At 59.9% G+C, this 45,373-nt stretch carries 34 protein-coding genes and 1 riboswitch; of the genes, 23 read left to right on the top strand and 11 right to left on the bottom strand.

The features are described from left to right. Window positions 1-160: 160 nt before the first annotated feature. On the top strand, window positions 161-1,000 hold the full coding sequence (locus PMI23_RS10270; RefSeq protein WP_007915674.1) for a 23S rRNA (adenine(2030)-N(6))-methyltransferase RlmJ: 840 nt from the start codon (window positions 161-163) through the stop codon (window positions 998-1,000). A 129-nt stretch (window positions 1,001-1,129) separates the two neighbouring features. On the opposite strand, the gene msrA is transcribed toward PMI23_RS10270, so the two are convergent. The 5 genes from msrA to aceE all read right to left on the bottom strand — a co-directional run bounded on the left by msrA (window position 1,130) and on the right by aceE (window position 11,213). Next, window positions 1,130-1,795, bottom strand: coding sequence for a peptide-methionine (S)-S-oxide reductase MsrA (msrA, locus tag PMI23_RS10265; RefSeq protein ID WP_007915676.1), 666 nt, complete (start codon window positions 1,793-1,795; stop codon window positions 1,130-1,132). 181 nt (window positions 1,796-1,976) lie between these two features. After that, window positions 1,977-4,673 (bottom strand): putative bifunctional diguanylate cyclase/phosphodiesterase, encoded by a 2,697-nt coding sequence (locus tag PMI23_RS10260; RefSeq protein ID WP_007915678.1) that lies wholly within the window; start codon window positions 4,671-4,673, stop codon window positions 1,977-1,979. Window positions 4,674-4,916: 243 nt separating this feature from the next. Then, a complete protein-coding gene (locus tag PMI23_RS10255) occupies window positions 4,917-6,314 on the bottom strand; it encodes an alkaline phosphatase D family protein (RefSeq protein ID WP_007915680.1) in 1,398 nt (465 codons plus the stop codon). Window positions 6,315-6,591: 277 nt separating this feature from the next. Next, complete coding sequence (gene aceF / locus PMI23_RS10250; RefSeq protein ID WP_007915681.1) at window positions 6,592-8,556, bottom strand: dihydrolipoyllysine-residue acetyltransferase; 1,965 nt, start codon at window positions 8,554-8,556, stop codon at window positions 6,592-6,594. 11 nt (window positions 8,557-8,567) lie between these two features. Further along, window positions 8,568-11,213: a pyruvate dehydrogenase (acetyl-transferring), homodimeric type gene (aceE, locus tag PMI23_RS10245; protein ID WP_007915682.1), complete on the bottom strand. Its 2,646-nt coding sequence runs from the start codon at window positions 11,211-11,213 to the stop codon at window positions 8,568-8,570. Window positions 11,214-11,597: 384 nt separating this feature from the next. On the opposite strand from aceE, the gene glnE reads away from it, so the two are divergent. The 12 genes from glnE to PMI23_RS10185 all read left to right on the top strand — a co-directional run bounded on the left by glnE (window position 11,598) and on the right by PMI23_RS10185 (window position 26,607). Beyond that, a complete protein-coding gene (gene glnE, locus PMI23_RS10240; RefSeq protein WP_007915683.1) occupies window positions 11,598-14,537 on the top strand; it encodes a bifunctional [glutamate--ammonia ligase]-adenylyl-L-tyrosine phosphorylase/[glutamate--ammonia-ligase] adenylyltransferase in 2,940 nt (979 codons plus the stop codon). A 310-nt stretch (window positions 14,538-14,847) separates the two neighbouring features. After that, window positions 14,848-15,882, top strand: a complete 1,035-nt coding sequence (gene waaF / locus PMI23_RS10235) for a lipopolysaccharide heptosyltransferase II (RefSeq protein ID WP_042704930.1) — start codon at window positions 14,848-14,850, stop codon at window positions 15,880-15,882. A 1-nt stretch (window position 15,883) separates the two neighbouring features. Next, window positions 15,884-16,945 (top strand): lipopolysaccharide heptosyltransferase I, encoded by a 1,062-nt coding sequence (waaC, locus tag PMI23_RS10230; RefSeq protein WP_007915685.1) that lies wholly within the window; start codon window positions 15,884-15,886, stop codon window positions 16,943-16,945. Then, window positions 16,945-18,066 carry a glycosyltransferase family 4 protein gene (locus PMI23_RS10225; RefSeq protein ID WP_007915686.1) on the top strand — a complete coding sequence of 374 codons (1,122 nt, stop codon included), beginning with the start codon at window positions 16,945-16,947 and terminating at the stop codon, window positions 18,064-18,066. Before waaC ends, PMI23_RS10225 begins: the two co-directional genes overlap by 1 nt. Next, window positions 18,066-18,872 (top strand): lipopolysaccharide core heptose(I) kinase RfaP, encoded by an 807-nt coding sequence (gene rfaP, locus PMI23_RS10220; protein WP_007915687.1) that lies wholly within the window; start codon window positions 18,066-18,068, stop codon window positions 18,870-18,872. The genes PMI23_RS10225 and rfaP overlap by 1 nt, the downstream gene beginning before the upstream one ends. Next, window positions 18,872-19,606: a lipopolysaccharide kinase InaA family protein gene (locus tag PMI23_RS10215; protein ID WP_007915688.1), complete on the top strand. Its 735-nt coding sequence runs from the start codon at window positions 18,872-18,874 to the stop codon at window positions 19,604-19,606. The genes rfaP and PMI23_RS10215 overlap by 1 nt, the downstream gene beginning before the upstream one ends. Next, complete coding sequence (locus PMI23_RS10210; protein WP_007915690.1) at window positions 19,603-20,355, top strand: lipopolysaccharide kinase InaA family protein; 753 nt, start codon at window positions 19,603-19,605, stop codon at window positions 20,353-20,355. The genes PMI23_RS10215 and PMI23_RS10210 overlap by 4 nt, the downstream gene beginning before the upstream one ends. Continuing rightward, window positions 20,355-21,806, top strand: a complete 1,452-nt coding sequence (locus PMI23_RS10205; protein ID WP_007915692.1) for a lipopolysaccharide kinase InaA family protein — start codon at window positions 20,355-20,357, stop codon at window positions 21,804-21,806. The genes PMI23_RS10210 and PMI23_RS10205 overlap by 1 nt, the downstream gene beginning before the upstream one ends. 124 nt (window positions 21,807-21,930) lie before the next feature. Then, a complete protein-coding gene (locus tag PMI23_RS10200) occupies window positions 21,931-22,266 on the top strand; it encodes a YceK/YidQ family lipoprotein (RefSeq protein ID WP_007915693.1) in 336 nt (111 codons plus the stop codon). A gap of 171 nt (window positions 22,267-22,437) precedes the next feature. After that, window positions 22,438-24,192 carry a carbamoyltransferase family protein gene (locus tag PMI23_RS10195; protein WP_007915701.1) on the top strand — a complete coding sequence of 585 codons (1,755 nt, stop codon included), beginning with the start codon at window positions 22,438-22,440 and terminating at the stop codon, window positions 24,190-24,192. Continuing rightward, a complete protein-coding gene (locus PMI23_RS10190) occupies window positions 24,185-25,093 on the top strand; it encodes a glycosyltransferase family 2 protein (protein ID WP_007915704.1) in 909 nt (302 codons plus the stop codon). The genes PMI23_RS10195 and PMI23_RS10190 overlap by 8 nt, the downstream gene beginning before the upstream one ends. Window positions 25,094-25,146: 53 nt before the next feature. Further along, window positions 25,147-26,607, top strand: coding sequence for a hypothetical protein (locus tag PMI23_RS10185; RefSeq protein ID WP_007915710.1), 1,461 nt, complete (start codon window positions 25,147-25,149; stop codon window positions 26,605-26,607). A gap of 3 nt (window positions 26,608-26,610) precedes the next feature. On the opposite strand, the gene PMI23_RS10180 is transcribed toward PMI23_RS10185, so the two are convergent. Then, window positions 26,611-27,264: a hypothetical protein gene (locus PMI23_RS10180; RefSeq protein ID WP_007915712.1), complete on the bottom strand. Its 654-nt coding sequence runs from the start codon at window positions 27,262-27,264 to the stop codon at window positions 26,611-26,613. Window positions 27,265-27,389: 125 nt separating this feature from the next. On the opposite strand from PMI23_RS10180, the gene msbA reads away from it, so the two are divergent. The 7 genes from msbA to PMI23_RS10145 all read left to right on the top strand — a co-directional run bounded on the left by msbA (window position 27,390) and on the right by PMI23_RS10145 (window position 35,669). Next, a complete protein-coding gene (gene msbA, locus PMI23_RS10175; protein ID WP_007915714.1) occupies window positions 27,390-29,216 on the top strand; it encodes a lipid A export permease/ATP-binding protein MsbA in 1,827 nt (608 codons plus the stop codon). Further along, window positions 29,210-30,106, top strand: coding sequence for a GNAT family N-acetyltransferase (locus PMI23_RS10170; protein ID WP_007915717.1), 897 nt, complete (start codon window positions 29,210-29,212; stop codon window positions 30,104-30,106). Before msbA ends, PMI23_RS10170 begins: the two co-directional genes overlap by 7 nt. 4 nt (window positions 30,107-30,110) lie before the next feature. Beyond that, window positions 30,111-31,511, top strand: a complete 1,401-nt coding sequence (locus PMI23_RS10165) for a PIG-L deacetylase family protein (RefSeq protein WP_007915719.1) — start codon at window positions 30,111-30,113, stop codon at window positions 31,509-31,511. A 64-nt stretch (window positions 31,512-31,575) separates the two neighbouring features. After that, on the top strand, window positions 31,576-32,997 hold the full coding sequence (gene hldE / locus PMI23_RS10160; RefSeq protein WP_007915721.1) for a bifunctional D-glycero-beta-D-manno-heptose-7-phosphate kinase/D-glycero-beta-D-manno-heptose 1-phosphate adenylyltransferase HldE: 1,422 nt from the start codon (window positions 31,576-31,578) through the stop codon (window positions 32,995-32,997). Between the two features lie 130 nt (window positions 32,998-33,127). Then, complete coding sequence (locus tag PMI23_RS10155; protein WP_007915723.1) at window positions 33,128-34,102, top strand: glycosyltransferase family protein; 975 nt, start codon at window positions 33,128-33,130, stop codon at window positions 34,100-34,102. Then, entirely contained in the window at window positions 34,103-34,810 is a 708-nt protein-coding gene (locus PMI23_RS10150) for a hypothetical protein (protein WP_007915725.1), read from the top strand. 58 nt (window positions 34,811-34,868) lie between these two features. Continuing rightward, complete coding sequence (locus PMI23_RS10145; RefSeq protein ID WP_007915726.1) at window positions 34,869-35,669, top strand: hypothetical protein; 801 nt, start codon at window positions 34,869-34,871, stop codon at window positions 35,667-35,669. Window positions 35,670-35,673: 4 nt separating this feature from the next. Here the strand turns inward: PMI23_RS10145 and PMI23_RS10140 are convergent, their stop codons facing one another. From PMI23_RS10140 to PMI23_RS10125, 4 genes are all read right to left on the bottom strand, one after another. Further along, entirely contained in the window at window positions 35,674-36,636 is a 963-nt protein-coding gene (locus PMI23_RS10140) for a hypothetical protein (protein WP_007915727.1), read from the bottom strand. 31 nt (window positions 36,637-36,667) lie between these two features. After that, entirely contained in the window at window positions 36,668-37,480 is an 813-nt protein-coding gene (locus PMI23_RS10135) for an aldo/keto reductase (protein ID WP_007915728.1), read from the bottom strand. Then, window positions 37,477-38,652, bottom strand: a complete 1,176-nt coding sequence (locus tag PMI23_RS10130) for an NAD(P)/FAD-dependent oxidoreductase (protein WP_007915729.1) — start codon at window positions 38,650-38,652, stop codon at window positions 37,477-37,479. The genes PMI23_RS10135 and PMI23_RS10130 overlap by 4 nt, the downstream gene beginning before the upstream one ends. 140 nt (window positions 38,653-38,792) lie before the next feature. Next, complete coding sequence (locus PMI23_RS10125) at window positions 38,793-39,125, bottom strand: DMT family transporter (RefSeq protein WP_007915730.1); 333 nt, start codon at window positions 39,123-39,125, stop codon at window positions 38,793-38,795. Between the two features lie 104 nt (window positions 39,126-39,229). On the opposite strand from PMI23_RS10125, the gene PMI23_RS10120 reads away from it, so the two are divergent. Both PMI23_RS10120 and waaA read left to right on the top strand, forming a co-directional pair. After that, window positions 39,230-40,132 (top strand): LysR family transcriptional regulator, encoded by a 903-nt coding sequence (locus PMI23_RS10120; protein ID WP_176472350.1) that lies wholly within the window; start codon window positions 39,230-39,232, stop codon window positions 40,130-40,132. Between the two features lie 11 nt (window positions 40,133-40,143). Continuing rightward, complete coding sequence (gene waaA, locus PMI23_RS10115) at window positions 40,144-41,418, top strand: lipid IV(A) 3-deoxy-D-manno-octulosonic acid transferase (protein WP_007915732.1); 1,275 nt, start codon at window positions 40,144-40,146, stop codon at window positions 41,416-41,418. 89 nt (window positions 41,419-41,507) lie between these two features. Here waaA and PMI23_RS10110 read toward each other — a convergent pair whose 3' ends face one another. After that, on the bottom strand, window positions 41,508-42,941 hold the full coding sequence (locus PMI23_RS10110; RefSeq protein WP_007915734.1) for a TolC family outer membrane protein: 1,434 nt from the start codon (window positions 42,939-42,941) through the stop codon (window positions 41,508-41,510). Window positions 42,942-43,147: 206 nt separating this feature from the next. Continuing rightward, window positions 43,148-43,253: riboswitch (TPP riboswitch) on the top strand. Window positions 43,254-43,399: 146 nt separating this feature from the next. Here PMI23_RS10110 and thiC point away from each other — a divergent pair. After that, entirely contained in the window at window positions 43,400-45,289 is a 1,890-nt protein-coding gene (thiC, locus tag PMI23_RS10105) for a phosphomethylpyrimidine synthase ThiC (RefSeq protein ID WP_007915736.1), read from the top strand. Window positions 45,290-45,373: the final 84 nt, after the last annotated feature.

Genomic DNA, 45,373 nt, shown 5'->3' with positions numbered 1-45,373 from the left:
CGATCTTTCAGGTCGATGTAACTCGCAAGATCACCACCGTCAGTCCCCTCTCCCTCCGGGAGAGGGCTAGGGTGAGGGAAAGGCTTTTGTCCGCTCAGCCGCCAACCCCTGACTTGCCGCCCGGTAAAAGGTAAACTTTGCGCCCTTCGCAGGAGCAGCCATGAATTATCGTCACGCCTTCCATGCCGGCAATCACGCCGATGTGTTCAAACACCTGACCTTGACCCGCCTCATCGCCCTGATGTCGCGCAAGGAGCAGCCGTTTGCCTATCTCGACACGCACGCCGGCATCGGTCTGTATGACTTGCAGGGTGATCAGGCCAACCGTACCGGTGAGTACCTGGAAGGCATCGCGCGCTTGTGGGATCAGCCGGATTTACCAGCGCTGACCGCCGACTACATGAAGGTGCTGCACGAGATGAACCCGGATGGCCAGTTGCGCTACTACCCGGGTTCGCCGGAGCTGGCGCGGCGCCTGACCCGCCCGCAGGATCGGGTGATGCTCAACGAGAAGCACCCGGAAGACGGCGTACTGCTCAAGGACAACATGGCCGGTGATCGTCGGGTCAAGGTTCATCTGGGCGAGGGTTGGCACGTGGCACGGGCGATGTTGCCGGTGCAGGAGAAGCGTGCGGTGATGCTGATTGATCCGCCGTTCGAGCAGCTCGATGAAATGCAGCGTTGCGCAGCGTCGTTGAAAGAGGCGATTGGCCGCATGCGCCAAACCGTGGCGGCGATCTGGTATCCGGTGAAGGATCAGCGTGCGTTGCGCAGGTTCTATCAGGATCTGGCTGGCACCGGTGCGCCGAAGTTGCTGCGCGTGGAGCTGCTGGTGCATCCGCTGGATACGCCGAACAGCCTGAACGGCTCGGGCATGGCGATTGCCAATCCGCCGTGGGGGCTGGAGGAAGAATTGCGTGAGTTGCTGCCGTGGTTGTCGAAGAAGCTGGGGCAGACCCAGGGTGGCTGGCAGATGGATTGGTTGATCGCCGAGAGCTGATCAACGGCAAGATCAAAAGATCGCAGCCTGCGGCAGCTCCTACCCAGTTCGGCGTCGTCCACCAATGTGCGGACGATCACTGATCTCCTGTAGGAGCTGCCGAAGGCTGCGATCTTTTGCTTTAAAGGGTCAGTTACCCGCCAAGCTCGCTGGCATGCACACGCCGGTGCCGCCAATCCCACAGTAACCCTCAGGATTCTTCGCCAGATACTGCTGGTGATACGCCTCGGCGAAGTACACGGTCGGCGCCTGTTCGATCTCGGTGCTGATCTCGCCCAGACCCGCCTTCGACAGTTCAGCCTGATAGGTCGCCTTGCTCTTCAGCGCCGCATCCAGATGCTCAGGCGAAGTCGCATAGATCACCGAGCGGTACTGCGTGCCGATGTCGTTACCTTGGCGCATGCCCTGCGTCGGGTTGTGCAGTTCCCAGAACATCGCCAGCAGCTCTTCATAGCTGACTTTGGCCTTGTCATACACCACCAGTACCACTTCCGCGTGGCCGGTCAGGCCCGAGCAGACTTCTTCGTAGGTCGGGTTCGGCGTGAAACCACCGGCATAACCGACGACCGTGCTGACCACGCCTTCACGCTGCCAGAAGCGGCGCTCGGCACCCCAGAAGCAGCCCAGACCGAAGATCGCAAAGTCGACGTCCTGGAAAAACGGGCCAAGCAGCGGGGTTTGTTCGAAGACGAAGTGCTTTTCAGGCAGGGTCATCGCGGTTTCGCGGCCGGGCAGAGCTTGTTCTTTAGTCGGGAGCACGTTTTTGTTCACCAGAATTTCCGAGCGCAGAACCATGATCGTTCCTCTCAGTCAGGTTGGATGTAAAAAGTCAGACCGCCAGTGTGCCGAATGATGACCGACTTCGCACTATCCAATGTAGGAGCTGCCGAAGGCTGCGATCTTTTGATCTTGTCTTTGAAAAACAGGATCAAAAGATCGCAGCCTGCGGCAGCTCCTACATGAGGGGCGGCGGGAGTTAGAGGCAGAGCGGGCCGCGCGGGTAGCGTTTCAGCGCCTGGATCAGTTCGCCGCCCGGAATCGGCCGGTCGAACAGGTAACCCTGGCCGACGTCGCAACGATGACGACGGAGGAACGCCAGTTGCTCGGCGGTCTCAATACCTTCGGCCACGACCTTGAGTTTCAGGTTGTGCGCCATGGCGATCACCGCCGAGGTGATTTCCATGTCGTCCTGATTGTCGGGGATTTCATGGATGAAGCTGCGATCGATCTTGATGATGTCGATCGGGAATTTTTTCAAATAGCTCAGCGACGAATAACCAGTGCCGAAGTCGTCCATGGCCAGCGTCAGCCCGAGGCGCTTGAGCTGGTCGAGCTGCAAGTGCGTGTCTTCGGTGGCTTCCAGCAGCAGGCCTTCGGTCAGTTCCAGTTCGAGCAGATAGGCCGGCAGCGCTTCTTCCTTGAGGATGTTGGCGATCGAGGCGACCAGATCCGGATCGGAGAACTGCTTGGGCGACAGGTTGATCGCCACTTGCAGATTGCCCATGCCGGCGGCGGTCAGTGCCTTGCTCATGCGGCAGGCCTGGCGCGCGATCCACTTGCCGATCGGAATGATCAGGCCGGTCTCTTCGGCGACGCTGATGAACTGGTCCGGGCGGATCATGCCGCGTTCCGGGTGGTTCCAGCGCAGCAGCGCTTCCATGCCCAGCAGGCGCCCGCTGCGCAGGCACAGCTTGGGCTGGTAGAACACGTCCAGCTCATTCTGGGTCAGGGCGCGGCGCAGGTTGTTTTCGACGAACAGTTTGTAACTGGCCTCGGCATTCAGCGCTTCGGTAAAGACTTGCACCTGATGTTTGCCGTTGGCCTTGGCCTTGTGCAGCGCCAGGCCAGCGTTACGCATCAGCGTTTGCGGATCACGACCGTGCAGCGGCGCGCACGCCAGGCCGACCGATCCGGTAACGCTGATCAACTGGTTGTCGACGAACATCGGTTTATCCAGCGTCGCCAACAATTGGTTGGCGATCTGCTGGCCGGTGGCAAGATCGGTGTCGTCGAGCAACACGGCAAATTCGTTACTGGCGAACCGCGCGAGGCTGCCGCTTGGGCTCAGGCTGTTGCGCAGGCGTCGGGCCAGGCTGATCAGCAGTTTGTCGCCGGTCTGGTGACCGAGGCTGTCGTTGATCCGTTTGAAGTTGTCGATGTCCACCAGCAACAGGCTGATCGGCGTATCGCTATCGCGGGCGAAGCGTTCGTCCAGATTACGGATAAATGCCGGGCGATTGCCGAGGTTGGTCAGGTTGTCGGTGTAGGCCAGACGCTCGATGCGCTGCTGCGCCAGTTTGGTCTGGGTGATGTCTTCGTAGATGCCGATGTAGTGCGTCAGCTCGCGGTTGTCGCCATAGACTTTGGAGATCGACAGCTGGCCCCAGTACGGTTCGAGGTTTTTCCGGCGGCTCTTGAATTCGCCCTGCCAACTGTTGCTCTTGGCCAGCGCCGAGGGCGCGTCGAACAGCAGTTCGCTGAGGTTCTCCAGTGCCGGCAGCTCGGACAGGCGCTGGCCGTGGACTTCCTCGGTGGTGTACTGGGTGATCGCGGTGAAACTCGGGTTGACGTACTCGACCACGCCGTCGCAATTGACCAGCAAAAAGGCGTTGGCGCTTTGCTCGACCGCACGCTGGAACAGGTGCAGGGCGCTGGTGGCGGTGCGGCGGTTGTGGTTGTTGATGACTTGCGCGAACTGGTCGGCCAGCTCGCCGGCAAAGGCGATTTCGTCGGACTGCCAGGCGCGGGTGACGCCGGTCTGCTCCAGGCACAGCACGCCGACTACTTGGCCATCGACGCGAATGCTCGCATCAAGCATGGCGTTGACGTCGCGCGGGCGCAGCGCTTCGGCCATCTCTCGGGTGCGCGGGTCGCGCATCGCGTTGTGTGCGTCGATGGCGCGACTGCTGTGCAGAGCTTCCATGTAGTCGGGGAAACTGCTGATGTCGATCACGTCCGGGAGGATGTATTCCTGGGTCGCGCGGTGGTACGCGGAGATCGGCACCAACTGCTGGCCTTCGAGGTTCCACAGGCTGGCGCAGTCGATTTCATAGATATCGCAGGCGCAGCGGGTGATCAGCTCGGCGGCTTCCTGCAGCGAGTTATGCGTGCTGTAGCGCTGACGGGCGAGCAGCAGAATCAGGTCCTGTTGGGCGCGTACGCGTTCCAGGTGCTGCAGTTGTTCCTGCTGCGCCCGTTGGTTGAGTTCGAGGGCGATTTGCAGGCGCGAATTCTGTGTTTCGAGATCGACGGAGGGTAGCAGCGACACTTCGTCGAAGACGTGATCGACCGCCAGCAGATAGCCGCGCAGCAGGTGACGATTGTGCTGTTTGTAGGCTTCGCCCAACTCAAGGATGTTCAGCGCACCGGCAGCCGTGTGCAGGGTATAGCGCACCAGATAATGCGGGCTGGCGGTCAGCTGTTGCTGAATCGCATCGTGCAGTTGATAGCGCGCTTCGGGTTCCATCAGGCTGGCGTAGGGTGAGCCGACCAGCGCGCAAAGCTCAACGGCCGGCTGGCCGAACTGGCGTTCGCAGTTGGGATCGAGAAACAGCATGGCCCAACTGGCTTCATTCAAGCGCTCGAAACGCAGCATGCCGAGCCGCGAGGGCACAGGCAACTGCGTCACTACCTCGGCCGCCATACGGCTGGCGGCATCGGGTTGGCTCTTCATGAAGGGAACTCGCTTGGAAATATGCTGAACGCGCCGGGCTCTCGCCCTCTTTACTGTTGCCTGCGGCAAGGTTGCATCATTGCGGCACCGACTGACAAGAGACATGAAGGCCAAGTGCTATAAGAATATGTCGGCTGCGCTGAAGATTTCTCCAGCGTGCGGTAAAAAGTAATCCTGTTGCATTGAAAGACTGCCGTTGCAGAGCGGTTTGTGCCCCGCAACGGCGTCTTTTTGGCCGGCAATTCAACGCAGTGGGAGGGTGATCGATTGCAGGCGTTTGCCATCGCGGTCGTGGTAATTGACCTGAATCTGGCCCGCCTCGACCACCAGATGAGCGAAATTGTCTTCACTCACCACGCTGCTCGTCAGTTCATGCCGATAATCGCCCGCCGCCGTGCGCACCAGCGGTTGATCCAGAATGAACGTGGACGCTTTGGCGTACGGCAGCAGTTTGCTGTTGCACAGCGGCGAGGACACCACGGTGTGGACTTCGAAGTCCGGGTCTTCGCTGTGGCTCAGGCGAGCGGTCAGCGAGCCATGTACGTCACCCGAAATAAACACGACATTCTTGATACGCTGGGTGCGGATGGTTTCCAGCAGGCGCAGGCGCTGTTCGGGGAAGGCTTTCCAGGCGTCATCGCCATGAAGTTTGCGATCCGGATAGAACATCACGCTGGTGACCACGAACTTGACCCGCGCCTCGCTGTTGCTCAGCCATTTCAACAAGGCCTGTTCCTGTGCCTCGTCGAGGATGCGTCGGTCATCGGCTGACAAGTTGCGGCGGGTGCGACTGTCAGTCACAAACCATTCAATATCGCCATCGCTGAATTGATACCAGTAATGCTCGAGTGTTGCGTGATCTATATCTCCGTTAGTTGTCAGCGGATGTGCCGGGCTGTGACTGGCCTGATACAACTCATAGGCGGCCATGGCATTACGGTATAAGTCGCCGTCGGACTTGCTGGCATTGGCGGGCCAGTTATCTTCGATTTCGTGATCATCGAGAATCATGTAAGTCGAAGTGCCGGCCATCAGTCGTTTTATATTCTGTTGAGAAAAAGCCGCGCGGTACTTGCTCAGGATGTCTTTATATTCGCGATCCGGTGCAAGCAGATTCAAATCGTCGACGTAGATTTGATCGCCGGTCATCAATACCGCGCTGATCGGTGGTTGTATGCCCTCGATCAATTGGTTGATGGACGCGAAGATCCGATCGCCCAATTGCGGCAGGGAGGCGATGCCGGCGGTCATGCGCAGGTAGCGGCAGGAGCCGACGATATAGGCTTTGGGTTGCAGGGCTTTGCTGGAGCGGGTGCGCAGACGATAGATCTCTCGTGGCCATTGCAGCGGCAGTTCGGCGACGCTGTCCGGGGTGTGCACCGGATTCATCGGGCTGAACCAGCCGACCTGATATTCATATTCGGTGTCGCTATTCAAATTGTTGAGGGCGAATACTTCAGACATGTCGCGTAATTCGCTCAGGCGGGCGAAGTTACCTTTCGACCATTGTTGTGTACCGGAACTGCGAAAACGCACTGCGGCAAATACCGGTGATTTATTCTGCTGATCGCCCCGTATGAAGATGCGCGCGTGATCAGTTGTGACGTGGCCGACAATCGGGCCGATAGTTGGTTTTAACATGTCGAATCCATTCGAGTTAACTTTGATTAACAGGGTTCTACTAATTTTTCTTAGTTGAATTGGTTGGGGCTAGGTTAGTTGCGTATCGAATAAAAAAGATCGGGGCCAAGTCGACCGGGGTTGTGGCCGATGTCAGCGCGACGTGTGGGAAAAAGACGAGAGGGTATGTTTCTTCAGGCAAAAAAAAGCCCCGCCAAACTGACGGGGTTGAGGTACGAGCGTGTGGCGCTCGAAAGGGTGCAGCAATCGGCCCTCCGTTGCTGGAGGGCCGACCGAGTTACAGCAGGATCGTGCGGATGTCGGCCAGCAGGCTGCCCAGACGCTGGGTGAAGCGTGCGGCAGCGGCGCCGTTGATCACACGGTGATCGTAGGACAGCGACAGCGGCAGCATCAGTTTCGGCTGGAAGGCTTTGCCGTCCCAGACTGGCTGGATGGTTGCCTTGGAAACACCGAGGATCGCCACTTCCGGCGCGTTGACGATCGGCGTGAAGCCGGTGCCGCCAATGTGGCCGAGGCTGGAAATGGTGAAGCAAGCGCCCTGCATGTCGTCAGCGGTGAGCTTCTTGTCGCGGGCTTTGGCGGCCAGCGCAGCGGCTTCGGCTGCCAGTTGCAACAGGCTCTTCTGGTCGACGTTCTTGATGACCGGTACCAGCAGGCCATCCGGGGTGTCGACGGCGAAGCCGATGTTCACGTATTTCTTGCGGATGATCGCCTTGCCGCTTGGCGCCAGCGAACTGTTGAAGTCCGGCAGCTCCTTGAGCATGTGCGCGCACGACTTGAGCAGCAGCGGCAGGATGGTCAGCTTGACGCCGGCCTTCTCTGCAACGGCTTTCTGCGCGACGCGGAACGCTTCCAGCTCGGTGATATCAGCCGAATCGAACTGAGTCACGTGCGGGATGTTCAACCAGCTGCGGTGCAGGCTCGACGCGCCGATCTGCATCAGGCGAGTCATCGGCACTTCTTCGATTTCGCCGAAACGGCTGAAATCAACGACCGGAATCGGCGGGATGCCCGCGCCACCGGTTGCGCCTGCTGCAGCGGCCGGTGCTTCCTTGGCCTTCTGCATCATCGCTTTGACGTAAACCTGCACGTCTTCTTTCAAGATACGACCGTGCGGGCCGCTAGCGCCGACAGCGTTCAGCTCGACGCCGAACTCGCGAGCCAGTTGACGCACGGCTGGACCGGCGTGAACTTTCGCGCCCGGCTTGGCCGGTGCGGCGGCTGGAGCGGCAGCAGCAGGTGCAGCGGCAGCCGGAGCAGCCGCGGCAGGTGCCGGAGCGCTCGGAGCAGCAGCGGCAGCTGGAGCCGGGGCAGCAGCAGGGGCCGCGCCTTTGACTTTCAGCTTGAGGATCAGGTCGCCGGTACCGACTTCGTCATCCAGCTTGATGGAAACGCTTTCCACCACACCAGCGGCAGGCGATGGAATTTCCATGCTCGCCTTGTCGGATTCCAGAGTGATCAGCGACTGGTCGGCTTCAACGCTGTCGCCAGCCTTGACCAACACTTCGATGATCTTGGCTTTGCCAGCCGAACCGATGTCCGGAACGTGGATGTCCTGAACACTGTCGGCAACCGGTGCTGCTGGCGCGGCTGCCGGAGCAGGCGCAGCGGCAGCGGCCGGTGCAGCAGCCTGAGCCGGAGCGGCAGCAGCAGGGGCCGCAGCACCCGCCACTTCCAGATCCAGAATCAGGTCGCCAGTGCCGACTTCGTCGTTGAGCTTGACGCTGATGGCCTTGACCACGCCAGCGGCAGGCGACGGGATTTCCATGCTCGCCTTGTCGGATTCCAGAGTGATCAAAGATTGATCAGCTTCGACGGTGTCGCCGACCTTGACCTGGATCTCGATGATCTGGGCTTTGCCCGACGAGCCGATGTCCGGCACGTGCACTTGCTGAACCGAAGCGGCAGCAGGAGCAGCGGCAGGCGCAGCCGCGGCAGGAGCGGCGGCCGGTTTCTCTTCGGCCTTTTTAGCCGGAGCAGCAGCCGGAGCAGGGGCCGCTTCAGCGGCGCCCTCGACTTCCAGTTCAAGCAGTTCGTCGCCTTCTTTCAGACGGTCGCCCAGCTTCACTTTCAGGCTCTTGATGACGCCGGCTTTCGGGGCCGGCACTTCCATGCTGGCCTTGTCCGATTCCAGGGTCAGGATGCTCTGGTCGGCTTCGATACGGTCGCCGACCTTCACAAACAGTTCAATTACTTCACCTTCACCGCTGCCGATGTCAGGTACGCGAATGAGTTCGCTCACAAAATGTCTCCTCAGCAGTCCAGTGGGTTGCGTTTTTCCGGGTCGATGCCGAACTTGACGATGGCTTCAGCCACGACTTTAGGTTCGATATCACCACGGTCAGCCAGTGCTTCCAGGGCTGCCAACACCACGAAATGACGGTCGACTTCGAAGAAATGACGCAGTTTCTTGCGGCTGTCGCTGCGGCCGAAACCGTCGGTGCCGAGGACTTTGAATTCCTTGGACGGTACCCACTGACGGATCTGCTCGGCGAACAGCTTCATGTAGTCGGTAGAGGCGATGACCGGACCTTTACGGCCGTTCAGGCACTCTTCGACGTAGCTCAGCTTAGGCTTCTGGCCAGGCTTCAGACGGTTGCTGCGCTCGACAGCGAGGCCGTCGCGACGCAGTTCGTTGAAGCTGGTAACGCTCCAGACGTCGGCGCCAACGTTGAACTCTTCACGCAGAATCTTCGCCGCTTCACGGACTTCACGCAGGATGGTGCCGGAGCCCATCAGCTGTACGTGGTGCGCCGCATCGCGGGTGTCTTCTTCGAGCAGGTACATGCCTTTCTTGATGCCTTCTTCGGCACCGGCCGGCATGGCTGGCTGCTGGTACGACTCGTTCATCACGGTGATGTAGTAGAAGATGTCCTGTTGCTCTTCGGTCATCTTCTTCATGCCGTCCTGAATGATCACCGCCAGCTCGTAGCCGTAGGTTGGATCGTAGGTGCGGCAGTTCGGGATGGTCGCGGCCAGCAGGTGGCTGTGACCGTCTTCGTGTTGCAGACCTTCACCGTTCAGGGTAGTCCGGCCGGCGGTGCCGCCGATCAGGAAGCCACGGGTACGGCTGTCGCCAGCGGCCCAGGCCAGATCGCCAATACGCTGGAAGCCGAACATCGAGTAGAAGATGTAGAACGGCAGCATCGGCTGGTTGTGGCTGGAGTACGAAGTACCGGCCGCGATGAACGAGCTCATGGCGCCTGCTTCGTTGATGCCTTCTTCAAGGATCTGACCTTTCTGGTCTTCCTTGTAGAACATCACTTGGTCTTTATCGACTGGCTCGTAGAGCTGGCCGACGGACGAGTAGATGCCGAGCTGACGGAACATGCCTTCCATACCGAAGGTACGGGCTTCGTCCGGGATGATCGGAACAATGCGCGGGCCGATTTCCTTGTCCTTGACCAGTTGCGCGAGGATCCGCACGAACGCCATGGTGGTGGAAATTTCACGGTCGCCGGAGCCGTCAAGGATGGCCTTGAGGGTGTCCAGGTCCGGAGTCGGCACGCTGAAGCTCTGTGCGCGGCGCTGCGGCACGAAACCGCCCAGTGCAGTGCGACGCTCGCTGAGGTAGCGGGCTTCGGCGCTGTTTGGCTCTGGCTTGAAGAACGGCAGGTTCTCCAGTTCTTCGTCCTTGACCGGGATGTCGAAGCGGTCGCGGAACAACTTCAAGCTGTCGACGTCGACTTTCTTGGTGTTGTGCGCAGTGTTTTTCGCTTCGCCGGCGCCGGTGCCATAACCTTTGATGGTCTTGGCGAGGATAACGGTAGGTTGTTCTTTGTGGTTGACCGCTTCGTGGTACGCCGCATAGACCTTGTACGGGTCGTGGCCGCCACGGTTGAGTTTCCAGATCTCGTCGTCGGACAGATCAGCAACCATCGCCTTGAGTTCTGGCGTGTTGAAGAAGTGTTCACGGACGAACGCGCCGTCTTTGGCTTTGTAGTTCTGGTACTCGCCGTCGATGACTTCGTCCATGCGACGTTGCAGGATACCGTCGACGTCTTTGGCCAGCAGTGGGTCCCAGAAACGGCCCCAGATGACTTTGGTCACGTTCCACTGAGCACCGCGGAACACGCCTTCGAGTTCCTGGATGATCTTGCCGTTGCCGCGAACCGGGCCGTCGAGGCGCTGCAGGTTGCAGTTGATGACGAAGATCAGGTTGTCCAGCTTCTCGCGGCCAGCCAGGGAGATGGCGCCCAGGGATTCCGGCTCGTCGCACTCGCCGTCGCCCAGGAAGCACCAGACTTTCTGTTTGCCCGGCTGGATGAAGCCACGGTGTTCCAGGTACTTCATGAAGCGTGCCTGGTAGATCGCTTGAATCGGACCCAGACCCATGGATACGGTCGGGAACTGCCAGAAGTCAGGCATCAGCCAAGGGTGCGGGTAGGACGACAGGCCCTGACCGTCGACTTCCTGGCGGAAGTTGTTCATCTGGTCTTCGGTGATGCGGCCTTCCATGAATGCGCGGGCGTAAACGCCTGGCGAGGTGTGGCCCTGGAAGTAGATCAGGTCGCCGCCGTGTTCGTCGGTCGGGGCCTGGAAGAAGTAGTTGAAGCCGATGTCATACAGGGTCGCACTGGAAGCGAAGCTGGAGATGTGACCACCCAGGTCAGAATCTTTCAGGTTCGTACGCATTACCATGGCCATCGCGTTCCAGCGCACCAGCGAGCGAATGCGGCGTTCCATGAACAGGTCGCCAGGCATGCGTGCTTCGTGGGTTACCGGGATGGTGTTGCGGTAAGGCGTGGTGATGGCGTAAGGGAGCTGCGAGCCGCTGCGGGTCGCGAGTTCGCCCATACGGGTCATCAGATAGTGAGCACGGTCTTCGCCTTCTTTGTCGAGAACCGATTCCAGGGCGTCCAGCCATTCCTGGGTTTCGACGGGATCGAGGTCTTGCATGGCTTGCTCCAGGGCGGAAAGGCTTCCAGAATCGGTTGCCTGAGTTTGCGACTGGCCTTGTGGGCAGACGATTTAAAATTCTTGGATTGCCGATAGGTTGTTCCGGCGGCGTGTAGTTTTACTACAAATCTTCCGGCATTTCAGCCTTTCGAATGTATAGACGAGTAGTAAAACTACAGAAGAATGGCTTGTGGCCTCCGGCTGCGTTGTGAGAATAATCGTTAAGGTTGGTCTTTTGCCATCCGAAAAAGGTGAAACTTTGATGTTCGCTGCCAAAGAGAAAGAAATTTCAGCTATTTCTAACTTTTGTTCGACAGTCCTCCGGGTAGCGGCTTTTCACCAATCACTACAAGCGGCCATTTATACGCCGATCAAGGATAGACCATGACCCTGCCCGTGCTTGCCGAACTGCCTGCCATTCTCCTGCCGTTGGTCACTCGATCCGAGCAGTCGTTCCGTACGGCCGTCGCCGCGCTGGAAGACGATCACGGCCTGGCGAACTGGACGCCAGAGCGCTGGGCGCAGTTCGCCCGCGTCACCGCCGCCAGCGAATTCGTCATTGAACAGAGCGTTCGTGACCCTTTGATGTTGCTTGCACTGGTGCAGTCCGGCGAACTCGACCGGGCGTTCGCACCGGGTGAATTGTGCGCGCAGATTGCCGCCGCGGTGAACGCAGCCCAGAACGAAGATGAACTCGGTCGCGCCCTGCGTCGTCAGCGCGCCCGCCATCAAGTACGGATCATCTGGCGCGATCTCACCCGTCAGGCCGATCTGGTGCAGACCTGCCGCGATCTCTCGGATATGGCCGACGCGACTATCGACCAGGCTTATCAGTGGTTGTACAGCCGCCATTGCGAACAGTTCGGCACGCCGACCGGCCGCCGCAGCGGAGAGCCGCAGCCAATGGTCATCCTCGGCATGGGCAAGCTCGGCGCGGTCGAGTTGAACCTGTCTTCGGATATCGACCTGATTTTCGCCTACCCCGAGGGCGGCGAAACGGTGGGCGTGAAGCGCTCGCTGGATAATCAGGAATTCTTCATTCGCCTCGGCCAGCGCTTGATCAAGGCGCTGGACCCGATGACCGTCGATGGCTTTGTGTTTCGTGTCGACATGCGCCTGCGCCCGTACGGCTCGTCCGGCGCGCTGGTGCTGAGCTTCAATGCGCTGGAGCAGTATTACCAGGATCAGGGCCGCGACTGGGAGCGCTACGCGATGATCAAGGCGCGGGTGGTGGCCGGCGATCAGGTCGCGGGCGCGCAGTTGCTCGACATGTTGCGACCGTTCGTTTATCGACGTTACCTCGATTTTTCGGCGATCGAAGCGCTGCGCACCATGAAGCAGTTGATCCAGCAGGAAGTGCGGCGCAAGGGCATGGCCGACAACATCAAGCTGGGCTCCGGTGGGATTCGTGAGGTCGAGTTTATCGCTCAGGCCTTTCAGTTGATCCACGGTGGCCGCGACTTGAGCCTGCAACAGCGTCCTCTATTAAAGGTGCTGAGTACGCTGGAAGGGCAGGGTTATTTGCCGCCGGCAGTGATCAGCGAGTTGCGCGAAGGCTACGAATTTCTCCGGTACACCGAACACGCCATTCAAGCGATCGCCGACCGCCAGACCCAGATGCTACCGGATGGCGCGCAGGATCAGGCACGCATTGCCTTCATGCTCGGTTTCGCCGACTGGGATGCTTTCCACGAAAAACTGATGTTCTGGCGGGGTCGCGTCGCTTGGCACTTCGCCCAAGTGATTGCCGATCCCGATGAAGATGAAGGCGCCGAAAGCGAAGTGGTGGTCGGTGGTGAATGGCTGCCGCTGTGGGAAGAGGCGCAGGACGAAGAGGCCGCGTGCCGGCAGTTGGAGGAGGGCGGTTTTGCCGATGCCAGCAAAGCTCTGAAGGCGCTGGCCGGATTGCGCAGCAGTCCGCAACTGCGGGCGATGCAGCGGTTGGGGCGTGAGCGTCTCGATGCCTTTATTCCGCGTCTGTTGGCGCAGGCTGTCGAGCATGCCAATCCGGATCTGGTGCTTGAACGCGTGCTGCCGCTGGTGGAAGCAGTTGCCCGGCGTTCGGCTTATCTGGTCTTGCTGACGGAAAACCCCGGCGCCCTGCGACGCTTGCTGACACTGTGTGCAGCGAGCCCGTGGATCGCCGAGCAGATCACCCGCTTCCCGCTGCTGCTGGATGAATTGCTTAACGAAGGTCGTTTGTTCAAGCCGCCCTTGGCGCCGGAACTGGCCGCCGAGTTGCGCGAGCGGTTGACGCGGATTCCCGAAGATGACCTCGAACAACAAATGGAAGCCCTGCGCCATTTCAAACTGGCGCACCGCTTGCGCGTCGCCGCCTCGGAAATTGCCGGCAGCCTGCCGCTGATGAAAGTCAGCGATTACCTGACCTGGCTGGCCGAAGCGATTCTTGAACAAGTGCTGGCCCTGGCCTGGCGCCAGACGGTGGCCAAGTACGGCACGCCGCTGCGCACCGACGGCACCTTGTGCGATCCAGGTTTCATCATTGTCGGTTACGGCAAAGTCGGCGGTCTGGAATTGGGCCATGGTTCGGACCTGGACCTGGTGTTTATCCACGACGGCGATCCACAGGCGGAAACCGACGGGCCGAAGTCGATTGATGGCGCGCAGTTTTTCACGCGCCTGGGGCAGCGGATCATTCACTTGCTGACGGCGCAGACCAACTCCGGTCAGCTCTACGAAGTGGACATGCGTCTGCGCCCATCCGGTGCTTCGGGGCTGTTGGTCAGTTCGTTGGGTGCGTTTGCCCGCTATCAGGAAAATGAAGCCTGGACCTGGGAACATCAGGCCCTGGTGCGGGCGCGGGTGTTGGTCGGTAGTCAGGATGTCGGTCAGGCGTTCGAGAAAGTTCGCGCCCAGGTGCTGGGCAAGGCGCGTGATCTGGCCAAGTTGCAACAGGAAGTCAGCGAGATGCGCGCGAAGATGCGCGATAACCTTGGCACCAAGAGCACCGCAGCCGGTACCGCAGCAAATGCCTTCGACGCCACGGCGCCGTTCGACCTCAAGCAGGACGCCGGTGGTATCGTCGATATTGAATTTATGGTGCAATACGCGGCCCTGGCGTGGTCGCACAGCCACCCGCCACTGCTGCGCTGGACCGATAACATCCGCATTCTGGAAGAGCTGGAACACGAAGGGCTGATGCCTGCCGAAGATGCCAGCCTGTTGCGCGAGGCCTATAAAGCCTACCGCTCCGCCGCCCACCGGCAGGCCTTGCAGAAGGACGCGGGGGTGATTGCCGGAGACCAGTTTGTCGAAGAACGGCGGCGGGTTTTGCGGATATGGAAAGAGATGGGGCTAAGCTGAAACGCAGATGTAAGAATGAATGCAAAACCCTGTGGGAGTGAGCCTGCTCGCGATAGCGGAGTATCAGACGACAACAATGTTGAATGTAACGACCCCATCGCGAGCAGGCTCACTCCTACAATGAATCTGCGGTGAGTCGCAGATGTGTGAACAGAGGCAAAACCATGTGGGAGCGAGCCTGCTCGCGATAGCGGAGTGACAGTCGACAGTCATGTTGAAGGTAATGACCCATCGCAAGCAGTGCCGCTCCCTCAGTGATTCTCGAGGCGGGGAGGCGTAAATGCCTCCCCGGTTCGTTTATGGAAACCACATGAATATTCTGATCGTTGGGCCCAGTTGGGTCGGTGACATGGTGATGGCGCAGACACTGTTTCAGTGTCTCAAGCAGCGCCACCCGCAATGCGAAATCGACGTGCTGGCCCCCGAGTGGAGCCGGCCGATCCTTGAGCGCATGCCTGAAGTGCGCAAGGCCTTGAGCTTCCCGCTCGGCCACGGCGCGCTGGAATTGGCGACGCGTCGGCGCATCGGCAAGTCCCTGCGTGGCCAGTACGATCAGGCGATCCTGCTGCCCAACTCGCTGAAATCGGCGCTGGTGCCGTTTTTCGCCGGCATCCCGAAACGCACGGGCTGGCGCGGCGAGTTCCGTTACGGCCTGCTCAACGACGTACGCACCCTCGATAAAGCACGCTATCCGTTGATGATCGAGCGGTTCATGGCGTTGGCCTATGAGCCGAACGCCGAGCTGCCGAAGCCGTATCCGCGCCCAAGTCTGCAAATCGATCCGGTGACCCGTGAAGCGGCGCTGGCCAAGTTTGGCCTGACCCTTGATCGCCCGGTGTTGGCGCTGTGCCCCGGTGCCGAGTTCGGCGAGTCCAAGCGCTGGCCGTCCGAGCATTACGCCAAAGTCGCCGAAGCGCGCATTCGCGAAGGCTGGCAGGTGTGGCTGTTCGGTTCGAAAAACGATCACGCCGTCGGTGAAGATATCCGCGCACGCTTGATCCCGGGCCTGCGTGAAGAATCAGTCAACCTCAGTGGCGGAACCTCGCTCGCCGAAGCCATCGACCTGCTGTCCTGCGCCGATGCGGTGGTCTCCAACGATTCCGGCCTGATGCACGTTGCCGCTGCGCTGAACCGCCCATTGGTGGCGGTCTACGGCTCGACTTCGCCGGGCTTTACCCCGCCGCTGGCCGAACACGTCGAAGTGGTGCGTCTGGGCCTCGATTGCAGCCCGTGCTTCGACCGCACCTGCCGCTTCGGTCATTACAACTGCCTGCGCCAGCTGATGCCGGACGCGGTCAACGATGCCTTGCAGAAATTGCAGGGCTCAGTGGTCGAGGTTCATTAAGTTGCGGGTACTGCTGATCAAGACTTCATCGCTGGGCGACGTGATTCATGCGTTGCCGGCGCTGACTGACGCCGCCAGGGCGATCCCCGGGATCAAATTCGATTGGGTCGTTGAAGAAGGCTTCGCCGAGATTCCCACCTGGCACCCGGCCGTCGACAAAGTGATTCCGGTGGCGATCCGCCGCTGGCGCAAAAACATCTGGAAAACCATTACCAGCGGCGAGTGGAAACGCTTCAAGCAAAGCGTGCGCGCCAATAAATACGATTTGGTCATCGACGCCCAAGGCCTGCTGAAAAGCGCCTGGCTGACCCGTTACGTCAAAGCCCCGGTAGCCGGACTCGATAAAGGTTCGGCCCGTGAACCGATGGCCTCGCGTTTCTATGATCGCAAATTGGCCGTCGCCCGTGGTCAGCACGCCGTCGAGCGGGTGCGGCAGTTGTTCGCCATCGCCCTCGGTTACGACCTGCCAAAAGGCCTCGGCGACTACGGCCTCAACGTCGAACGTCTGGTCGAGTTGCCGCGAAAAAACGCCTTCGTGGTGTTCCTGCATGGCACCACTTGGGACACCAAGCACTGGCCGGAAAGTTATTGGCGTGAACTGACTGAGCGCGTCGGTTACCTCGGCGTCGGCGTCAAACTGCCGTGGGGTAGCCCGCAGGAAAAGGCTCGCGCCGAACGCATCGCTGCCGGTTTCAAACACGCTGAAGTGCTGCCGAAACTCAATCTGGCCGGCGTCGGCAAAGTCCTTGCCGGCGCGCAGGCTTGCGTGGCGGTGGACACCGGTCTTGGCCACTTGGCCGCGGCGCTGGATGTGCCGACCATTTCGCTGTTCGGCCCGACCAATCCGGGCCTGACCGGCGCTTACGGCAAATTGCAGATTCACCTGGCCAGCGACTTCCCGTGCGCGCCGTGCCTGCAAAAGAAATGTACCTATCAACCGACCGCGCAGGATGCCCGTCAGTTTGACCTGAAGCGTGAACAGCCGCTGTGCTTCACGCGTTTGAACCCCGAGCGTGTCGCCAGCCGACTGAGCACGTTGTTAATGGCTGAGGAGCTGCGCTGATGCAATTGGCATTCGTCCTGTACAAATATTTCCCGTTCGGTGGCTTGCAGCGCGACTTCATGCGCATCGCCCTCGAATGCCAGAAGCGCGGTCATAAGATCCGCGTCTACACGCTGATCTGGGAAGGCGACGTGCCGCCCGGTTTCGAAGTGCTGGTGGCGCCGGTCAAGGCGTTCTTCAATCACCGTCGCAACGAAAAGCTCAGCGCATGGATGGAGGCGGATCTGGCCAAGCGCCCGGTCGATCGTCTGATCGGTTTCAACAAGATGCCGGGTCTGGACGTCTATTACGCCGCCGATGGCTGCTTCGAAGACAAGGCGCAGAACCTGCGCCATTCGCTGTATCGCCGCTGGGGCCGTTATCGCCACTTTGCCGAATACGAGCGCGCGGTATTCGCCAAAGACGCAAAGACCGAAGTGCTGATGATTTCCGAAGTGCAGCAACCGCTGTTCATCAAGCATTACGACACGCCGCTTGAGCGTTTCCACCTGTTGCCGCCGGGCATTGCCCAGGATCGTCGCCGCCCGGCGGATGCCGATGAGATTCGCGCCGGGTTCCGCGCTGAATTCAATCTCAGGGACGACGAACTGCTGCTGGTGCAGATCGGCTCCGGGTTCAAGACCAAAGGTGTCGATCGCAGCCTGAAAGCACTGGCTGCATTGCCTGCCGAACTGAAGAAACGCACCCGGCTGTTTGTAATCGGCCAGGATGACCCCAAATTGTTCCAGATGCAGAGTGCAACTTTGGGTCTGGGCGATAACGTGACGTTCCTTAAAGGGCGCAGCGATATCCCGCGTTTCCTGCTTGGCGCCGATCTGTTGATCCACCCGGCGTACAACGAAAACACCGGTACCGTGTTGCTGGAAGCGCTGGTCGCCGGTTTGCCGGTGCTGGTCAGCGCGGTCTGCGGTTACGCCCATTACATTGCCGAGGCCGATGCCGGGCGAGTGCTGGACGAGCCGTTCGATCAGGCGCAGCTGACGCAATACCTGACTGACATGTTGAAAGATGACGCTGCACGGGCGGCCTGGAGCCGCAATGGTCTGGCTTATGCCGAGACGGCCGACCTCTACAGCATGCCGCAGCACGCGGCCGATGTGATTCTGGCGGAGCACGCTTAATGAAGTTGATGCTGGCTGAACCGTTCAAAAGCCTTTGGGCCGGACGCGACCCGTTCGCCGAAGTCGAAGGCTTGCAGGGCGAGGTATACCGCGAGCTGGAAGCACGCCGGACACTGCGCACGGAAGTCGACGGTAACGGATTTTTCGTCAAGATCCACCGTGGCATCGGCTGGGGGGAAATCTTCAAAAACCTGCTGACCGCCAAGCTGCCGGTACTCGGCGCGGGTCAGGAATGGAAGGCCATCCAGCGTCTGCAGGAAGTCGGCGTGCCGACCATGACCGCCGTCGCGTACGGCGAGAAGGGCAGCAACCCGGCGGATCAGCACTCGTTTATCGTCACCGAAGAACTGGCGCCGACCGTCAGCCTGGAAGACTTCAGCATCGACTGGATCAAGCAGCCGCCGGAGCCAACGCTCAAGCGCGCGCTGATCGCCGAAGTCGCGCGCATGACCGGCATGATGCACCGCGCCGGCGTCAACCATCGCGACTGCTACATCTGCCACTTCCTGTTGCACACCGATAAACCGGTGACGCCGGACGACTTCAAACTGTCGGTGATCGACCTGCACCGTGCCCAGACCCGCGCGAAAATCACCCAGCGCTGGCGCAACAAGGATCTGGCCGCGCTGTACTTTTCCGCGCTGGACATCGGCCTGACCCGCCGCGACAAGCTGCGCTTCCTCAAGGGCTATTTCCAGCAACCGCTGCGCCAGATCCTGGTGCAAGAAGCGCCGCTGCTGAACTGGCTCGAAGGCAAAGCCAACAAGCTCTATGCACGTAAGCAGCGTTACGGGGATGCGCTCTGATGGCGGGTTGGACTCTCGAGTCGCAATACAGCGAGCTCGCCGATGATTTTGGCAGCCTCGAAGCCGTCTTTGCGTTGCAGGGCGAGCGCCTGACCCGCGACCCGCTGTCGGAGGTGATCCGCGTGCAGCGCAACGGCGTCAACTATTACGTCAAACGCTACGTCGGCGCCGGTAAAGGCTTGCGCCGCTACCTCGGCAAGCCGCGAGTGAAGATGGAATGGCAGAACCTCAAACGCTTCGCCAAGTGGGGCATTCCCACTGCAGAGGTCGTGGCCTGGGGCCTGGAACGACGTGGCGCGGCGTATGATCGCGGCGCCATGATCACGCGCGAATTGCCCAACACCGAAGACCTTTCGGCGCTCGCCGAGCGCAAGGATCCGAAACTCAAGGATCGCGCCTGGGTCGATGGCGTCAGTCGGCAACTGGCCGGCTATACCCGGACGATGCATGATCACCGATTTACCCATAACGATTTGAAATGGCGCAACCTGTTGATCGATGAGCAGGCCCGCATATTTCTGATCGATTGCCCTAACGGCGAGTTCTGGCGCGGCTTCTGGCTCAAGTATCGGATCACCAAGGATCTGGCCTGTCTCGATAAACTCGCCAAATACCACCTGTCCAATACCCAACGCCTGCGCTTCTATAAGCAATACCGCCAGTGCGATCGGCTTGATAGCGCCGACAAGAAACGGATTCGGCACGTGGTGAGATTTTTCGAGGGACGCGAATGACTGATTTTCTTGCCGCTGAAGACCGTGCACTGCTCGAACGCCATGGTCTCGGCACTTTTGACGCACTGTGGGCCAAACAGCTTGAAGCTGTGGACGAACCCAATACCGCCCGTGGCGGCTGGAGCAGCGTCTTCCGCCTGGACGTGGAAGGGCAGGGTTATTATCTCAAGCGCCAGAGCAATTATCTGACGCGCACCTTGCACGCGCCTTTCGGTGAGCCCAGTTTTGCCCGCGAGTTTCGCAATATCAGCCGCTATCGCAAGCTCGGTATTCCGGCGCTGCAAGCGGCGTTTTTCGGTGAGCGCAAGGTCGACGGCGAGGTTCGCGCGATCCTGCTGACCCGGGCACTCGATGGCTGGAATGATCTGGAGTCGCTGTTGCAGCGTTGGGCGCAGCTCAGTGCCGCGCAGCAGTCGGCCATTCTCAAGGCCTGCGGATTGCTGGCGCGACATCTGCACGGTGTGCGTCAGGTGCACGGCTGCTTTTATCCCAAGCATATTTTTCTGCGCGCCACCGGTGACGGGTATCAGGCGCAATTGATCGACCTGGAAAAAACCCGTCCCTTGTTGTTCGGCGTGCGTGACCGGATCAAGGACCTGGAGCCGTTGCAACGCCGCGCGCCGGAATGGAACGAGGCACAACTGCGTGAACTGCTGGCGGCTTATCTCGATCAGCCCACTGACAGCTCGCTGCTCGACAGCTGGCTCGTCCGGCTGACCGCGCGCCGCAGTCACAAGGAGACGCGCTGATGCAATTGTCCGAGCTGGCCGCTGTCGGGCGAACCCCGTCACTGCCGCTGACCGTGACCCTGGCCGATGCGGCCGGGAGTGCGGATCTGCAACTGCTGAGTTTGCTGCGGGTGCTGCCAGGGCAACGCTACGTCGGCGCCGGTGTCTGGCGTGGCCGTCCGGTGCTGGCCAAATTGCTGGTCGGTGGCAAAGCCGCCCGGCATTTTCAGCGTGAACTGGAAGGGGTGCGCTTGTTAGCCGCGCAAGGCATGACGACACCCTTGCTGCTGGCCGATGGTTTGAAAAGTGACGAAGGTGGCTGGCTGCTGTTCGATTTCCTTGAGGGCGCCGAAAGCCTTGGCGATGCCTGGACCAAGGTCGAGTCGCTGCCGTTGCTCGCTGATGAACAGTCGGCGGTATTGGCCGAGGCGCTGGGCGCCATTGCCCAATTGCACGGCAAAGGTCTCTGGCAGGAGGACCTGCACCTGGACAATCTGCTGCGTCACGGCGGTCAATTGTACTTGATCGACGGTGCGGGCATTTGCGCAGAAACCGCCGGTCAGCCGTTGTCGCGACAAAAAGTCCTGGAGAACCTCGGCGTATTTTTCGCTCAGTTGCCCAAGGCGCTGGAGCCGTTCACCGAAGAGCTGCTGGTGTATTACCTGTTGAGCAACAGCGAGCACGCATTGCCGCTGGAAGCCTTGCAGAAGCAGATCGACAAAGTGCGTCGCTGGCGTTTGAAAGACTTTCTGATCAAGGTCGGTCGCGAGTGCACGCTGTTCAGTGTGCGGCGTGGAGCGTTCGGTCTGCGCGCGATCCGCCGCGAAGAAGAGTCGGCCATGGTTCCAGTGCTGGATCAGGCCGATGCGCTGCTGGATCAGGGGCATCTGTACAAGACCGGTGGTGCGGCGAGCGTCGGCAAGGTTCAGGCGGGCGCGCGCACGCTGGTGATCAAGCGCTACAACATCAAGGGCTTTGCGCATTGGCTCAAGCGTTTCTGGCGGCCGAGTCGGGCCTGGCATTCGTGGCGCGAAGGTAATCGCCTGGCGTTCCTCGGTATCGCGACGCCAAAGCCGCTGGCGGTACTGGAGAAGCGCTTTTTGTGGCTGCGCAGTCGTGCGTATCTGGTGACAGAGTTTCTGCCCGGGCCGGACATCATCGAACGCTTTGCGCCCTATGTTGAAAGTGGCGAAGCGCCTGAGTCGGAGCTGCTGGCACTTGACCTGTTGTTCGCTCGACTGATTGACGAGCGCATCAGCCATGGCGATTTCAAAGGGCACAATCTGTTCTGGCAGCACGATCGCTGGGCGCTGATCGATCTGGATTCGATGTGCCAGCACGGATCCGCCGGCAGTTTCGCCCCGGCTTATATACGTGACCGTGCGCGATTCATGCGTAATTGGCCCGAGAGCAGTGCGTTGTATCAGGTCATAGATCAGCGTTTACCGAAAAAAATCGCCAACACGGTCTGAGTCAAACCAGTACAGCAGTAGAGGACAGGATTCAGCGACTTGTCCTACAGTATCTCCAGAATCCATGAACTGTGTCCTGTGCAGTCCCGATGCTAATTTGCCCAACGACCTTGGAGGGCGAATCTTGACCATCAAACAGGCTGCAACGCTGGGTGTATTTTCATGGGTTCTGGCTGGCTGTGGCAGCACCATGACCGTATTGCAGGACGATGCCGACGTCGCCCGCGACATGCGCAAGCAAAAAACCTACTGCCAATCCATTCCGCGGATTTACAGCGGTCTGGCCTTCGACTTCTGCGTGTTGAACGCGCCTCCCGATCCGAGTGGGGTTCTTTTGCCATTCGTGCTTCTGGATCTGCCATTGTCCGGTGTATTCGATACAGTAGCGTTGCCCTATACGGTTTATCGTCAGGTCACCGACGGCAACCTTGCTATTTACTGGCGCAAGGGCGGTTATTGAGTAGCGGGGCGAGGTTTCTTCAAACCATTCGCCCTGGGGCAATCGCGCAGGGTAATTCCCCACTCGTTTACGCTATAATCCCGCCCTTTAGCTGTCACTCGCCCTGTGCGAGGGCACATCAATTTTCAAGGCGCATTGCGCCTGCACGCAGACTAAAGAGGCTAGACCCCTGTGGCATTGACGATTCTTGGCCTGTCCGGCGCCCTTAGCCATGATCCTTCAGCGGCCTTGTACATCGACGGCAAGCTGGTGGCGGCGGCTGAAGAAGAGCGCTTCGTACGCGATAAACATGCAAAGAACCGCATGCCCTACGAATCGGCGAAGTTCTGTCTCGAACAGGCCGGCATCAAGCCGTCCGATGTTGACGTGGTCGCGATTCCATTTGCCCCGATCAGCCTGTTCGGCAAAGCGCGCTGGCACTACGCCAAGCGTTACTGGTATGCACCGGATCGCGCCCTTGATGCGATCCTGATGGGCAACCGTCGCTACAAGCGCTACCGCAACAAGATTGTCTGGTGCCTGGAGCAACTGGGTTTCGATCCGAAAAAGATCAAGATCGAGCCGGTCGAACACCACTTGGCTCACGCCTCCAGTGCCTACCATTGCTCCGGTTTCAAAGAAAAAACCGCGATCCTCGGTATCGACGGCAAGGGTGAGTACGCCACGACCTTCTTCGGCTATGGCGAAAACGGCAAGATCCACAAGATCAAGGAATTCTTCGATCCTGACTCCCTCGGTGGCTTGTACGGTGCGATCACCGAGTTCCTCGGTTTCGAGATGCTCGACGGTGAGTTCAAGGTCATGGGCATGGCGCCGTATGGCGATGCCAGCAAGTACGATTTCTCGCGTCTGGCCTCGTTCGAAAACGGTGAGTTGGTGATCAACACCGACTACGCCAACGTCATCGGCCTGCGTCGCTACAAAGAGAAGGGCAAAGGCTTCTACTTCTCGCCGAAACTGATCGAGTGGCTGGGTCCGAAGCGCGAAGGCGACATCGCTGACGAGCCGTACATCCACTACGCGGCGAGCATGCAAGCGCTGTTCGAGAAACTGGCGTTGCAGATGATCGACTACTATCTGGGCGACGTACTCAAGGAAACCGGCAAACTGGCCTTCGCCGGTGGTTGTGCGTTGAACGTCAAACTGAACCAGAAAATCATTGCCCGCGACGACATCAAGGAACTGTTCGTGCAACCTGCGTCCGGCGATGCCGGCACTGCGGTTGGTGCGGCTGCCTACGTGTCCCACGCCCGAGGCGTGCCGGTCGAGAAGATGGAGCACGTCTATCTCGGCCCGTCGTACAGCAACGAGGACGTGATCGCCGCCTGCGCCCGTCATGAGAGCAAGCCGACCTGGCGCAAGCTCGACAACATGCCGGAACAGATTGCCAAAATCATGGTCGATGGTAATCCGGTCGCCTGGTTCCAGGGGCGCATGGAGTTCGGTCCGCGTGCATTGGGCGGGCGCTCGATCATTGGTTGCCCGAGCGTGGCTGGCGTGGCTGATCGCATCAACCACCAGATCAAGTTCCGCGAGCGCTGGAGGCCTTTCTGCCCGTCGATGCTCGACACCGTTGCGCCGCAAATGATCAAGATCGATCACCCGGCACCGTTTATGACCTTCACTTTCGAAGTGGCGGAAGAGTGGAAGACCCGCGTGCCGGAAGTCGTCCATGAAGACGGCACCTCCCGTGCCCAGGTGCTCAAGCGTGAATACAACCCGCGCTACTACGACATGATGAAGGCGCTGGAAAACCTGACCGGTAACGGCGTATCGCTGAACACCTCGCTCAATCGTCGTGGCGAACCGATGATCTGCTCGCCGACCGACGCGCTGAACATGTTTTTCGGTTCTGACCTGGAATACCTGATCATGGAAGATATTCTGGTCGTAAAAGCGGGTGTAAAAGGATACGAACTTGACTGAAACACTGATCAGCGTCGTCATTCCGGTTTACAACTATGCGCGAACGCTTCCACGTGCAGTGGAATCGGTGTTGGCGCAGTTGGATGAAGCGACCGCGGATCTGCTGGTCATCGACGACGGGTCGACGGACGATACGCCCGAGGTAGTCGAAAAACTCCTGCTCAAGCACGGCGGGCGTTTTCGTGCGTTGCGCAAAAGTAACGGCGGATTGTCGTCGGTGCGCAATCGAGGGCTGGAAGAGACAACCGGACGGTATCTGGTGTTTCTCGACTCTGATGATGAAATGGCGCCCGGTGCCTTGGCTGCACTTTCGCAGCACCTCGAAAGTAATCCAAACAGCCTGATGGTGATCGGCGCGCACTGGTCGGTGTTTGCAGACGGGCGACGCAGCTTGCAGGCGGCCAAGCCGCTGCCTGTGACGCCCCGCCAGCGCCTGCAGGGTTACCTGCTGAACAAGACGGTGTCGATTTCCAACGGTGCCTGTGCGATGCACCGCGATGTATTCGTTTTGGGTAATTACCCGGAAAATTTGCGCAATGTCGAGGACTTGCCAGTATTCGCCCAAGTGCTGGCGCGCTACCCCTGCACCGTTCTGGACGAGCCCCTGGCGCTGATTTACAAGCACGCCGACAGCATGCGCCATGATCTGCGCCAAAGCCTTGCTGCCGGAACGGAGCAGGTGGTCAGCGAAGTTTTTTCCAGTCGGCGGATGCCCGAGGAAATGTTTGATTTGCGCCAGGCGTTTATGGCGCAGCGTTGCCTGTCGTTGTTTCGCGACTGTTATTCCCATGGCGAGTACAAACTGGCCAAATCGTTTTACTTTAAGGCCTTGCGTGCAGACTGGCGGACGTTTTCGCGCTGGTCCTACACGCGCAAGGCGTTGCGGGTGCTGTTTCGGTAAACGGGTCGCGGAGACTATGCGGACCCTGTAATGGATGTCGGTGAGGTGGCTGGGTGAAAGGTAAGGGCGGCAAGGTGGGAGCTCAAGTCTCCAGAATCATCGACGAATATCCGGTTTGGCTGGCGTTTCTGGGCAGTGCGCTGTTATCGCTGATAGCGGTCATGGGCACCGCCACAGTGGGGCGTGATGCCGCGCTGTACATTGATATCGCGCAACAGGTCACCGAGCACGGGCCTAATGTGGCCTGGGCCGCTTTCGACTGGCCCTGGTTTTCCTTATTGCTGGCCGCTACTCATACCGTCCTGCATTTGCCGCTGGAGCTGAGTGCATATCTTTGGTGCGCGCTCTTTTTTGCCGGCACCAGCGCGCTGATGGTGGACTGCGTACGTCAACGGTCGGTACATCTCGCCGGTTGGGCTTGTCTGGTGGTATTGGCAATGCCGGCGGTGAATGCCTTTCGAAACGACATCATCCGTGAATGCGGTTTCTGGTTCTTCTGCACCCTGACACTCTGGCTCGCGCTGCGCTGGCAAGCCCGTGGCGGCTGGCTGCGGGCGGCATTCATTCATGTGGCTATCGTCGCGGCAGCCTTGTTTCGGCTGGAGGCTTTGCTGCTGGTTCCGGCGTTGGCGCTGTGGCAGTTGCCCAATCTGTGGTCGTCGAACCGGCGGATGCAGTTCGTTCAGTTTTCGCTGTTGCCGGTTCTAGGGCTGCTGGCTGTTTCGGTCTCAGGTGTGCTCCTGTCGGCGCGCGTGATGCTGTATCTGGACATGATTGCGCCACACAGCGTGTTTGCTTCCTTCCGGATGCTGTGCGATCAATTTGCCAATTCGCTCATCAACAAGTACTCCCAGGATGAATCTGGCCGGATCATTTTCTTCGGCATCCTGGCGACCATGACCATCAGTTTCGTGAAGCTGATGGGGCCTTTCGCCGTCCCCTTCGTCCTGCGACGCAACTGGGGGGTTCTGGGAATCTATTGGCGCGACTATCGCCCCTTCGCCTGGGCGGCGCTGCTTTATCTGGTGGTGCTGGTGCTGTTTTTCATCAAACAACAGTTCATGAATACGCGCTACCTGAGCTTTCTGAATCTGTTGTTTGTGCCCGTGTTGGCGATGGGGCTGGCGGCGTTCGTTCGCGACTTCCCGCGTTGCGGCAAGTGGCTGGTGGTTCTAGGGATGTTGGTGATGCTCTCGAATGTCATCTCTACCGGCGCCGGCAAAACCCATTATGTAGAGGCCGGGCGCTGGATGTCTGCCCACGTCGAGCCAGGGGCGAAGACCTATTTCGAGGATGGGCGGATCAGCTATTACGCCGGTCGCGGCTACGTGATGCCGGTGCTGACCGCAGAGGAAGCAATGTCGGCAGCTCACGCTGGCGACTATCAATATTTCCTCATCGAGGCCAAAGGTGACGAGCCTTGGCTGAAGGATTGGCTGGTGGCGCACAAGCTGCGCATCATCGAGCATTTCGCCAATCGCAAAGGTGCCACCGTGGTGATCATCGGACGCTAAGGCTTAACCGAGCAGCGGACGCAGGCGTGAGATCAGCGGCGCTTGTCGGTGGCTCGGCAACGCCTGGCGATAGCCTTCGACAAAGGTTTCGCCGGCGTCCTGGCCCAGCAGCCATTGGCGGTCTTCCTTGTAGCGCAGCAAGTGAGCGAAGTTGCGCAGGCGTTTACTGTCACTGAGTGCGCGCTTCTGGCAGCGCAGGTCGGCGATATCGATCAGTCCCAGACGGTTGTCGGGGGTTTGCACGACGTTGCCGAAGTGCAGCGACCGAAAGTACACACCTTTTTCGTGCAGCAGGGCGAAGTACCCGCCCAGCTGGAATCTCAGTGTGTCAGCCTCTTCGTCAGTGCCTTGTAACTGACGCACTGTATTGCCTTCCAGCGGGCTGTAATACACGCCGTCGCGCTCGATGCTCGGGATGCGATAGACCGCGATGACTTTCGGGCAGAGGATGCCACGCTGTTCGAGTGCCCGGGTGTTGTCGGCAAAGCGTTGTGCATAGGGGTAGAACAGCGCCGAACTGAGCAGCCGCTTGCGGCGGAACAGCTTGAGCATGCGTCCATCGGCCAATCTGAGCACCTTGTCGCCGGAACCGTCGGCCTCCAGTACGTGTGCACCTTTGCGCAGTGCCTCGTAAGTGCTGTGATCAATCGATTGCATATCGGGCTCCCCATCATTAGCGGGGTATCTTAACCGACTTGGTCGAAGGCTGGCTTGAAGTCATGTTTATCGGGGTAAAAACGCGTGTGATATCATCGGCGCCTCACTGAATTGCGCGGATCACCATGAGCAGTCCTGAACCGAAAGCCCAGTCCACGCTGGCGATCTATTTCCGCCTTTTGGCTTACGTGCGGCCTTATGCCGGCCTTTTCCTTCTCAGCATCGTCGGGTTTCTGATCTTCGCATCGACTCAACCGATGCTCGCTTATATCCTCAAATACTTTGTCGACGGTCTGGCCAATCCTGAAGCCAGTCTGTTCCCGGGCAACCCTTATCTGGGCAAGCTGCAGTTGCTCGAAACCGTGCCACTGATGATTGTCTTCATCGCGCTGTGGCAGGGCGTGGGCTCGTACCTGGGCAACTTCTTCCTGGCGCGGGTTTCGCTGGGGCTGGTGCATGACCTGCGGGTGGTGCTGTTCAATAAATTGCTGGAGTTGCCCAATCGCTTCTTCGACAAGAACAATTCCGGCCATCTGATTTCCCGGATCACCTTCAACGTGACGATGGTCACCGGTGCTGCAACGGATGCGATCAAAGTCGTCATCCGTGAAGGCATGACCGTGATTTTCCTGTTCTGCACACTGTTGTGGATGAACTGGAAACTCACTTTGGTGATGGTCGCCATCCTGCCGTTGATCGGTTTGATGGTGAACAGCACCAGCAAGAAATTCCGCAAGCAAAGCAAGAAGATTCAGGTCTCGATGGGGAACGTCACGCACGTCGCCTCCGAGACCATTCATGGCTACCGCGTTGTGCGCAGCTTCGGCGGCGAGCAGTACGAAAAGGATCGCTTTCGCGATGCCAGCCAGAGCAACACCGACAAGCAGTTGACGATGACCAAGACCGGTGCGGTCTACACGCCGATGCTGCAACTGGTTACGTACAGTGCCATGGCCGTGGTCATGTTCCTCGTGCTGTATCTGCGCGGTGACGCTTCGCCGGGCGATCTGGTGGCGTACATCACCATGGCAGGCCTGTTGCCCAAGCCTATCCGTCAGTTGTCGGAAGTCAGCTCGACCATCCAGAAGGGCGTGGCCGGTGCCGAAAGTATTTTCGAGCAACTGGATGAGCCGGCGGAAGTGGATCGGGGCACGGTCGAGCAGGATCGTCTCGAAGGTCGTCTGGAAGTGCGCAATCTGAGCTTCCACTACCCCGACACCGACAAAGCGGTGCTCAACGACATCAGCTTTGTTGTCGAGCCGGGGCAAATGGTCGCGTTGGTTGGCCGCTCGGGCAGTGGCAAGTCGACCCTGGCCAGCCTCATTCCGCGCTTTTATCAGCATGATCATGCTCAGGGCCAGATTCTGCTCGATGGTGTGCAGGTGCAGGATTTCACCCTGCGCAGCCTGCGTCGGCAGATTGCTCTGGTGACCCAGCAGGTCACGCTGTTCAACGATACGGTGACCAACAACATCGCCTACGGCGACCTGGCCGGCGCGCCGTTCGATGAGGTCAAGCGCGCAGCCACCGAGGCGTATGCCGATGAGTTCATCATCAAGATGCCGCAGGGCTACGAAACCATGGTCGGCGAAAACGGCGTCCTGCTGTCCGGTGGTCAGCGTCAGCGTATCGCCATTGCCCGGGCGCTGCTCAAGGATGCGCCGTTGCTGATTCTCGATGAGGCCACTTCTGCGCTGGATACCGAGTCGGAGCGGCATATTCAGGCTGCCCTGGATCATGTGGTGAAAAACCGCACGACCCTGGTGATCGCTCACCGCTTGAGCACTATTGAAAAGGCCGACCTGATTCTGGTCATGGACGAAGGCCGTATCGTCGAGCGCGGCTCTCACGCGCAATTGCTTGAGCAAAACGGCTATTACGCCCGTCTGCATGCCAAAGAGTTCGAAGAGGGTGACGAGCCTCAGCCGGCACACGCGACCGACGTATGCTGACGATGTTTCGCAGCTTTCGCGAACGTGGCTGGACCGAGATCGACCGGGACAGCTACGCCCGGGCCTGGCAGCGATTTGGCGGCAGCTTTGCCACGCATCCGGAAGTCGTCGAGCGCTTGTCGACATTCCTAGGCATCGAGCTGCGTTACCTGGGCTGGATCGTTGGCGGTGATGTGCTTGCCGCCATCCCTTGCTGGGGCCGGCATGTCGCCTTGTCCAAGGAAGTGCTCAAGCGCGAGGGCAAGCGTGGCTTGCTGGACATGGGCAACGCGGAAATCATTCTGCCGATTGCCCCCGATGTCAGCGTGCCGGTGCGTCAGCGCGTGGCGTATGTATCGCAACTCAATGCCGAGCAGATCAGTACGTTAAAGCCGCAGCCTGAGGGTTTGGCCCTTGCCCGGTTGCCGGAAGAGTATTCGAAGAAATTCCGCTACAACCAGCGTCGCGAACAGCGTCTGCTGGAAGAGGCGGGCGGATCGCTGGTGCCGATGTCCGACTTCACCCCGCAGGAACAGGCTGCCGCTTACGGCGATCTGTTTCAGCGTCGCTGGGGTTTCGAGGTGCCGGGCAAGGCCGGGCTGGTTGAAGTATTTACGTTGCTGCGCGAGTTCATGACCGGTTCGGTGGTGATGCTCGATTCGGCGCCCGTGGCCATTCAGGTGCTGTATCGCGTCGAGGCCCCGCAATGGGTGTCGCTGGAGTACATCAATGGTGGCGTTGACCCGCAGAGCCGCGAGTTCAGTCCCGGCAGTGTGCTGAGTTTCGTCAACACCCAAGACGCCTGGGCGCACGCGCAAGCGCTGGGCAAGCCTTTGCGTTATTCATTCGGTCGCGCCGACCGGGAGTACAAGGATCGCTGGTGCCATAAGGTGCCGGTCTTCAAGGTCTGAATCCATGAGCACTCGCAAGCAACAGCTTCTCAAGGCCCATCGGCGCAACAAGCGTCTGTTCCTGGTCGCCTTTCTGGTGGGGTTGTTGCTGATCGGATGGTTGGTTGCGTGGTGGCTGGTGCCGTTGGTGCTGGTGCTGGCCTGGGTCGCACACGAGGCCTGGTTCGCCGATCATCTGTTCTATCGGCCTGCTGACGACTATTACTACAACTTCCCGGCGCAAACCGCGCGGCAGGCGGTGAGCCTTGCGGGCGGTGTCGTACAGCTGAGCGAGCCGCTGGCGCAGGGCGAGACGCTGGTACTCGAGCTGGAAGTGAAATCCACTTGGCTGGGGCGTTGGCTCGATCCCTGCGTCGAGGTGGGCGATGATCGCCAAGACTTCGAGCGTGGCGTCAAAGGGCGGCGTTTCCTTAATCTGTCCGGTCAGGCCGATGCGCTGGCGCAAGGTGCTCTGGCGCTGCGTGGCCGATATTGCGTACCCGCCGCGACCGGTGTGTTGTGGGTCATGGCCAATCCTGATTATTCCCGTCAGCGGGTGATGGTCATTGCTCCCCATGCCGATGATGCCGAACTCGCCGCATTCGGCCTGTACAGCCGTTGCGAAGACGTCAGTATCGTCACCCTGACCCAGGGCGAGATCGAGGCTGAAGACTTCCAGCGTCTTGGCCTTGATCAAGCCGCAGCGGCACGTTTGAAGGGCCGTTTGCGCAGTTGGGACAGTCTGGTGATCCCGCTTTGGGGGGGCGTGCCTGCCGATCGCTGTGTGCAATTGGGTTATTACTGCTTGCAACTGCCGTCGATGGCCGAAGCGCCTGTGAAGGCGTTCGGCTCCCGTGAGTCGCAGGAAAACGATGTGCGCAGCGTGCGCCGGCACAATCCGTTGAGCCTGCCCGCCGACATCGATGGGCAGCCGACCTGGCAAAATCTGCTGGGCGACCTGAAGGCCCTGCTTGAGCACTATCGTCCAGAAGTGATTGTCACACCGCATCCTGAGCTCGATCCTCACAGCGATCATGTGGCGTCTACCCAGGCGCTGCTTGAGGCTATCGAGCTGAGTCAGTGGAAACCGACAACCCTGCTGATGTACGCCAATCACCTGCACGACAACGATCGCTGGCCGATGGGCCCAGCCGGTGCCGGTATTGCGCTGCCGCCGGCCATCGAGCCATTGCCGGCTGACCGGCTGTGGAGTCCGCTGTTGTCAGCAGATGTGCAACTGGACAAAGCCATGGCACTGGCCATGGAGCACGATCTGCAGGGCGGGCAAGTGTTCAAGCGGCAATTACGCCGCTGGATCCAGCAAGTCCTGGCGGGTCGTCGCTGGCCAGCAACAGGCAGTAACGAGTTTTTCCGCAAGGCGGTCCGGCGTCACGAATTGTTCTGGGTGCGCGACCTTTCAGATTGAGGCGGACGGCGCTTTACCCTGTGTTAATATCGCGCCCCTGTTCATTTTGTATGTGGGTTGCTCCATGAAGTTGTCCATGCCGCGTTTCGATCAAGCCCCGGTCTTGGTAGTCGGCGATGTCATGCTCGACCGTTACTGGCATGGCGGAACCTCACGGATTTCCCCTGAGGCGCCGGTGCCGGTCGTTAAGGTCGAGCAGATCGAAGATCGTCCGGGCGGTGCCGCGAACGTTGCCTTGAACATTGCCGCGCTGGGTGCACCGGCGTCTCTGGTCGGTGTGACCGGTGACGACGAAGCCGCCGACAGCCTGAGCAACAGTCTCAAAGGCGCGGGCGTACGTGCCCTGTTCCAGCGCATTGCGCACCAGCCAACCATCGTCAAGCTGCGGGTCATGAGCCGGCACCAGCAACTGCTGCGTATCGACTTTGAAGAGCCGTTCGCCACCGATGCCCTGGCCCTCGGTTCGCAGGTCGACGACCTGCTCGAAGGCATCAAGGTCCTGGTACTTTCCGACTACGGCAAAGGCGCCCTGAAAAACCATCAGGCGTTGATCCAGGCCGCCCGTGCGAAGAACATTCCGGTACTGGCTGACCCCAAGGGCAAGGATTTCTCGATTTATCGCGGCGCGAGCCTGATCACCCCGAACCTCAGCGAATTCGAAGCCATCGTCGGCGGTTGTGTCGATGAGCATGAACTGGTGAGCAAGGGCGCCGCCCTGATGCACGACCTGGAGCTTGGTGCGCTGCTGGTGACGCGCGGCGAGCACGGCATGACCCTGCTGCGTCCTGACCAGCCGGCACTGCACTTGCCGGCCCGTGCCCGTGAAGTGTTCGATGTCACCGGTGCCGGTGATACGGTGATTTCGACCCTGGCCGCAGCGATTGCCGCCGGTGAAGACCTGCCCCACGCCGTTGCGCTGGCCAATCTGGCCGCCGGCATCGTGGTTGGCAAGCTCGGTACGGCCGCCATCAGTGCTCCGGAGCTGCGTCGCGCCATCCAGCGTGAAGAAGGTTCCGAGCGTGGTGTGCTGGGTCTTGAGCAGTTGCTGCTCGCCGTGGCCGATGCCCGCGCGCACAACGAGAAGATCGTCTTCACCAACGGTTGCTTCGACATCCTGCATGCCGGGCATGTGACCTATCTGGAACAAGCGCGGGCACAGGGCGATCGCCTGATTGTCGCGGTCAACGACGATGCTTCGGTCAGCCGCCTCAAAGGCCCGGGCCGTCCGATCAACAGCGTCGACCGGCGCATGGCCGTTCTCGCCGGCCTCGGCGCGGTGGACTGGGTGATCAGTTTCCCTGAAGGCACCCCGGAAAACCTGCTGCGCGAGGTCAAACCGGACGTGCTGGTCAAGGGCGGCGATTACGGCATCGATCAGGTGGTCGGCGCTGATATCGTCAGCGCTTATGGCGGCACCGTGAAGGTCTTGGGGCTTGTGGAAAACAGCTCGACAACTGCGATTGTCGAGAAGATCCGCAGTCGTTGATCAGATGAATTTTTACTGTTGTGTACTGCGTGTGAACGGATTTTGCCTTGGGGATTTTACCGTTTCCGTTGATGTAGGCAGCTTTGAATCCGATGCGCTTGCCTGCCTACGTCGCGTGGTCAATTAATCTATGAAAGTCATGCTCCTGGTGATGGACGAGCAGCGGGTCATTCTCGACCGGCTCTACGACATCGTGCAGCAGAACTGTGATGAATGTTTCATCTATCGTTTGAGCAAACGGCAACAAATGAACCTGGGGCCGTTTCTGGCCTCGGTTGGTTATCAGAACTTCGATCGTGTGGTCATCTTTTCCAGGGTCAAGCGCCTGGCCCCGCAATTGCGGGTGCTCAAGTGCATTCCCGGGCTGGTCTTCCTCGAACACGACGCCTACCAGAACTACATGCCGGCGAGTAAGTATCGTGGCGTGTATTCACGCCTCTACCGTCGCCTGCCGAGTTGTCGGGCGCTGGTGTCCGGTGCTGTGGTCGCGCGCAAGATGCTGGCTGAGGGCATCGACACGGTGTTCGTCTCCAAGGGTTATGACGAGCAGATGCTGCACAACACCGGCGTCGAGCGGGATATTCCCATCGGCTTTCTGGGCAGCCTGAAAAGTACCGAATATGCCGAGCGCAAAGCCATGCTCGAGTCGCTCTCGCAGCGGACCGGGATGCTGGTGACCCGCACCAAGTCGGGTGAGGAATACCTGCAGACGCTCAATCGCATCAGGATTTTCGTCAGCGCCGACATCGGCATGAACGAGTTCATGATCAAGAACTACGAGGCCATGGCTTGCGGTTGTGTGTTGCTGGCCTGGAGCCAAGGCGAAGAAGACCGCTTGCTTGGTTTTGAAGACATGCACAACACCGTGTTCTACCGCAGCGAAGAAGAGGCGGTGGAGAAGATCAAGCTGTTGCAGAGCGATCCGGAACTCGCGGAGCGCATTGCCCGCAACGGCCAGGAATTTGCGCAAAGCCGTTATTCCTTTGCCCGTGTCGGTCAGGCACTGGCCACGGAAATCCAGCGTGAGATGCGCCCATGGCAGCCGCCTTCGGCGTTCACACGGTTCTGGGTGAAACTGCGCTACGGGATGAAGGTGCCAGTCTGAATGAAGGATCATCAAGCGTCGCAACCCGACGAACACATGGCGCTGGATGCGCTGCCCGGCGGTGATCAGTCCGTTCTGGGCGCTCTGCCTGCAGACCTTCTCGAGCGTCTCGGCCGTGCACCTCGGGTCGTGCTGGTTGCCAACAATCCGGCTATCACCGCGGCAGACTTTCAGGCGCTGGACATTGGCGCCGATGATGTCGTCGTCAGCTTCAATACCTGCATCAAAGCGGCGCTGCTCAACAAGCACAGCGTCAATGTCTTCGTGCATGGCTACAACGCGCAAGACGCCTATTTTTTTGGTCTGCCTTACGCGCCGCCGGTGCAGCGCATGTTCGAACAGGCGAATGAACGCTGTTTCAGCATGCTGGTGGGCTGTGCCGCACCGATGTGCCCATTGCCGCGTGTGGCGATGTATTGGGATCGCATTCCGCTGCCGCCGCTGTGGAACTACCCGGTCGACCGGCCTGGCGGTAAACGCTACGTCGGGCCGTCCACGGGTTTTAACACGCTGGTGTTGTTCGACTGGTTACGTGATCACGCCGGTTATACCTATCAACTGATGACCCTGGGGTTTTCCAACGAAGCAGGAAAGCTGTGGGGTGGCCATGCCTGGGATTACGAGCGCGACTGGCTACAGAAATCGCACGTCATTGTGGTGCCGCTGCCACCCCGTCGCTGGTGGCAAAAGCTGTTTCGGCAAAAGTAAGCCACATCGTGAATCCGGTTGCCGTCAGGCCCGAACCATTTTCAAAAGGTGCTGTTGAGTGTTGAAAATTGCCGTGGCTTTTTTCGGGATCCCGAGAAATTCGACAATCTGCTTCCCCTCTATCGAACAAAACGTTCTGGCGCAGTTGCCTGCGGGCAGCGACGTTAAGTGCTTCTACCATCTGTACAAGATCGATGAGGTGCAGAACACGCGGTCCGGCGAGAAGGGTGAACTGAAGGCGGACAATTACCAGCCGTTCGAGTCGATGACCGGCACGCTCACCTCGACCGAAGGTGTGCTGGAGCGCTGGGATTTCGAGCAGGTCAAAGCACAGGGCGACACTTGGGCCGATGACTATGCGTCGCTGCGTAATCTGATCTATCAGCTCAACTCGTTGCACACCGTGACCTCGATGATCGAATCCTTCAATCCGGATTTCGTTGTGTTCGTGCGCCCGGACAATTTCTTCCACACCGCGCTGCCCGGCTATGTGTTCAATCATCCGCAGGTGCGGCGACACAACGCCTACATTCCTGATTGGCAGTGGTGGGGTGGTTTGAACGACCGTTTCGCGGTTTGCGGGCGCGATACCTATGTCGCGTACGGCAAACGGGTCGAGCGCATTTTCGATTTCTGCAAGGCGACAGGTCGCAAGCTGCATTCCGAGCGCTTGCTCAAATATGCGTTGCAGCAGGTGGATGCCAAAATCTGCACACTGCCGACTCAGGCATCACGAGTGCGCATTACCGGCGCATTTGCCGAGGAGTCGTTCTCGCCCAAGCGCGGCATGGGCAAGCGCGAAAACCGCTACTTCCATTTCTTCGCCGCGTTGCGCACGTGGTGGGATCGCCGCCGCTAAACCGCTATTTGGCGGTTTTTTTGCCCAGCCCGACCAAACGCAGCGCCTTGATGCTCAACTGCTTGAGCCCCTGACGCGGGGCTTTCGCCGGTTGCAGACCCTGTTGCACCAGCCAGTCCTTCCAGCGAATCCGCTCCTCGCGCACGACCCAGCCGGTTTGTGTCGCAAAGCTCTCGGCCAGATACAGACCTCGGGTGCTGGCCGGCACCAGTTTGTCGCGCTTGAGCGTGTATAGCTCGGCCAGTGGCGCGCCGTCCTTGAGTGGCATCAAGTACAGGTCGGGGCGCTTGCGGTCGAGTCTGGCCACCAGTTGATCACCTTCCAGACGCTCGTCGACGTGGAACAGACTCAGGGACTTGGCCTCCTTGGGCACATCCAGGCGCAAGTCGTAGATCAATTGCAGTGACGCGGTCGGCAGGTGTACGTAGGCCCGAGGCCGTTCGAGCAATTGCAGATTGGCGCTACGGATCGGTCGCGCTGAGCCGGACAACGGGGTCAGGCGAAACGGCAGGGCTTCGCGATAATGCAGAGCTGCAGAGTAGGGGGCTGGCAGCCAGGTGTCGTTGAAGCGCCCGCCGAGCCAGCCTTCCGGTGTCTCGAGCAAACACTCTTCAGCAATTTCCTGAATGGCCGTGTGTAGCGGGATATTCAGCTCATGAGCCGGCACGTAACCGGAAATCAATTTGAGCACGACGTCGCCACGGTCCTGTCGGCGCTGGCGCACCAGCACCCAATAATCGCGATTCTGCCAATGCAGGGTCAGACGTACCGAAACGCCGAGATTGGCCAGCTCCAGCGAGAAGCGCTCAGTGTCGGCCACGCTCACCGGTTTGCGCCGCTGCAAGGTCTGCGCGAAGTTCAGCGGCATGCCGACGCTCTGATAGGTCAGGCCTTCGGGGGTGGCTTCGACGAACAGCGGCAGGGTCTTGAAGTTGCTCGGGTTCTTTCTGATGAGCGTGCGCGGCATATCGGCTCCTGCTTAAGGCCGCGAGGCGGCGTCAGTGACCACGTAGGACCTGGGCAACGGTCGTAACGTTGTGGGCGAGGTGCAGCGGATTGATCGTGCCGACAATAGCACTGGCCACGCCAGGCTGTGCGAACAGCAATTCGAAGCTGGCACGCACCGGGTCGACGCCCGGGCTCAGGCAGACATGACCGCTGGCCAAGGCTTTTTTCACCAGAATGGCTTTGCCGTGGACAGCAGCATAGTCAATGACAGCTTTCTCGTTTTGTTCGTTCAGATTGTAGGTGACCATTGCGCAGTCACCTTGCTCCAGTGCCTTGAGGCCACCTTCGACGGTTTTTCCAGAAAAGCCGAAGCCGCGAATCTTGCCTTCGGCCTTGAGCGCCGCGAGGGTGGCGTACACCTCTTCGTGCTCGAGAATTGCCATGTCGTTGCCGTCGGAATGCACCAGCACCAGGTCGATAAAATCGGTTTCAAGACGTTGCAGGCTGCGTTCCACCGACATTCGTGTGTGTGCTGCACTGAAATCGTGGCGCGACAGACCATCGGCAAACTCTTCGCCGACCTTGCTGACGATTACCCAGTCCTGACGCTGGCCACGCAGCAGCGGGCCGAGACGCTCTTCGCTGCGGCCATAGGCCGGGGCGGTGTCGATCAGGTTGATGCCCAATTCCCGCGCCTGACGCAGCAGCATGCGCGCTTCGTCGTCGCCGGGAATCTGAAAACCGTTGGGGTATTTCACGCCTTGGTCACGGCCGAGTTTGACCGTGCCCAGACCCAGTGGCGAAACCATCAGGCCGGTGCTGCCCAACGGTCGATGAAGGTCGTGCAGATTGGCAATGGTCATGGCAGCAGTTGCTCCCAGGCGGGAACGCCCATGGGTGGTTTTGGCAGCGCCGGCAAAGGTTCGGCGGCTTGCGGCTGGATGCCGTCGCGCTCGAGAGAGGCGATGACCCGGTCAGCGAAGTCCGGTGCCAGCGCCAGTTTGGTTGGCCAGCCGACCAGCAAGCGCCCCTGCTCGGCGAGAAAGGCGTTGTCCGGGCGTGTCAGCCCGGTTTGCAGTGGCTCGGCACGGTCAACCCGCAGGGTCGCCCATTGCGTGGCGCTGAGGTCGATCCACGGCAGCAACTGTGCGATCTCTTTCTGCGCGGTGGCGATCTGCTCGGCCGGCTCGCGGTGCACGCCTTCGCTTTCGGCGATGTCGCCGCCCATGTACCAGACCCATTGGCCGTCAGCCGCCGGGTGTGTGGTTACGGTGATCCGCGGTTTGCTGCCGCCACCCAGGCAGTGGGCGTACAACGGTTTCAGGCCCGGGCCTTTGGCGAGGATCATGTGCAGCGGCCGGCGTTGCATGGCCGGCTTGCTCAGACCGAGGTCTTCAAGCAGTTGGGCGGTACCCGCGCCGGCGCTGAGGACGATGCGCTGAGCGCGAATCTCGCGGCCGTCGACTTGCAACCCGACCAGCACGCCCGCTTCCAGCAGCGGCTCGATGGTTTGCCCGGCGAGCAGGCCATCGCCGGCCAGATCGGCCAGACGCTGGATCAGGCTTGGCACATCCACGACCAGTTCGGCGAGACGATAGACCTTGCCCTTGAAGCGCTTGTCTTGCAGGGCTGGCGGCAGTTGCTCGCCCTTGACCTGATCAACGCGGCCGCGCACCGCTTTGCTGGCGAAGAAACTGGTGAGGTTGCCGGCGAGGGTCCCCGGCGACCACAGGTAATGGGCCTCGGACAGCAGGCGCACACCGGACAGGTCCAGCTCGCCATTGCCGGCCAGCGCTTCACGCCAGCGGCGCGGCATGTCGGCGATGGCTTCCGAGGCGCCGGTCAGAGCACCGTGCAGCGCGTATTTGGCGCCGCCGTGGATGATGCCCTGGGATTTAACGCTTTGCCCGCCGCCGAGGCTGGCACTTTCCACCAGCACGGTCGAAAAACCCTGGCGGCGCAGACGCGCGTTCAACCAGAGGCCGGCGACACCAGCGCCGACAATCAGAACGTCGGTGGAAATAACGGATGGCATGCAACGACCTCAGTGTTCAAGACGAGGGCGCAGTATACAGACTCGGGAAAGGGGCGGATTTGTCGATGATCAACAGGCCGAACACAAATCCAAATGTGGGAGCGAGCAGGCTCACTCCTACAAGGGAATGTGGTTGGGCTTTAGTGCCCGGCAGTTTTCGAGAACAACTGGATCACGACGACGCCCAGCACGATCAACGCCATCCCCAGCATCGCCGGGATATCCAGTTTTTGCCCGTAGATAAACAGCGCCGCGACGCTGACCATCACAATGCCCATACCCGCCCAGACCGCATAGGCAACGCCGACCGGTACGGTGCGCACCACCAGCGTCAGCATCCAGAACGCAATCGCGTAGCCGACGATGACCAGCACTAGCGGCAGGGGGGTGCTGATGCCTTTGACGGCCTTCATCGATACGGTGGCGATCACTTCGGCGCAGATGGCAATGGCCAGGTAGGCGTAGGCGTTCATGGTTCAGATCCTCAATGTAAAACGTTGCTTGCTGAGGCGGCATTCTAGTGATTCACCAGATGGGGTAAAGTCATTACCTATCTGTTCTGAAGATGGGTTGGCGAATCAGCATGCAGTGGAATCTGGATCAACTTCGGGTGTTTGTCGATGTGGCCGAACATCGCTCGTTTTCCGCCGTGGCGCGCCAGCAGCGCAAGGCGCAATCGGCGATCAGCAACGCTGTTGCCATGCTTGAAGATGATCTGGGCGTGAGCCTGTTTGAGCGTAGCAGCGGTCGCCAGCCAAGCCTTACTGAAGCGGGCGAAGCATTGCTCGAAGAAGCGCGGGAAGTCCTGCGCCAGTGTGAGCGTCTGAATGGCCGGGCGATGGCCATGATGCGTGGTCAGGAAGCGCAACTGCGCGTGGCCCAGGACGAGGCGATGCCCTATCAGGCGCTGGTGGAAAGTTTCGGTGAACTGGCCGAGCAATTCCCCAGCCTTGAAGTGCAACTGACCAGCGCCGCGCAAGGCGAAGTCGCGCGAAAACTGGTCGAACGTCGCGCCGACCTCGGCCTGCTTTTCTATCACGATGAAATCCCCGAAGCCTTGGAGCGCCGCGTCCTCGGCAGCGTGGAGATGGTCACGGTCTGTGGCATCAAGCACCCGCTGGCGGCGCAGTCCTATGTGACCTGCCAACAACTGGCGCAACACCGACAGTTGCTGATGTCGACGCAAACCAGCGTCTATCCCGGCAACGAGCCGGCCAGCCCGCAGGTGTGGCGCGCCGACAGTTTCTACGTGATGTCCGAATGGCTGGTGCGCGATCTGGGCTGGGCCTGGTTGCCGCGCCATGTGGTGCAGTACTCGGCGTATCAGGGCTTGATGGTTGAACTCGACAGTGAGTGGACGCCGCCGGCGCTGGTGGTTGAGCTGGTCTGGCGCCGCGACGAACCGCTCGGCCCGGCCGCGCGTTGGCTGGCCGAACGTTTTGCCGTGCACTTGCGGGCGATCGGTGGCAAAAGTCGATAAACTCCGCCGCCATGAATAGAACTCTCTACACCGCGCTGTTTTACCTGGGGCTGCCATTGGTGGCGATTCGGCTGTGGCTGCGGGCGCGCAAGGCGCCGGCGTATACCAAGCGGATTGGCGAACGTTTTTCCTACGGCATGCCGAGGTTGCAACCCGGCGGCATCTGGGTGCACGCGGTATCGGTGGGCGAAAGCATCGCTGCCGCACCGATGATCCGCGCTTTGTTGCAACGTTATCCACAGTTGCCAATTACCGTGACCTGCATGACCCCGACCGGGTCGGAGCGGATTCAGGCGCTGTTCGCCAACGAGCCGCGCATTCAGCATTGCTATCTGCCCTACGACTTGCCGTGTGCGGCGTCGCGTTTTCTTGATCGCGTTCAGCCCAAGCTTGCGGTGATCATGGAAACCGAGTTGTGGCCTAACCACATTCATCAGTGCGCCAAGCGTGGAATTGCGGTGGCGCTGGCCAACGGACGTTTGTCCGAGCGCTCCGCACGCGGCTATGGCCGCTTCAGCAAGCTGACCGCGCCGATGCTGGCCGAGATGAGTTTGTTCGCCGTGCAGACCGAAGCCGAAGCCCAGCGCTTCCGCGATCTGGGTGCGCGTGCGGAAACAGTCGAAGTCACCGGTTCGATCAAGTTCGACCTGACCATCGACCCGCAACTGCTGCAACGCGCGGCCGAACTGCGCGGGCAGTGGCAGGCGCTGGAGCGCCCGGTGTGGATCGCCGCCAGCACCCACGAAGGCGAAGACGAAGTGGTGCTCGATGCCCATCGCCGCTTGCTGACCAATCATCCGGATGCCCTGCTGATCCTGGTGCCGCGTCACCCGGAACGTTTCAACTCGGTGTTCGAACTGTGTCAGCGCGAAGGTTTTGCCACGGTGCGACGCTCGACCGCAGCTCAGGTCGATGCAAAGACTTCAGTACTGCTCGGCGACACCATGGGCGAATTGTTGTTTCTCTATGCCTTGGCGGACAGTGCGTTTGTCGGCGGCAGCCTGGTGCCTAACGGTGGGCACAACCTGCTGGAGCCGGCAGCCTTGGCCAAACCGGTGATCAGCGGCCCGCACCTGTTCAACTTCCTCGACATCGCCGCGCAAATGCGTGAAGCCGGAGCGTTGGCCGAAGTGGATGATGCCGAAGGGCTGGCGGTGGAGGTGCAGCGCTTGTTCGAATTGCCGCGTGATGCGCAGCGTATGGCCGACGCCGGGCTGGCGGTGATGCGCCGCAATCAGGGCGCGTTGCAGCGCTTGCTGGATGGCTTGGGGAGATTGATCAATTAAGCAAAAAGATCGCAGCCTTCGGCAGCTCCTACATTGGAATCCGTTTCCTGTAGGAGCTGCCGGAGGCTGCGATCTTTTGTTTTTAAGGCTTAAGGCCGGGCCTTGAGCTGCGCCTCGGCGGCCTTGGCCAGATCCGGCGGGAGGAAATCCTTGTCTGGGTTGTAATCGGCCTTCAGATACCGCCGCAGATCTTCCAGGTCACCCGGGTTCAGTGTCCCCGCCGCCTGCTTCAAACGCAGGTTGTCGAGGATGTAGTCATAACGCGTGTTGTTGTAATTGCGCACCGAGGTGTACAGCTGACGCTGCGCATCGAGCACGTCAACGATGTTGCGCGTACCGACCTGATAACCGATCTCGGTAGCTTCCACTGCGCTCTGGTTGGAAATGATCGACTGACGACGCGCCTGCACTTGCTCGACGTCGGTGTTCACCGCACGGTGCAGGTTGCGGGTGTTCTCGACGATCTGCCTGCGTAGGGATTCGCGCTGTTGTTCGCTCTGATTCAGTTGCTCATACGACTGGCGCACTTGCGAGCTGGTCAGCCCGCCGCTGTAGATCGGGATGTTCAGTTGCAAGCCGACTGTGCTCTGCTCGACGTTGCCGTGATAAGGCGTGCCGAACGAGTTCGGATTGGCAAATCCCAGCGCATCGTTGTCACCCTTTTCGTATTTGGCCACGGCGTCGAGGGTTGGCAAATGGCCGGCCTTGCGCTGCTTCAACGTTTCTTCGGCCGAGCTGACGGCGAAGTTGCTCGCCAGCAGGTTAAGGTTCTGTTTCGCCGCTGTGTCGACCCACGCCTTGGCATCGTTCGGCGCCGGCGGCAGGATCGGCAGCGTATGGACGATGCCCTGAATCGAGTTGTACTGGCGGTTGGTCAGGGTGATCAGCGCTTCGAAGGCATCATCGACCTGACGCTGGGCAACGATGCGGTTGGCTCGTGCGGTGTCGTAACTGGCTTGCGATTGCAGCACGTCGGTCTTGTCCGACAGGCCGACATCGAAGCGCTCGTTGGACTGGTCGAGCTGGCGCTTGAACGCGGCTTCTTCAGCCTTGGTCGAGGCGAGGTTGTCCTGGCTGCGCAGCACGTTGAAATAGCTTTCGGCCGATTGCAGGATCAGGTTCTGTTCGGTCGCCGACAGTTGCAGGGCGGCTTGCTCGTTGACGTCCTTCGCGGCCTGGTACTGGAACCAGCGATCGGCGCGGAACAATGGCTGGGCCAGAGTCGCTTGATAAGAGTGAGCGCTGCGATTGGCAGTGGCCGAGGGTTGATCGATCGACGTGCGCACATTGGCCACTTCGGCACCGCCCGACAGGTTCGGCAGCAGACCGGCGCGGGCCTGTGGCACGACTTCTTTCTGCGCACCGTACTGAGCGCGGGCGGCGGCCAGGTCGGCATTGTTGTCGACCGCTTCCTGATAGACGCTGACCAGATCGGTTTTGGTCGACAAGGGCGCTTCTGCTGCCCAGGCCATTGCGTTGGACGCACAAGACACGGCAACAGCCAGTGAGAGTTTGCGCAGCATGAGGCGATCCCTAGCATTAATATTATGGAAGTAATCCGGGCGCCAAAGGTAAGGCGCAAGCCCCGCAGCGTCAAGGCGTGGCGGGGCAAAGCGAGTGTAGTTGCGCATTTGCCTCACAACAATCGGCCAAGCCCCTGTATTTATGCCATTCATCATGGTGTTTGCTGCGGTGTTGGCGTTCTTTGCCGGTTGTGTCTAGACTGGCCGGGTTCTTGTCGGGGTGCCTTGCTATGAGGCTGAGATCGAATAATTTCGGATCCCGTTGAACCTGATCAGGTTAGCGCCTGCGTAGGGAACAAGATTTCTCGTCACCCGGCGAGTCCTCTTGTGCTTCGTCCGGGAAATTGTTCGACAATCGAACGCTCGACGACGATGCACAGCACCGGTCCTGGTGCGTCCGCGCCTTTCAGGTTCTGCTCCGACAATCCACTGCCTGGATGCTGTCTGGAGAGCCCGTGATGACTACAAAATCAAAAAACGCGATCAACCTGAGTGACTCGGCCAAGGTCGACGAGCAATCGGTCAAGCCGTTCACCCGTTCGCAAAAAGTCTACGTTCAGGGCTCGCGCCCGGACATCCTCGTGCCGATGCGCGAAATCACCCTTGATGTGACCCCGACTGACTTCGGCGGTGAAATCAACGCACCGGTCACCGTTTACGATACCTCGGGCCCCTACACCGATCCGAACGTGGTGATCGACGTACGCAAAGGCCTGGCCGATGTGCGTTCGGCGTGGATCGATGACCGTGGCGACACCGAGCGCCTGGCGGGTCTGAGTTCCAACTTTGGTCGCGAGCGCCTCGCCGATCCGGAACTGACCAAGCTGCGCTTTGCCCACGTCAACAACCCGCGCCGCGCCAAGGCTGGGGCTAACGTCACGCAAATGCACTATGCGCGTCAGGGCATCATCACGCCCGAGATGGAATTCGTCGCCATCCGCGAAAACATGAAGCTTGAGGTGGCCCGCGCCGCCGGCCTGCTGGATCAGCAACACCCGGGTCACAGCTTCGGCGCCAGCGTGCCGAAAATCATCACCCCTGAATTTGTCCGTGAAGAGATCGCCCGTGGCCGCGCAATCATTCCGGCCAACATCAACCACACCGAACTGGAACCGATGATCATCGGCCGTAACTTCCTGGTGAAGATCAACGGCAATATCGGCAACAGCGCGTTGGGTTCGTCCATCGAAGAAGAAGTGGCGAAACTGACCTGGGGCATTCGCTGGGGCGCGGACAACATCATGGACTTGTCCACCGGCAAGCACATTCACGAAACCCGCGAGTGGATCATCCGTAACTCGCCGGTGCCGATCGGCACAGTGCCGATCTATCAGGCGCTGGAAAAAGTCGGCGGCGCGGCCGAAGACCTGACCTGGGAGCTGTTCCGCGACACGCTGATCGAGCAGGCCGAGCAGGGCGTCGACTACTTCACCATTCACGCCGGCGTGCTGCTGCGTTACGTGCCGCTGACCGCCAAACGCGTGACCGGTATCGTTTCCCGTGGCGGTTCGATCATGGCCAAGTGGTGCCTGGCGCATCACAAGGAAAACTTCGCCTACACGCATTTCGAAGAAATCTGCGAAATCATGAAAGCCTATGACGTCAGCTTCTCGCTGGGTGATGGCTTGCGTCCGGGGTCGATTGCCGACGCCAACGATGCTGCTCAATTCGGCGAACTGGAAACCCTCGGCGAACTGACCAAGATCGCCTGGAAACACGACGTGCAAACCATGATCGAAGGCCCGGGCCACGTGCCGATGCAGTTGATCAAAGAGAACATGGACAAGCAGCTGGAGTGCTGCGATGAGGCGCCGTTCTACACCCTCGGCCCGCTGACCACCGACATTGCGCCGGGCTACGACCACATCACCTCGGGTATCGGTGCGGCGATGATCGGCTGGTTCGGTTGCGCGATGCTTTGCTACGTGACGCCGAAGGAACACTTGGGTCTGCCGAACAAGGATGACGTGAAGACCGGGATCATCACTTACAAGATCGCCGCGCACGCAGCGGACTTGGCCAAAGGGCATCCGGGCGCACAGATTCGCGACAACGCCTTGAGCAAGGCGCGTTTCGAGTTCCGTTGGGAGGATCAGTTCAACCTGGGTCTGGATCCGGATACCGCGCGTTCGTATCACGATGAAACCCTGCCGAAGGATTCGGCGAAGGTCGCGCATTTCTGTTCGATGTGCGGGCCGAAATTCTGCTCGATGAAGATCACTCAGGAAGTCCGCGAGTATGCGGCCAACCAGCGGATCGACGCGGTCGACGTGGACGTCGCCCAAGGCCTGGCGGAACAGGCCGAGCGGTTCAAGAAGGAAGGCAGTCAGCTGTACAAAAAGGTTTGAGCCCGTACTGATCGTTCCCACGCTCTGCGTGGGAATGCAGCCCGTGACGCTCCGCGTCACTGGTCCCTAGAGGCGTTCCCACGC

The organism is Pseudomonas sp. GM24, from assembly GCF_000282235.1.
Taxonomy (GTDB): Bacteria; Pseudomonadota; Gammaproteobacteria; order Pseudomonadales; family Pseudomonadaceae; genus Aquipseudomonas.
This window is presented reverse-complemented; position numbering and strand designations above follow the sequence as displayed.

What these genes read in the sequence shown, in the direction of transcription:
- PMI23_RS10270 (WP_007915674.1), top strand. Translation starts at nt 161, where the DNA reads ATGAATTATCGTCACGCCTTCCATGCCGGCAATCACGCCGATGTGTTC.
- msrA (WP_007915676.1), bottom strand. Translation starts at nt 1,795, where the DNA reads ATGGTTCTGCGCTCGGAAATTCTGGTGAACAAAAACGTGCTCCCGACT.
- PMI23_RS10260 (WP_007915678.1), bottom strand. Translation starts at nt 4,673, where the DNA reads ATGAAGAGCCAACCCGATGCCGCCAGCCGTATGGCGGCCGAGGTAGTG.
- PMI23_RS10255 (WP_007915680.1), bottom strand. Translation starts at nt 6,314, where the DNA reads ATGTTAAAACCAACTATCGGCCCGATTGTCGGCCACGTCACAACTGAT.
- aceE (WP_007915682.1), bottom strand. Translation starts at nt 11,213, where the DNA reads ATGCAAGACCTCGATCCCGTCGAAACCCAGGAATGGCTGGACGCCCTG.
- glnE (WP_007915683.1), top strand. Translation starts at nt 11,598, where the DNA reads ATGACCCTGCCCGTGCTTGCCGAACTGCCTGCCATTCTCCTGCCGTTG.
- waaF (WP_042704930.1), top strand. Translation starts at nt 14,848, where the DNA reads ATGAATATTCTGATCGTTGGGCCCAGTTGGGTCGGTGACATGGTGATG.
- PMI23_RS10225 (WP_007915686.1), top strand. Translation starts at nt 16,945, where the DNA reads ATGCAATTGGCATTCGTCCTGTACAAATATTTCCCGTTCGGTGGCTTG.
- rfaP (WP_007915687.1), top strand. Translation starts at nt 18,066, where the DNA reads ATGAAGTTGATGCTGGCTGAACCGTTCAAAAGCCTTTGGGCCGGACGC.
- PMI23_RS10215 (WP_007915688.1), top strand. Translation starts at nt 18,872, where the DNA reads ATGGCGGGTTGGACTCTCGAGTCGCAATACAGCGAGCTCGCCGATGAT.
- PMI23_RS10210 (WP_007915690.1), top strand. Translation starts at nt 19,603, where the DNA reads ATGACTGATTTTCTTGCCGCTGAAGACCGTGCACTGCTCGAACGCCAT.
- PMI23_RS10205 (WP_007915692.1), top strand. Translation starts at nt 20,355, where the DNA reads ATGCAATTGTCCGAGCTGGCCGCTGTCGGGCGAACCCCGTCACTGCCG.
- PMI23_RS10180 (WP_007915712.1), bottom strand. Translation starts at nt 27,264, where the DNA reads ATGCAATCGATTGATCACAGCACTTACGAGGCACTGCGCAAAGGTGCA.
- msbA (WP_007915714.1), top strand. Translation starts at nt 27,390, where the DNA reads ATGAGCAGTCCTGAACCGAAAGCCCAGTCCACGCTGGCGATCTATTTC.
- PMI23_RS10170 (WP_007915717.1), top strand. Translation starts at nt 29,210, where the DNA reads ATGCTGACGATGTTTCGCAGCTTTCGCGAACGTGGCTGGACCGAGATC.
- PMI23_RS10165 (WP_007915719.1), top strand. Translation starts at nt 30,111, where the DNA reads ATGAGCACTCGCAAGCAACAGCTTCTCAAGGCCCATCGGCGCAACAAG.
- hldE (WP_007915721.1), top strand. Translation starts at nt 31,576, where the DNA reads ATGAAGTTGTCCATGCCGCGTTTCGATCAAGCCCCGGTCTTGGTAGTC.
- PMI23_RS10155 (WP_007915723.1), top strand. Translation starts at nt 33,128, where the DNA reads ATGAAAGTCATGCTCCTGGTGATGGACGAGCAGCGGGTCATTCTCGAC.
- PMI23_RS10150 (WP_007915725.1), top strand. Translation starts at nt 34,103, where the DNA reads ATGAAGGATCATCAAGCGTCGCAACCCGACGAACACATGGCGCTGGAT.
- PMI23_RS10140 (WP_007915727.1), bottom strand. Translation starts at nt 36,636, where the DNA reads ATGCCGCGCACGCTCATCAGAAAGAACCCGAGCAACTTCAAGACCCTG.
- PMI23_RS10135 (WP_007915728.1), bottom strand. Translation starts at nt 37,480, where the DNA reads ATGACCATTGCCAATCTGCACGACCTTCATCGACCGTTGGGCAGCACC.
- PMI23_RS10130 (WP_007915729.1), bottom strand. Translation starts at nt 38,652, where the DNA reads ATGCCATCCGTTATTTCCACCGACGTTCTGATTGTCGGCGCTGGTGTC.
- PMI23_RS10125 (WP_007915730.1), bottom strand. Translation starts at nt 39,125, where the DNA reads ATGAACGCCTACGCCTACCTGGCCATTGCCATCTGCGCCGAAGTGATC.
- waaA (WP_007915732.1), top strand. Translation starts at nt 40,144, where the DNA reads ATGAATAGAACTCTCTACACCGCGCTGTTTTACCTGGGGCTGCCATTG.
- PMI23_RS10110 (WP_007915734.1), bottom strand. Translation starts at nt 42,941, where the DNA reads ATGCTGCGCAAACTCTCACTGGCTGTTGCCGTGTCTTGTGCGTCCAAC.
- thiC (WP_007915736.1), top strand. Translation starts at nt 43,400, where the DNA reads ATGACTACAAAATCAAAAAACGCGATCAACCTGAGTGACTCGGCCAAG.